Source organism: Curtobacterium sp. PhB128, assembly GCF_004340725.1.
In the GTDB taxonomy this organism is placed as follows: domain Bacteria; phylum Actinomycetota; class Actinomycetes; order Actinomycetales; family Microbacteriaceae; genus Curtobacterium.
On the sequence record NZ_SLUR01000002.1, the window covers coordinates 57,672 to 114,944 of the forward strand.

At 70.1% G+C, this 57,273-nt stretch carries 50 protein-coding genes and 3 tRNA genes (2 of these 53 running past the window's edge); 22 read left to right on the top strand and 31 right to left on the bottom strand.

Annotation, left to right across the window (positions count from 1 at the left end; genetic code table 11):
* Positions 1-201, bottom strand: the start of a protein-coding gene (locus EDF23_RS04290) for an RHS repeat-associated core domain-containing protein (RefSeq protein ID WP_165901007.1). The gene continues 4,185 nt to the left of window position 1, outside the view; the window shows 201 of its 4,386 coding nt (coding positions 1-201); it begins with the start codon at positions 199-201; its stop codon lies off the left edge, out of view.
* Between the two features lie 231 nt (positions 202-432).
* A complete protein-coding gene (locus EDF23_RS04295) occupies positions 433-1,410 on the bottom strand; it encodes a matrixin family metalloprotease (RefSeq protein WP_131920750.1) in 978 nt (325 codons plus the stop codon).
* Positions 1,411-1,541: 131 nt separating this feature from the next.
* Between EDF23_RS04295 and EDF23_RS04300 the strand changes: the two genes are divergently transcribed.
* Positions 1,542-2,411, top strand: a complete 870-nt coding sequence (locus EDF23_RS04300) for an aminoglycoside phosphotransferase family protein (RefSeq protein ID WP_131920752.1) — start codon at positions 1,542-1,544, stop codon at positions 2,409-2,411.
* A 35-nt stretch (positions 2,412-2,446) separates the two neighbouring features.
* Here EDF23_RS04300 and EDF23_RS04305 read toward each other — a convergent pair whose 3' ends face one another.
* From EDF23_RS04305 to EDF23_RS04355, 11 genes are all read right to left on the bottom strand, one after another.
* Positions 2,447-2,671, bottom strand: coding sequence for a hypothetical protein (locus EDF23_RS04305; protein WP_131920754.1), 225 nt, complete (start codon positions 2,669-2,671; stop codon positions 2,447-2,449).
* Complete coding sequence (locus tag EDF23_RS04310; protein ID WP_131920756.1) at positions 2,671-2,904, bottom strand: hypothetical protein; 234 nt, start codon at positions 2,902-2,904, stop codon at positions 2,671-2,673. Before EDF23_RS04310 ends, EDF23_RS04305 begins: the two co-directional genes overlap by 1 nt.
* Positions 2,905-2,933: 29 nt before the next feature.
* Positions 2,934-3,851: a GNAT family N-acetyltransferase gene (locus EDF23_RS04315; RefSeq protein ID WP_207895441.1), complete on the bottom strand. Its 918-nt coding sequence runs from the start codon at positions 3,849-3,851 to the stop codon at positions 2,934-2,936.
* 83 nt (positions 3,852-3,934) lie between these two features.
* Complete coding sequence (locus EDF23_RS04320) at positions 3,935-5,884, bottom strand: prolyl oligopeptidase family serine peptidase (protein WP_131920757.1); 1,950 nt, start codon at positions 5,882-5,884, stop codon at positions 3,935-3,937.
* Positions 5,881-7,692 (bottom strand): N-acetylglutaminylglutamine amidotransferase, encoded by a 1,812-nt coding sequence (locus tag EDF23_RS04325; protein ID WP_131920759.1) that lies wholly within the window; start codon positions 7,690-7,692, stop codon positions 5,881-5,883. The genes EDF23_RS04320 and EDF23_RS04325 overlap by 4 nt, the downstream gene beginning before the upstream one ends.
* Positions 7,692-10,241, bottom strand: coding sequence for a carboxylate--amine ligase/circularly permuted type 2 ATP-grasp protein (locus EDF23_RS04330; RefSeq protein ID WP_131920761.1), 2,550 nt, complete (start codon positions 10,239-10,241; stop codon positions 7,692-7,694). Before EDF23_RS04330 ends, EDF23_RS04325 begins: the two co-directional genes overlap by 1 nt.
* Positions 10,242-10,849: 608 nt before the next feature.
* The gene (locus EDF23_RS04335; RefSeq protein ID WP_131920763.1) at positions 10,850-11,710 is read right to left on the bottom strand and encodes an ABC transporter permease; all 861 of its coding nucleotides are present in this window, start codon (positions 11,708-11,710) and stop codon (positions 10,850-10,852) included.
* Positions 11,707-12,642 carry an ABC transporter permease gene (locus EDF23_RS04340; RefSeq protein ID WP_123339295.1) on the bottom strand — a complete coding sequence of 312 codons (936 nt, stop codon included), beginning with the start codon at positions 12,640-12,642 and terminating at the stop codon, positions 11,707-11,709. The genes EDF23_RS04335 and EDF23_RS04340 overlap by 4 nt, the downstream gene beginning before the upstream one ends.
* Entirely contained in the window at positions 12,639-13,859 is a 1,221-nt protein-coding gene (locus EDF23_RS04345; protein WP_165918680.1) for a spermidine/putrescine ABC transporter substrate-binding protein, read from the bottom strand. The genes EDF23_RS04340 and EDF23_RS04345 overlap by 4 nt, the downstream gene beginning before the upstream one ends.
* Complete coding sequence (locus tag EDF23_RS04350; RefSeq protein WP_131845037.1) at positions 13,856-15,043, bottom strand: ABC transporter ATP-binding protein; 1,188 nt, start codon at positions 15,041-15,043, stop codon at positions 13,856-13,858. Before EDF23_RS04350 ends, EDF23_RS04345 begins: the two co-directional genes overlap by 4 nt.
* Before the next feature lie 31 nt (positions 15,044-15,074).
* Positions 15,075-16,529 (bottom strand): gamma-aminobutyraldehyde dehydrogenase, encoded by a 1,455-nt coding sequence (locus EDF23_RS04355; protein ID WP_131920765.1) that lies wholly within the window; start codon positions 16,527-16,529, stop codon positions 15,075-15,077.
* Positions 16,530-16,674: 145 nt separating this feature from the next.
* Between EDF23_RS04355 and EDF23_RS04360 the strand changes: the two genes are divergently transcribed.
* From EDF23_RS04360 to EDF23_RS04375, 4 genes are read left to right on the top strand one after another with little or no spacing between them, the layout of a single operon-like run.
* Positions 16,675-17,145, top strand: a complete 471-nt coding sequence (locus EDF23_RS04360) for an Lrp/AsnC family transcriptional regulator (RefSeq protein ID WP_027466949.1) — start codon at positions 16,675-16,677, stop codon at positions 17,143-17,145.
* Positions 17,142-18,584 (top strand): aspartate aminotransferase family protein, encoded by a 1,443-nt coding sequence (locus EDF23_RS04365; protein WP_123292906.1) that lies wholly within the window; start codon positions 17,142-17,144, stop codon positions 18,582-18,584. The genes EDF23_RS04360 and EDF23_RS04365 overlap by 4 nt, the downstream gene beginning before the upstream one ends.
* 2 nt (positions 18,585-18,586) lie before the next feature.
* The gene (locus EDF23_RS04370) at positions 18,587-19,951 is read left to right on the top strand and encodes an FAD-binding oxidoreductase (RefSeq protein WP_131920767.1); all 1,365 of its coding nucleotides are present in this window, start codon (positions 18,587-18,589) and stop codon (positions 19,949-19,951) included.
* Positions 19,951-21,288, top strand: a complete 1,338-nt coding sequence (locus EDF23_RS04375) for an NAD(P)/FAD-dependent oxidoreductase (protein ID WP_131920769.1) — start codon at positions 19,951-19,953, stop codon at positions 21,286-21,288. The genes EDF23_RS04370 and EDF23_RS04375 overlap by 1 nt, the downstream gene beginning before the upstream one ends.
* Positions 21,289-21,293: 5 nt before the next feature.
* Here EDF23_RS04375 and EDF23_RS04380 read toward each other — a convergent pair whose 3' ends face one another.
* Entirely contained in the window at positions 21,294-21,746 is a 453-nt protein-coding gene (locus tag EDF23_RS04380) for a hypothetical protein (RefSeq protein WP_131877970.1), read from the bottom strand.
* A gap of 703 nt (positions 21,747-22,449) precedes the next feature.
* Between EDF23_RS04380 and EDF23_RS04385 the strand changes: the two genes are divergently transcribed.
* On the top strand, positions 22,450-23,103 hold the full coding sequence (locus tag EDF23_RS04385; protein ID WP_123937138.1) for a DUF1345 domain-containing protein: 654 nt from the start codon (positions 22,450-22,452) through the stop codon (positions 23,101-23,103).
* Between the two features lie 6 nt (positions 23,104-23,109).
* On the opposite strand, the gene EDF23_RS04390 is transcribed toward EDF23_RS04385, so the two are convergent.
* Both EDF23_RS04390 and EDF23_RS04395 read right to left on the bottom strand, forming a co-directional pair.
* Entirely contained in the window at positions 23,110-23,928 is an 819-nt protein-coding gene (locus tag EDF23_RS04390; RefSeq protein ID WP_131920771.1) for an SDR family oxidoreductase, read from the bottom strand.
* A gap of 106 nt (positions 23,929-24,034) precedes the next feature.
* The gene (locus EDF23_RS04395) at positions 24,035-24,475 is read right to left on the bottom strand and encodes a VOC family protein (RefSeq protein ID WP_123339303.1); all 441 of its coding nucleotides are present in this window, start codon (positions 24,473-24,475) and stop codon (positions 24,035-24,037) included.
* Positions 24,476-24,535: 60 nt separating this feature from the next.
* On the opposite strand from EDF23_RS04395, the gene EDF23_RS04400 reads away from it, so the two are divergent.
* The 4 genes from EDF23_RS04400 (at position 24,536) to EDF23_RS04415 (ending at position 29,544) form a co-directional block, all read left to right on the top strand.
* The gene (locus EDF23_RS04400; protein ID WP_131920773.1) at positions 24,536-25,570 is read left to right on the top strand and encodes a nitrilase-related carbon-nitrogen hydrolase; all 1,035 of its coding nucleotides are present in this window, start codon (positions 24,536-24,538) and stop codon (positions 25,568-25,570) included.
* Positions 25,567-26,577, top strand: a complete 1,011-nt coding sequence (locus EDF23_RS04405) for an agmatine deiminase family protein (protein ID WP_131920775.1) — start codon at positions 25,567-25,569, stop codon at positions 26,575-26,577. Before EDF23_RS04400 ends, EDF23_RS04405 begins: the two co-directional genes overlap by 4 nt.
* A 161-nt stretch (positions 26,578-26,738) precedes the next feature.
* Positions 26,739-28,160, top strand: a complete 1,422-nt coding sequence (locus EDF23_RS04410) for an APC family permease (RefSeq protein WP_123937135.1) — start codon at positions 26,739-26,741, stop codon at positions 28,158-28,160.
* Positions 28,161-28,179: 19 nt separating this feature from the next.
* Entirely contained in the window at positions 28,180-29,544 is a 1,365-nt protein-coding gene (locus tag EDF23_RS04415) for an NAD-dependent succinate-semialdehyde dehydrogenase (protein WP_131920777.1), read from the top strand.
* An 84-nt stretch (positions 29,545-29,628) separates the two neighbouring features.
* Here the strand turns inward: EDF23_RS04415 and EDF23_RS19110 are convergent, their stop codons facing one another.
* From EDF23_RS19110 to gabT, 4 genes are read right to left on the bottom strand one after another with little or no spacing between them, the layout of a single operon-like run.
* Entirely contained in the window at positions 29,629-29,790 is a 162-nt protein-coding gene (locus EDF23_RS19110) for a hypothetical protein (protein ID WP_159572952.1), read from the bottom strand.
* A gap of 36 nt (positions 29,791-29,826) precedes the next feature.
* Positions 29,827-31,215, bottom strand: a complete 1,389-nt coding sequence (locus EDF23_RS04420) for an NAD(P)/FAD-dependent oxidoreductase (RefSeq protein WP_131920779.1) — start codon at positions 31,213-31,215, stop codon at positions 29,827-29,829.
* Positions 31,212-32,744, bottom strand: coding sequence for an NAD-dependent succinate-semialdehyde dehydrogenase (locus EDF23_RS04425; protein ID WP_131920781.1), 1,533 nt, complete (start codon positions 32,742-32,744; stop codon positions 31,212-31,214). Before EDF23_RS04425 ends, EDF23_RS04420 begins: the two co-directional genes overlap by 4 nt.
* Positions 32,741-34,102: a 4-aminobutyrate--2-oxoglutarate transaminase gene (gene gabT, locus EDF23_RS04430; RefSeq protein WP_123937131.1), complete on the bottom strand. Its 1,362-nt coding sequence runs from the start codon at positions 34,100-34,102 to the stop codon at positions 32,741-32,743. Before gabT ends, EDF23_RS04425 begins: the two co-directional genes overlap by 4 nt.
* 92 nt (positions 34,103-34,194) lie before the next feature.
* Between gabT and EDF23_RS04435 the strand changes: the two genes are divergently transcribed.
* Positions 34,195-35,730, top strand: a complete 1,536-nt coding sequence (locus EDF23_RS04435; protein WP_131920783.1) for a PucR family transcriptional regulator — start codon at positions 34,195-34,197, stop codon at positions 35,728-35,730.
* Positions 35,731-35,750: 20 nt separating this feature from the next.
* Positions 35,751-36,368 (top strand): TetR family transcriptional regulator, encoded by a 618-nt coding sequence (locus EDF23_RS04440; RefSeq protein ID WP_133938095.1) that lies wholly within the window; start codon positions 35,751-35,753, stop codon positions 36,366-36,368.
* Here EDF23_RS04440 and EDF23_RS04445 read toward each other — a convergent pair.
* On the bottom strand, positions 36,351-37,052 hold the full coding sequence (locus tag EDF23_RS04445) for an NUDIX domain-containing protein (protein WP_131920786.1): 702 nt from the start codon (positions 37,050-37,052) through the stop codon (positions 36,351-36,353). The genes EDF23_RS04440 and EDF23_RS04445 overlap by 18 nt on opposite strands.
* A 58-nt stretch (positions 37,053-37,110) precedes the next feature.
* Here EDF23_RS04445 and EDF23_RS04450 point away from each other — a divergent pair, with 58 nt between their 5' ends.
* Positions 37,111-37,590: a hypothetical protein gene (locus EDF23_RS04450; RefSeq protein WP_131920788.1), complete on the top strand. Its 480-nt coding sequence runs from the start codon at positions 37,111-37,113 to the stop codon at positions 37,588-37,590.
* 86 nt (positions 37,591-37,676) lie between these two features.
* Here the strand turns inward: EDF23_RS04450 and EDF23_RS04455 are convergent.
* Positions 37,677-37,763 (bottom strand) — tRNA-Leu (locus EDF23_RS04455).
* A gap of 86 nt (positions 37,764-37,849) precedes the next feature.
* Here EDF23_RS04455 and EDF23_RS04460 point away from each other — a divergent pair.
* From EDF23_RS04460 to pknB, 7 genes are all read left to right on the top strand, one after another.
* The gene (locus EDF23_RS04460) at positions 37,850-38,530 is read left to right on the top strand and encodes a DUF3662 and FHA domain-containing protein (protein WP_131920790.1); all 681 of its coding nucleotides are present in this window, start codon (positions 37,850-37,852) and stop codon (positions 38,528-38,530) included.
* On the top strand, positions 38,527-39,078 hold the full coding sequence (locus EDF23_RS04465) for an FHA domain-containing protein (protein WP_111083697.1): 552 nt from the start codon (positions 38,527-38,529) through the stop codon (positions 39,076-39,078). Before EDF23_RS04460 ends, EDF23_RS04465 begins: the two co-directional genes overlap by 4 nt.
* A 6-nt stretch (positions 39,079-39,084) precedes the next feature.
* A complete protein-coding gene (locus EDF23_RS04470; protein ID WP_111083696.1) occupies positions 39,085-40,443 on the top strand; it encodes a Stp1/IreP family PP2C-type Ser/Thr phosphatase in 1,359 nt (452 codons plus the stop codon).
* Positions 40,440-41,882, top strand: coding sequence for an FtsW/RodA/SpoVE family cell cycle protein (locus EDF23_RS04475; RefSeq protein ID WP_123292931.1), 1,443 nt, complete (start codon positions 40,440-40,442; stop codon positions 41,880-41,882). The genes EDF23_RS04470 and EDF23_RS04475 overlap by 4 nt, the downstream gene beginning before the upstream one ends.
* Positions 41,879-43,333, top strand: coding sequence for a penicillin-binding protein 2 (locus tag EDF23_RS04480; RefSeq protein ID WP_111083694.1), 1,455 nt, complete (start codon positions 41,879-41,881; stop codon positions 43,331-43,333). The genes EDF23_RS04475 and EDF23_RS04480 overlap by 4 nt, the downstream gene beginning before the upstream one ends.
* Positions 43,330-45,111: a protein kinase gene (locus tag EDF23_RS04485; RefSeq protein WP_131920792.1), complete on the top strand. Its 1,782-nt coding sequence runs from the start codon at positions 43,330-43,332 to the stop codon at positions 45,109-45,111. Before EDF23_RS04480 ends, EDF23_RS04485 begins: the two co-directional genes overlap by 4 nt.
* Before the next feature lie 133 nt (positions 45,112-45,244).
* Complete coding sequence (gene pknB / locus EDF23_RS04490; protein WP_131845192.1) at positions 45,245-47,065, top strand: Stk1 family PASTA domain-containing Ser/Thr kinase; 1,821 nt, start codon at positions 45,245-45,247, stop codon at positions 47,063-47,065.
* Positions 47,066-47,277: 212 nt separating this feature from the next.
* Here the strand turns inward: pknB and EDF23_RS04495 are convergent, their stop codons facing one another.
* Positions 47,278-47,922: a gamma-glutamyl-gamma-aminobutyrate hydrolase family protein gene (locus EDF23_RS04495; RefSeq protein WP_131920794.1), complete on the bottom strand. Its 645-nt coding sequence runs from the start codon at positions 47,920-47,922 to the stop codon at positions 47,278-47,280.
* 81 nt (positions 47,923-48,003) lie between these two features.
* Between EDF23_RS04495 and EDF23_RS04500 the strand changes: the two genes are divergently transcribed.
* On the top strand, positions 48,004-48,258 hold the full coding sequence (locus EDF23_RS04500) for a cell division protein CrgA (protein ID WP_123292935.1): 255 nt from the start codon (positions 48,004-48,006) through the stop codon (positions 48,256-48,258).
* Between the two features lie 513 nt (positions 48,259-48,771).
* Here the strand turns inward: EDF23_RS04500 and EDF23_RS04505 are convergent.
* Entirely contained in the window at positions 48,772-49,626 is an 855-nt protein-coding gene (locus tag EDF23_RS04505) for a rhomboid family intramembrane serine protease (RefSeq protein WP_123292936.1), read from the bottom strand.
* A 7-nt stretch (positions 49,627-49,633) separates the two neighbouring features.
* Entirely contained in the window at positions 49,634-50,173 is a 540-nt protein-coding gene (locus tag EDF23_RS04510) for a peptidylprolyl isomerase (RefSeq protein ID WP_111083688.1), read from the bottom strand.
* Between the two features lie 116 nt (positions 50,174-50,289).
* Here EDF23_RS04510 and EDF23_RS04515 point away from each other — a divergent pair, with 116 nt between their 5' ends.
* Complete coding sequence (locus tag EDF23_RS04515) at positions 50,290-50,865, top strand: hypothetical protein (RefSeq protein ID WP_111083687.1); 576 nt, start codon at positions 50,290-50,292, stop codon at positions 50,863-50,865.
* Between the two features lie 319 nt (positions 50,866-51,184).
* Here EDF23_RS04515 and EDF23_RS04520 read toward each other — a convergent pair.
* The 6 genes from EDF23_RS04520 to EDF23_RS04545 all read right to left on the bottom strand — a co-directional run.
* Positions 51,185-51,257: transfer RNA gene (locus EDF23_RS04520), tRNA-Ala, on the bottom strand.
* Between the two features lie 55 nt (positions 51,258-51,312).
* Positions 51,313-51,389: transfer RNA gene (locus tag EDF23_RS04525), tRNA-Ile, on the bottom strand.
* 75 nt (positions 51,390-51,464) lie between these two features.
* Positions 51,465-51,872, bottom strand: a complete 408-nt coding sequence (locus EDF23_RS04530; RefSeq protein ID WP_027466922.1) for a DUF3566 domain-containing protein — start codon at positions 51,870-51,872, stop codon at positions 51,465-51,467.
* The gene (gyrA, locus tag EDF23_RS04535) at positions 51,865-54,522 is read right to left on the bottom strand and encodes a DNA gyrase subunit A (RefSeq protein WP_216834274.1); all 2,658 of its coding nucleotides are present in this window, start codon (positions 54,520-54,522) and stop codon (positions 51,865-51,867) included. Before gyrA ends, EDF23_RS04530 begins: the two co-directional genes overlap by 8 nt.
* Positions 54,523-54,656: 134 nt before the next feature.
* Positions 54,657-56,660: a DNA topoisomerase (ATP-hydrolyzing) subunit B gene (gene gyrB / locus EDF23_RS04540; protein ID WP_123292937.1), complete on the bottom strand. Its 2,004-nt coding sequence runs from the start codon at positions 56,658-56,660 to the stop codon at positions 54,657-54,659.
* Positions 56,661-56,793: 133 nt separating this feature from the next.
* Positions 56,794-57,273: the 3' portion of a DciA family protein gene (locus EDF23_RS04545; protein WP_111083686.1), read on the bottom strand. Its footprint extends 21 nt past the window's final position; the window shows 480 of its 501 coding nt (coding positions 22-501); its start codon lies beyond the right edge, outside the window; its stop codon occupies positions 56,794-56,796.

Here is a 57,273-nt window from a genome sequence, read left to right on the forward strand (position 1 = left end):
GCCGATACCCGACGACGGCAATCCGGCTACGCCGGCGACCTTCACCGTACGGAACGTCCCCGCCCCCGTCGCACCGCCCAGCACGCGAGCGTTAGAGGGCATCGGCACGTACTGCCCGCCCGACCCCGTCACCGCCGCCTGCGCCGGTGTCGGCTGCGACACCACCACCAGCAACGAACCCAGCAGCGCGACCAACGTCACCACTGCCAGCATCACTCCACGAACACGACCAGACAACGACGCAGCGAACACGCGAAAAGAACCCCTCAGCACGTCGCACCAGCGCACAGCCCCCATGGCTGCACTGTGCAACTCCACAGAACGTTACGGAGCATCGCTCACCACCGCACCCCCACATGTGGGGGTCGAAACGACGAGCGTCGCACCGATAGGGCCGGAACCTTCCCGCGCCTGAATGAACGAAGGGACCGCTCAGTACATTGCCGTGATCCCCCGCACATCCCCCAGCCCGAGCGTCCGCTGCGCCGTGTCGCACACGGTCGACGACGGCTTCATCACGAGCCCGGACTTCTGCGCCGTGTGTCCGAGCCCGTACGAGTGCCCCCACTCGTGCGTCGCGATGCCGCGCAGGTCGAACCGGTTGCCCGAGCAGGTGCTGGTCGATCCCCACCGGTGGCTTGTGGAGTAGCGCTGGTCGGTCTCGAAGGCGACCCCATCCGTGAAGGACCAGATACACGTGAGCGCGAGGGTCTTCGACGGCAGCTTGCCCCACCCGACGACGCTCGTCCGGTTCGAGCTCCCGCAGCCACCATCGGCGGTGACCGCGGGCTTCTGCGTCGCGGTGCCGAGGTACTCCTGCGCCGCCGTCGACTGGATCGTCTGACCGCACGCCGTGATCGTGCCGGTCCACGCTTCGGCACCGCTCTGGATCGCTGCGACCTTCGACACCTTCGCCCCGGTCGGGTTGTACCGCCACCGGATCGGCGACTCCCAGTGCGCGCCGGTCAGCACGTACGCCTTGCTCCCGCAGCTCGCGGACGTCGTGGCGCCGCTGTGCGAGACAGTGCCACGGATCGTCGCCCCGAGCGTTCGGCGCTGCTGGGCTGCGCGTTCCTGCCGGACGGCGGCGGGCGATCCGCCCCACACCTCGTCGACCTGCACGGCGATGCCCGCGGCACCGCGGTTCGCGATCACCACGTCCCCGGGGTCGGTGTCCCCTTCCGCGACCGGGGCAGCAGTGAGCGTGGTGCCGGCCGCGGGCACTGCGAAGGTCCGGCCGTCCTCGAGCGCCACCACGCCGGAGTCGACGCGGCACCCGGAATCGAGATCGTGGACCGAGATGCTGTCGCCTCGGCAGTTCGCCGCCTCGGCGAGCCCCGGTGCGGCGATGACCGCCGTCAGGACGAACCCGAGTGCGACCGCGGCGGCGGTCTTCGATGACGTGCGCACTGCGCCCTCCTTGATCACACCGCACCCGAACCACGGTGGCGGACGGCTGCATCAGTGTCCGGGGGCGCGGGAGGGCCGACAAGCCCCCAGAACGGCCGCGGTGCGCAGAGCGGACCGGGTAGCGTGCCGCCATGCAGTGGGGCGACACCGGACTCGACGGCCACCAGATCGCGTTCGTGCTCCGCACGCTCCCCGATGCCGTCCTCGTGGCGGACGACTCGTGGGGGCTCCTCGACACGAGGGTCCTGCACGTCGTCAACGGCGCCGTCAGCTACACCGTGAAGGCGTCGGGCCCGGACAACACCCACTTCCCCCGGGAACTCGAGGCCCACCGGACCGTGACCGACGCCCTGTGCACTGCCGGGGACGCCGGTGCCCTCGTGTCCGCCGACGAAGACCACCGTGTCCTCGTCCTCGAACGCGTCCCTGGTCACCTCGCGCTCGGTACTGCGGACGAGCACGCCCCTGACGTCCACCGGCAGGCCGGCGCAGTCCTCCGGCGTCTGCACGACCACGGCACCCGGCACGACCCGACGTTCCTTCTGCGCGAACAGGCGAAGGCGCTGGCCGCGCTCGATGCCCCGCACCGGATCTCGTCCGACGTCGCCGCCCGGACCCGCGCGGCACTCGAGATGCTCCCCACCGACCACCCGGACGAGCCCCTGGTCCCGACCCACGGCGACTTCCACCCGCGCAACTGGATCGTCGACGACGAAGACGACTGCCACGGACGGCTCCGCGTCATCGACTTCGGCCGCTTCGGCTGGCGCCCGGCATCGTTCGACCTCACCCGCCTCGCGGTGCTGCACTGGCAGGACGATCCGGCCCTCGAAGCGGCGTTCTTCGACGGCTACGGCGACGATCCGCGCGAGTCGGACGGCTGGCGCTGGCTGCAACTCCGCGAGGCCGTCGGCACCGCGACCTGGGCCTACGCCGTCGGCGACGAGGGCTTCGAGGCGCAGGGCCACGACATGCTCCGGGACGCCCTCGCCGCCTTCTGACGGTCAGGAACGCGCGCGTCGAGTGACCAAGCGGTTCATTCGTGGTCCGGCAGGACCCCTGTGATCGCCAGGATGACGAACAGCGTCCCGCCGATCGCCAGGACCACGCCGATGAACCGAACGAAGCCCGGCGTCAACGGTCGTCCGTTCGCAAGGCGGTCACCTCCCAGCTTCTGCGCCCACTGGTTGAAGACGGCGATCGTGAGACCCCACAGGCCGACGATGGCTCCGCCGATCCCGAAGAAGAGCTGCGGGTTCATCAGCCCCTCCGCCGTGCGAGCTGTTGACGGAGGTTCCGGACGAAGACCACTTCGAGACCGACCGCGATCGCGAAGCCGACGATCGCGAACGCGATGTGGACCAGGTCGTGACCCGAAGTGAGCGCGATGATCGGCAGTGCAACGACGAGGACGCCACAAACGACCACGTTGAACATCGCACCGATCACCCCACCGGGAGAGCGGCCGGAGCGCTCGTCGGAAGAGTTGGGCATGTATCAGATCGTAGCGATGGCGCGGTCGCTCACGGCACCCGCACGAACCGCGGCGCCCCGCGATCCCGCAGCCGGAACCCGAGGTGCTGGTACAACCCGATCGCCCCGGTGTTCCCGGCGGCCGCGTGCATGAGCGGCGTCTCCCCACGCTCGCGGATCCCGTGCGCGACGGCGAGCACCAGCCGCCGCCCGAACCCCTGGCCTCGGTACTCCGCATCGGTGCACACGGCGCTGATCTCGGTCCACCCCGGCGGGTGCAACCGCTCCCCCGCCATGGCGACGAGCCGTCCGTCCCGTCGGATGCCCAGGTACGTGCCGAGCTCGATGGTGCGCGGCAGGAACGGCCCCGGCTTCGTCCGCTCCACCAGGGCGGTCATCTCCGGCACGTCGTCCGGCGTCAGCACGACGGCCTCGGGGTCCGGCGCACCCTCGATCGCCTCGCCGGTGAGCTGCACACCGCCGGCACCCTCGACGAGCCCCCACCCCGACGGCAGGACGGCAGCCGCACCGACGCCGAGCATCCCGCCCGATCCGAGCAGCGCCCGGACGTCCTCCCAGTCCTGCGCAGTGGGTTGCTCGGGGATCCCCGTCCACACCGACACGTCGGTCTGGTACCGGACGACCTCGCCGCGCCGCTCGGCGAACCGCGCGTGGTGGCTGTTCAGCGCAGCCATCGCGGGCGCGTCGAGCATCCGCGTCGGCGTGCCGTCGTCGGCGATGGTCAGGTCGAGGGTCCGGAGCGCTTCGCCGCGGGCATCACCACCCCGGAACCCGAGGTCCTCGATCCGCCGACGATCGCCGTCCGCCCACCCGGCGGTGTCAGCGACGACACCGGAGGCGTAGTGGTTCGTGGCGCGTTGGACGACCTGCTCGACCTCCGCTGCCGAGGCCACGAGGACCTCTCCGGGTCGGGGCAGCGCGGTCGAGGTCGGCGCAGTCGTCGTCATCCCACCATTCTCTGCCCGCGGCGAGCGCCGCCGGCGCATCGTTGCACCCGGTGACGGCGCGGTGCGAGCACCCCGCCAGCGCCTCACGCCAAGCGCGCCGCCACGAACTCCACCATCCGCCGCACCAGCAACGCCCGCGACGACGCCCGTCGGTACTCGTGCCCCTCGCCCGCGAGCTCCAGGTACTCGACGTCGTGCGCCCGCTCCCGCAGCGTCGCCACCACCTGGTGCGCCTCACCGATGGGCACGTTCGTGTCGAGCTCGCCGTGCACGACGAGCAACGGCGCCGAGACGTCGTCGATCGCTCGCATCGGCGACAGGGCCGCGAGCAGCGCTTCGTCGTCGACGGGGTGTCCGTACTTCGTCGCAGCCGCCGAGGCGATCCACGGCTCGGTGTCCCGGTAGAACGTCGCGAAGTCGCTCATCCCGCACACCGCGACTCCGGCCGCGAACACGTCAGGCGTGAACGCCAACGACGCGAGGGTCGCGTACCCGCCGTAGGAGCGTCCCTCGACGGCCACCCGGGAGCGGTCGGCGTACCCGTTCGACACCAGGAACCGTGCGCAGTCCACGACGTCGGCGAGCGCGTTCCACCGCAACGCCAGGTCGTCGGCGTGCACGAACTCGTGCCCGTAGCCGGACGAACCGCGGATGTTCGGGGCGAACACGGTCACCCCGGCGGCGGCGAGCGCCTGGTGCTGTGGCGAGAACGTGGGTCGTTCCTGCGACTCCGGTCCGCCGTGCAGGTGGACGAGCGCTGCGTGCGGGCCGGGAGGCACGGCAGCAGCAGCACGAGCGCCGACGGCCGATGACGTGGCCGGCTCCACCGCCCGGTACAGCCAGCCGGTCAGCTCCAGTCCGTCACGCGCGGCGAACCGCTCGAGCGTCGGCTCGACCAGCTGCACGTCCGGCAGTGCGGGAACGTCGGTGACCCGGTTCCAGGTGAGTGCGTTCGTGTCGAGCCGCCAGAGTTCCCGCGGTCGGGTGGGCCCCTCGACGGCGAGCAGCACGCTCCGGCCGTCGCGGCTGAGCACCGGGTCGGTGACCACGTACCCGGGCAGGTCCGGCACCGGGGTGCGCGAGGCGTCGTGGGTGTTGATGAGGTCGAGTTCGCTGCGCCCGTCGACGTTCCAGACGAGCAGCAGCGTGCGGCCGGCGTCGTCGGCGTCGAGGTACTCGAGCTCGGCGTCGGGCCGTTCGGCGATCCGGCGGGGTGTGCCGCGCCACCCGTGCGGTCCGACGGGCTGGGCGACGAGTCCGCGGCGGGGCAGGCCGGCCTCGGTGGCGACGTAGGCGACGAGCGGGCTGGTCTCGCTCGCGGGCGAGGGCCGCAGGAACGCGATGTCAGCGGACCCGTCGGGGTCGTCGGCGAACAGGGCGTGGCTCTCGTCGGTCAGGCGGTCGACCACGACGACGAACTCCTGGCCGCGCTGCCCGTCACTGAGCACGACGAGGCGTTCCTCCACCGACAGGTCGAGGATGTGGATGAGTTCGCCGACGGCCAGGTCGTCGCGGTCGCCGGACACCGGGTCGACCAGGTACGAACGGGCCGGCTGCTCGGCCTCGGTCGAGGGCAGCGTGATGACGACCCGGTGACCACTGCGGCTCCACGGGCCGAGTTCGGCGTGCTGGTAGCGCGAACCGGCGATCTGCGCGGCGTCGGTGCCGTCCGGCCGCACCACCCAGACCTGCTGCTTCACGCCGCCGTCGGTCGCGATGGCCACGGCGAGCCACTCCCCGTCGGACGACCACGACACCCGGATGACCGGGTCGTCGGACAGCGCGATCCGGACCGGTTCGGGCAGTTCGCCGTCGACGACGACGTCCTGCACGAACACCTCGGGGGTGCCGTGCCGGTCGGACACGAACGCCACGCGCCGGGCGTTCCGGGTCATGGTGGGGCCCCACGACCCCCAGGCGGCGGCGAGCCGCTCACCCAGGTCGGCCGCGGCCCTGGTCGTGACCGAGGGACGGACGTCGGCCGACGACGCGACGCTCGCCGAGCCTCCAGTCCGGGTGGAACCCACGTTCACCGCACCCCCTGCTGCTGCAGCCACATCTCGATCAGGCCGAGCTGCCAGAGCGCGTTCGCGCCGATCTCGGTTCGCGTGCTGTTCGGGTCCTGGAGCATCCGCTCGACCGTACCCGGGTCGAACAGGCCGCGCTCACGTGCTTCCGGCGCGTGCAGTGCCGTGCGCACCCGCTCCAGGTACGGGCCCTCGAGCTGCCGGATCGCGGGCACTGGGAACGACCCCTTGCTGCGGTCGATGACGCTGTCGGGGACGATGCCGCGCGACGCCCGCTTCATGACGCCCTTGCCGCCGTCCGACAGCTTGAGCGCGGGCGGGATCGCGCCGGCGAGCTCGACGAACTCGTGGTCCAGGAACGGCACGCGGGCCTCGAGGCCCCACGCCATCGTCATGTTGTCGACGCGCTTGACCGGGTCGTCGACGAGCATCGTCATCGTGTCGCTGCGGAGCGCAGCATCGACGCTCGTCTCCGCGCCCGGAACCGCGAACGCAGCGTCCACGAACGCCGACGGGGTGTCGTCGTCGCTCTTCCAGCGCTCCCCGAGCAGCCCCTGCAGCGCCGGCCACCTGCGGTCCATGAACACGGAGCGGTAGGCCTCGGCGGCCTGGTCGCGGGGGACGTCGGCGAGCGGCGGGTACCAGTCGTAGCCGGCGAGCACCTCGTCGGCACCCTGGCCGGACTGCACGACCTTGACGTGCTGCGAGACCTCCTGCGACAGCAGGTAGAACGCGACGCAGTCGTGGCTGACCATCGGCTCGCTCATGGCGGCGACCGCACCGTCGATGCCGTCGAGCAGGCGCGTCGAGGGGATGTGGATGCGGTGGTGGTCGGTGCCGAAGTGCTTCGCGACCTGGTCCGAGTACTCGAACTCGTCGCCGGATTCACCGCCCGCGGCCTCGAAGCCGATGCTGAACGTGGCGAGGTCCTGCTGCCCGGCCTCGGCGAGCAGTCCGACGACCAGGGAGGAGTCGATGCCGCCGGACAGCAGCACGCCGACGGGGACGTCGGCCACCATGCGGCGCTCGACCGCGGTGCGGAGCGACCCGATGAACGCCTGCTCCCAGTCCTGGTCGGTCCAGTCGGCCCTGGCGGGGTCGCGTTCGAACCGCGGCTCCCAGTAGACGGTGTCGCGGGACGTACCGTCGCGCTCGATCACCCGGACGGTGGCCGGCGGGAGCTTGCCGACGCCGGACAGGATCGTGCGGGGTGCCGGCACGATCGAGTGGAAGCTCATGTAGGACGCGAAGGCGACGGGGTCGATGGACGTGTCGACTTCCTTGGCGCCGGTGCCGCTCGTGCCGCCGTCCCCGGCCAGGATCGCGGGCAGGGAGCTCGCGAACCGGAGCCCGCCTCGGACCTGTGCCACGTACAACGGCTTGATGCCGAGCCGGTCCCGCGCGAGGACGAGTCGGCCGCTGGCGTGCTCCCAGATCGCGATGGCGAACATGCCGATCAGGTGCTCGACGAAGGCCGTGCCCCACTCGGCGTAGGCGACGGCGATGACCTCGGTGTCCGACGTCGAGAAGAACTCGTGCCCCCTGCCGCGCAGCTCGTCACGCAGCTGCGCGTAGTTGTAGACCATGCCGTTGTACGCGATCGTCAGTCCGGCCCGGGGCAGCACCATCGGCTGCGCGCCGGCGGTGGACAGGTCGACGATCGACAGCCGTCGGTGCCCGAGCGCGACCGGTCCGCGTGCCCACAGCCCGTCACCGTCGGGGCCGCGGTGCACCATGCACCCGGTCATCCGCGCCACTGCTCCGACGTCCGTGGCCGTGCCGTCGAACCGGATCTCACCCGCGAGTCCACACATCAGCGTTCCCCTGTCGTCCCGATGATCCACGTGTCCTTGGCGCCGCCGCCGCGCGACGAGTTCACGACCATGCTGCCCTCGGGTGCGACCCGGGTCAGGGCGACGTCGGCGAGGTGCGCGTCGTCCATTCCGGTGCCGGTCAGGTAGACGAACGCGCGCAGGTCGACGTGCCGTGGGTCGAGGCCCGCCGGTCCGATTGTCGGGTGCGACGACAGCTGCACCACTTCCTGCCCGACCCAACCGGCCGGGTCCGCGGCGATCTCGCGCCGTCGCTCGGCCACCTCGGGAGCGCTCGCGCTCGGCCCGATCAGGACCCCGCGTCCGCCTTCACCGTCGACCGGCTTCGTCACGAGTTCGCCGACCCGGTCGAGGACCGACAGGCGTTCGCCCTCGATGCTCGTGCGGTACGTCGGCACCGACTCGAGCAGCGGCTTCTCGTCCAGGTAGTACCAGATCAGGTCCGGCACGTTGACGTACATCGCCTTGTCGTCGACCAGGGCGTTGCCCGGAGCGTTCGCCAGGTGGACGTGTCCGGCCTCGGCGACGTCGAGGACGCGGGCGCCCAGCTCCGGCGCGTGGTCCGCGGTCAGTGCGCGCACATCGCGGTCGATCCGCAGGTACAGCCCGTCGAGCACGTCGCCGGTCGTCGCGTCGACCACGCGTCCGTCACGGACGTCCAGGTCGGATCCGGCCAGGAGGCGCAGCCCGGCTCCGTCGGCCAGCCTGCGGTGCTCGAACCACGCGCCGGCGGCGGGGCCGTCGCTGACGAGTGCGAGCACCGGGTCCGGGTTGCCGGTCACCGCGGTCGCGTTCGCGCGGAGGGTCTCGCGCAGCCGGTCGGTCACGCCGTGCGGGTCCCGCAACAGCGCCGGACGGGGCGCGTCGGGCACGACGGCGTCCATGAGCTCGCGGAGGGCGATGCCGTACGCCACACCCGAGGGTGAGCGCACGTTGTCCTCGAGCACCCGCCAACCGCCGAACTCGTTCCGCACCAGGTCGAAGCCGAGCACGGGTGCCCGCACCGCGTGACCGGGCAGGCGCGATGCGTCGGGGTCCCAGCCGTTCGCCCCGACGAACTGGTGCTCGTCCATGACCCCGTCGGCCACGATCCGCCGCTCGCCGTACACGTCGCGCAGGAACAGCTCGATCGCCCGTGCGCGCTGCCCGAGTCCACGCTCCAGCTGCGACCACTCGTACGCGCTGATCGTCCGCGGCACCAGGTCGCACCCGAACGCCTGCACGCCGCCGTCCACGACGAAGCCGACCTCGTGCTCGCGGGCCCAGGCGTCGCGTGCGGCGCAGTGCTCGTTCGTCGTGTCGGCGTCCCAGGCGGTGAAGTACGTCGCCAGGTCGCGGAACGCCGGACGGGGGCGGGCACCGGGGCCGACCGCTTCGTCGCCGGCGCGCACGCGGTACCCGGGGACCGCGACCGCCGGGTCCTCGTCACGTCCGGACGGCGTGCCGGCGGTGTCCTCGACCACCAGGGCGACGACGTCGTCGAGCTCCCCGCGCTCGGCGTACGCGGTGCGCTGTCGATCGGTGGAGTTGCCGCGGGCCAGGGTGTCCTCGAGCAGGTCCGTGACGGTGCCCCAGTCGCCGAGCTCCTCGAGTTCCGGACGCAGGCGGGACACCAGTTGCCGGACGGCGACCTCTGCGGGCAGGCGGTCCGGGTGCTGGCCGAGGCCGAGCAGTTCGCCGCTCAGCCCCGTGCGCGCCGCCTGCCACATCGCCGCACGGTGCAGGGGTTCGCTGCGTGGGTGCCACTCGGCGCCGGACTCGACGGCGATCTCGGCCTTCCGCACCGCGGCCCGGAACAGGCCGGCGATGAGCACCGCGTCGTCGACGATCGGGGTGGCGTCGCAGACCCGGAGTTCGAGCGTCGGAGCGTGCGACGACGGCCGCACGTCGAAGTACGCCATCTTCTTGTCGGCGATCACCCCCGAGGCGATCAGGTCGTCGAGCACCTTGTCGTACTCCGCCGCGTTCGACACCCGTCCGAAGCTGCCAGCCGACGGCCACCGCTGCCAGATGATGCTGCGGAACGACGAGTACCCGGTGTCCTGCCCGTTCCAGAACGGACTCGACGCGCTCAGGGCCAGCAGCACCGGCAGCACCGGCGCGACCCGTTGGGCGATCTGCACCGCCAGGTCGCGATCGCTCACCCCGACGTGCACCTGCAGGCCGCAGATGAGCTGCTCGTCGACGAGCATCCGGTACTGCTCCTGCATCCGGCCGTAGCGCCCGCCGCTGGTCAGTTCGAAGTCGGCGTACTCGGACCGCGGCGCGGTGCCCACCGACGCGATGGTGACCCCGGCCGGTGCGATCGCGGCGCTGAGCTCCCGGCGCAGGTCGACGATCACCCGCCGCAGGTCGTCGAGGGTGCGCACCACGGGGGTGTTCGTCTCGATGGTCGTGCGCTGCAGTTCCGCGCCGAAGCGGTCGGCGGGCAGCTTGGGCAGAAGGCGCGGGGCCTTCGCGGAAAGTCGGCCGGACTCGAGGTCGATGAGGTGCAGCTCTTCCTCGGCGCCGAGCGTCAGCTCTGCACTCATGGCTGGAACCTACGCGGAGCGGCTGTGGTGCGCACCGCGGCGCACCGCCTGACTCGCGTCCGTAACACGCCCGTCAATCGAGCGTCACGAGCGCTGCGCCTCCCGGCCGCACCGTGCGCCCGTCGCCGCCCCGTGCGAGGTTGCACGCTCCGTGCCCGGTTACAAGCGCGCACCACGCGCGCAACCTCGCACCAGCTCACGCACCTCGCACCGTGCGACCCGCGCCGATCGCGCACCGGCCCGCGAAAACCGCACCGTGCTGTGGACGCACCGCACGTGCGGACGGGAGGCACGACGCCAGCCCGCCACGCGCCTCCCGTCCGCACCGTGCGCACCTCGCCACCCCGTGCGAGGTTGCACACTCCGTGCGCCGCTACAAGCACGCACCATGCGCACAACCTCGCACCAGCCCGCGCACCCCGCACCGTGCTGTGGACGCACCGCACGCAGTCGGGAGGCACGACGCCCGCCCGCCACGCGCCTCCCGTCCGCACCGTGCGCACCTCGCCACCCCGTGCGAGGTTCCACGCACCGTGCCCGGCTACAAGCGCGCACCAAGCGGTCAACCCCGCACCAGGCCACGCACCTCGCACCGTGCGGGCCGGCGCCTACCCGCGCGTGCGGGACAAGCGACGGTTGAGTGCGCCGTTGAGCAGCGCCACGAGCAGCCCCACGGCGAACACGAGCGTCCCGAAGCACAGCACCTGCGGCGGCATCCCGGCCTTCGCGGCGCCGTACACGAACAGCGGGAACGTCACCGCGGGCCCGGCGACGAACGAGGTGATGACGTAGTCGTCGATCGACATCGCGAGCGCCAGCAGCCCGGCCGCGAGCATGCCCGGCGCGAGCAACGGCAGCGTCACGAGCCGGAAGGCCTGGAGCGGCGTCGCCCCGAGGTCGCTCGCTGCCTCTTCGAGCACCCGCGACGTGCCGGAGATCCGGGCGCGGAGCACCACCACGACGTACGCGACGTCGAACGCCACGTGGGTGATGAGCACGGTCAGGAACCCGGTGCCGAGCCCCACGGACAGGAAGAACGACAGCGACGCCGAGCCGACCACGATGGACGGCGCCGCGATGTCCGCGAACACCACGGCGTTCACAGCACCGCGGCCGGGGAACCGGTACCGCTCGAGCGCCAGGGCCAGCGGCAGCCCGATCGCGACCGAGATGATCGCGGCCAGGAACGCGACGACGACCGAGGTGACGAACGCGGCTCCGAGCCCGGACACGTTGACCAGGTTCGCGTACCAGTACGTCGTGAAGCCGTTCCACGCGAACGACAGCCGGTTCGTCGGGGCGTCGTTGAACGAGTACACGATCATGTAGACGATCGGGACGAGTGTGATCGCGATGGTGACCCAGTAGACGATCGCGAGCCAGGGCCCGCGACGGTTCACGCCGTGGCGGTGGACGACGGGCGACGAGGTGGTCGCGGTGGACGGACGAGACGGTGCGACGGCGGTCATACGAGGTCCTCGAGGTCGTCGGTGCCGGAGACGCGGGCGTAGATGAACAGGATGATGCCGAGCACGACCATGAGCACGGTCGACAGTGCCGCGGCGACGTTGTACTGCTGGTTGCCGGAGTACGCGTCCTGGATCGCCTGGCCGATCGTGTACGTGTTCGTGCCGCCGAGCAGCGCCGAGTTCACCGGGTCGCCGACGCTGTCGATGAACACGAGCAGGACGCCGGCGAAGATGCCCGAGCGGGACAGCGGCAGGGTGGTGTGCCAGAACGCCCGGAACTTGCCGGCGTACAGGTCGTTGGCGGCCTCGCCGAGTCGCGGGTCGATGCGTTCGAGCGCGGCGTAGATCGGCAGCACCATGAACGCCAGGTCGTTGTAGGCGTCGCCGAAGATCACCGCGCCGCCGGTGCCGAGGATGTGGAAGTCCTTGCCGGCCAGGCCGATCGCCTGCAGGAAGGTGACGACCGGACCCTGCGACGCGAGCACGAACGCCCACATGTCGGTGCGGATGATGAACGACACCAGGAAGCTCACGAACACGAGCATGAGCAGCGGGTTCTTCCACCGCGGAGACACCCGGAACGCGATGAAGTACGCCACCGGGTACCCGACGATGATGGTCACGACCGTTGCGGCGGCGCCGTACCAGAGGGACCGGAGCAGGAACGTCAGGTAGGGCACCTGCGGGTCGATGAACAGGGAGCCGTAGATCCCCCAGTTCCACGTGAAGGTGTACCCGTCGTCCGGGTTGCCCGACATGAGCGAGACGATGAGCCCCGACACGAGCGGGATGACGAAGAACACGCAGAGGTACGCGGTCCCGACCAGCGCGAGCAGGAAGGGCGTGCTGCGACGGCGTCCCCGACGGACCGGTGCCGGACCAGCACCCGGTGTCGGTGCGGCACCCGGGCCGGCGACTCCGACGGCGGTCACGACTGCACCACCGCGTTGAAGATGCCGTTCCACTCCGAGTACTCGTCGTAGTTCTCGAACACCCGGAACTCGTGCGACCGGTCCAGCACGTCGGAGTCCGGGAACACCAGCGGACTGTCCGCCACCGTCGCGTCGTCGAGCTCGTCACGGACGTAGGCCTCGGCGCTGGGGACCGGGCAGACGTAGTTGACCCAGTCCTCGACGATGCCCGCGATCTTCGGCGTGTAGTAGAAGTCCATCCACTCGAGGGCGGCCACCGGGTTCGCTGCCTGCCGGGGGATCATGAGGTTGTCGTGCCACATCATCTGGCCCTCCTCCGGCGTGACGAACTTCAGGTCCTCGAACCCGGACTGCTGCGCCTGGAAGACGTCGCCGGACCAGGCCTGGGTGATCCAGGTGTCGCCGTTCTCGAGCTTGTTGATGTAGCTCTGGTCGTAGAAGCCGGTCACGCTCGGGCGCAGTTTCCGCAACCACGCCTGCGCTTTCCGCCAGTCCGCCGGGGTCGACGTCTCCGGGGCGATGCCGTTCGCGAGCAGCCCGAGGGAACCGAGCTCGGTGTTGTCGCTCATCAGCCCGACGCGGCCCGCGAACGCCGGGTCGAGCAGGTCCTGGAACGACGTGATCTCGCGGTCGATGTACTTCGGGTTGTAGGCGATCCCGGTGAACCCGGTCTGCCAGACGACGGAGTGCTTGTTGCCGGGGTCGTACGTCGGGTCCTTCACCGAGTCACCCGCGTTCGCCGCGAAGTTCGGCAGCCGCGAGTGGTCGAGCTCGCACACGAAGCCGTTCTTGATCATCTGGGTCAGCTCGAACCCGTTGGTCATCACGACCAGGTCGTAGCCGGTGGCACCCTGCGCCCGCAGGATCGGCGAGACGGTCGCGTAGAACGTCGCGTTGTCCTGGATCACCGCCTGGTAGTCGACGCTGATGCCGGTGGCCTTCTGGAACAGCGCGAGCGACTCGGACTTGCCGTGGTCGGAGTCGATGTAGAGCGGCCAGTTCGCGAAGTTCAGCTGCTTCGTCGCCTTGGCGTCCTTCCAGAACGCGGTCCAGTCGACGGCGTTCTCGGCGCCGGAGGCGGCTGAGCCCTTGATGCTGCACCCCGTGAGCAGCGCCGCGAGCGCGGCGGCTCCTCCGCCGGCCAGCAGGCCGCGTCGGCTGACGCGCGCGGACGTCAGTCCGCGCAGCAGGTCCGGGCCGGGTCCCCCGCCGGTCACGCGAGCGATCCTGCCGTGGCGGGTGCGGACTGGAGGCCCGTGGCGGCGTGGGTGGTGACGGTCTGGTCGGACGCGGGGTGCGCCTCCAGGCCGAAACCGTGGTCGACGCCCCACGTGAGCCAGACCTCGGTGCCGGTCGCGATCCGCGGTCCGCCCTTCGAGTTCTGCGCGAAGACGGAGACGCGGCCGGCGCCGGGGACGTCCACCAGGTACTGGGTGCTGACCCCGGAGAACGAGACGTCGACCACGCGGCCGGGGCCGAGGATGTTGCGGCCGGCTTCGGGGGTGGGCTCCGAGGTGCGGATCTTGAGCTTCTCGGGGCGGACCCCCACGACGACGCTGCCCGTGGTCCGGACGGCGCGGTCGGCCGGGACGGCGATGGTGCCCGCCGGGGTCGCGACCACGAGCAGCGGGCCGTCCGTGCCGCGGACCTCGCCCTCGAGCAGGTTCGACTGGCCGAGGAAGTTCGCGACGAACGCGGTGCGGGGCAGCTCGTACAGGTCCTGGGGGCTGCCCATCTGCTCGATCCGGCCGCCGTTCATGACGGCGACCGTGTCGGCCATCGTCATCGCTTCTTCCTGGTCGTGGGTGACGTGCAGGAAGGTGAGCCCGACCTCGGCCTGGATCGTCTTGAGTTCGAGCTGCATCTGGTGGCGGAGCTTCAGGTCCAGCGCGCCGAGCGGCTCGTCGAGCAGGAGCAGGGCCGGCCGGTTGACGATCGCGCGGGCCAGGGCGACGCGTTGCTGCATGCCGCCGGACAGGGAGGCGGGGCGCTTGTCGGCTGAGGCGTCGAGCTCGACCAGGTGCAGGGCCTCGCGCGCCTTCGTCATCGGGTCCGGGATCCGTCGCCGCTTCAGGCCGAACGCGACGTTGTCGAGCACGCTCATGTGCGGGAACAGCGCGTAGTTCTGGAACACCGTGTTGACGGGCCGCTGGTAGGGCTTGGTGTCGGTGACGTCCTCGCCGCCGATCGTGATGGTGCCGCTCGTGGGCTCCTCGAGCCCGGCGACCAGTCGCAGGGTCGTGGTCTTGCCGCAGCCCGAGGGGCCGAGCAGGGCGAAGAACGAGCCGGCCGGCACCGTCAGGTCCAGCGCGTCGACCGCGGTGTGCCCGGGGAACGACTTGGTGATCTGCTCGAGTCGGAGATCGGCTCCGGATTCGGCGAACGTGCCGGTCATTGCCATGGTGCCTCCTGCTGCTTCGGAAGGATCGGGGTCAGCCGATGTAGGACATGACGTGCTTGATGCGGGTGTAGTCGTCGAACCCGTACTGGGACAGGTCCTTGCCGTAGCCGGAGTGCTTGAAGCCGCCGTGCGGCATCTCGGCGACGATCGGGATGTGGGTGTTGATCCACACGCACCCGAAGTCCAGGTCGCGGGCGAAGCGCATCGCCCGCGAGTGGTCGGTCGTCCACACCGAGCTCGCGAGCCCGTACTCGACGTCGTTCGCGGCGCGCAGTGCTTCGTCCTCGGTCGTGAAGCGCTGCACGGTCTGCACGGGGCCGAAGACCTCCTGCTGCACGATGCGGTCGGTCTGGCGCAGGCCGGACACGATCGTGGCCTGGTGGAAGTAGCCGACGTCGCCCTGCCGCCCGCCGCCGAGCTCGATCGTGGCGTGGTCGGGGAGGGTGTCGACGAAGGACCGGACCTGGGCGAGCTGGTTCGCGTTGTTCACCGGGCCGAAGTACGGGGTGGCCGTGTCGGCGCCGGTGGTCGCGGTCGCACGTGCTTCCTCGGCGAGGGCCGCCACGAACTCGTCGTGGATGCCGTCCTGCACGAGCACCCGGGTGGCGGCGGTGCAGTCCTGCCCGGCGTTGAAGAACCCCGCGGCGACGATGCCGGCGACGGCGGACGGGATGTCGGCGTCGTCGAACACGATCACCGGGGCCTTGCCGCCGAGCTCGAGGTGGGTGCGCTTCAGGTCGCCGGCGGCGGCGCGGGCGACCTCCATGCCGGCGCGGACGGACCCGGTGATGGACACGAGCTGCGGGGTGGGGTGGTCGATCATCGCGGCGCCGGTGGTGCGGTCGCCGACGACGACGTTGAGCACGCCGGGCGGCAGGAACTCGGCGGCGACCTCGGCGAGCAGCAGGGTGGAGAGCGGAGTGGTGTCGCTCGGCTTGAGCACGGTGGTGTTCCCCGCGGCGAGCGCCGGGGCGAACTTCCACACCGCCATGTTGAGCGGGTAGTTCCACGGGGTGACCTGGGCGACGACGCCGATGGGCTCGCGGCGGACGAACGAGGTGTGGTCGGCCATGTACTCGCCGGCGCTGCGGCCCTCGAGGTTGCGGGCGGCCCCGGCGAAGAAGCGGATCTGGTCGACGGACAGCAGGATCTCGTCCTCGACCAGGGTGGCCCGGGGCTTGCCGGTGTCGAGGGACTCGAGGTCGGCGAACTCCGATGCCCGCTGCTCCATGGCGTCGGCGATCCGGAACAGCGCGAGCTGCCGTTCGCCGGGGGTCGTGCGGCGCCAGGTCGCGAAGGCGGTGCTCGCGCTCGTGAACGCGGCGTCGACGTCGGCGGCCGTGGACACGGGGGACGTGCCGTAGACCTGCTCGGTGGTGGGGTCGACCAGGTCGAACCGGGTGTCCGCGCCCGACTCGACGAACGACCCACCGACGAAGTTGCGCACCTCGTGCGTCGTGGTCACCGTTTCCGTCGTGTCCAGCATGGCGGTGATCCTGACACGGATTCCGGCGGTTCGGAAGACGGATTCGGAGGTTGTGGAGAACCGTAACAACGGAAATCGTCGCGAAACACGGTGTTCACAACGGAATCCCTTGCGCGCTCCGAGCCTCGCTGCCATGCTGTCCGGCATGGCGGCAGCACCACGACGTCCGGGACCGATCGACGACACCTCGAAGCGGATCATCGAACAACTCCAGGCGGACGGCCGCCGTCCGTACGGCGAGATCGGCAAGGCCGTCGGTCTCAGCGAGGCGGCGGTCCGGCAGCGCGTCCAGAAGCTCACCGAGACCGGCGTCATGCAGATCGTCGCGGTCACCGACCCGATGCAGCTCGGCTTCCACCGGCAGGCGATGATCGGCATCCGGGTCAGCGGTGACACCCGAACAGTCGCCGATGCCCTCGAACAGCTGCCGGCGGTCGACTACCTCGTCATGACCGCCGGCAGCTTCGACCTGATGGTCGAGGTCGTCTGCGAGGACGACGACGACCTGATCGAACTGCTCAACGGCACGATCCGGGCCATCCCGGGCGTCGCCGGCACCGAGACCTTCGTCTACCTGCAACTCCGCAAACAGCTCTACGACTGGGGAACGCGATGACCATCTCAGACCAGACGACCGGACAGCCCACGCGGCTCCACTCCTACGACCCGTTCGCCCCGGTCGACGACGCCGACCTGCAGCGGAAGTCCCGGGACCACCTGTGGATGCACTTCGCCCGGCACGGTGCGAACCAGGCCGGTGCCGACGTGCCGATCATGGTGCGCGGCGAGGGCCACCACGTCTACGACAGCCACGGCAAGGGCTACATCGACGGGCTCTCCGGCCTGTTCGTCGTCGCCGCCGGCCACGGGCGGAAGCGCCTGGCCGAGATGGCCGCGAAGCAGGCGGAGACGCTGAGCTTCTTCCCGATCTGGTCCTACGCGCACCCGGCGGCCATCGAGCTCGCCGACCGCCTGGCCGAGCACGCCCCCGGTGACCTCAACAAGGTCTTCTACTCGACGGGCGGCGGCGAGGCGGTGGAGACCGCCTTCAAGCTCGCGAAGTACTACTGGAAGCTCCAGGGCAAGCCCATGAAGCACAAGGTCATCTCGCGCGCGGTCGCCTACCACGGCACCCCGCAGGGTGCCCTGGCGATCACCGGCATCCCGGCGATGAAGCAGATGTTCGAGCCCCTGACGCCCGGTGGCTTCCGGGTGCCGAACACGAACTACTACCGTGCCGAGGAGATGGGCTTCCCGGGCGGCACCGAGGAGCAGTTCGGCTTCTGGGCGGCCGAACGCATCCGCGAGATGATCGAGTTCGAGGGCCCCGACACCGTCGCGGCGGTGTTCCTCGAGCCGGTGCAGAACTCCGGCGGCTGCTTCACCCCGCCGCCCGGGTACTTCCAGCGGGTGCGCGAGATCTGCGACGAGTACGACGTCCTGCTCGTCTCGGACGAGGTGATCTGCGCCTTCGGCCGGATCGGCACCATGTTCGCCTGCGACACCTACGACTTCGTGCCGGACATGATCACGTGCGCGAAGGCGATGACCTCGGGCTACTCGCCCATCGGCGCGACCATCATCAGCGACAAGCTCTTCGAGCCGTTCTCCAAGGGCGACACGACCTTCTACCACGGGTACACGTTCGGCGGGCACCCGGTGTCGGCCGCCGTCGCGATGGAGAACCTCGACATCTTCGAGGAAGAGGGCCTGCTCGCGAACGTGCGACAGAACGCCCCGCTGTTCAAGGCCGAGCTCGACACCTTGAAGGACCTGCCGATCGTCGGGGACGTCCGCGGTGACGGCTACTTCTACGGCATCGAGCTCGTCAAGGACAAGGCCACCAAGACGACCTTCGACGACGACGAGTCCGAGCGGCTGCTGCGCGGGTTCCTGTCGAAGGCGCTGTTCGACGCCGGGCTGTACTGCCGGGCGGACGACCGCGGCGACCCGGTCGTGCAGCTCGCTCCGCCGCTGACCATCGGGCAGCCGGAGTTCCGCGAGATCACCTCGATCCTGCGGAGCGTCCTGTCCGAGGCCTCGTCGAAGATCTGACCGTGAGCGGCTACCGGGGCGTCTCGTTCTGGCTCGACCAGCTCGCGTCCACCGGACGCGACGACCTGGCGCCCCGGCCGCCGCTCGACGGCGACACGACCGCGGACGTCGCGATCGTCGGCGGTGGACTGACGGGTCTCTGGACCGCCTGGTACCTGCACCAGGCCGACCCGGGCCTCCAGATCGTCGTCCTGGAACGCGAGATCGCCGGGTTCGGCGCCTCCGGTCGCAACGGGGGCTGGTGCTCGGCGCTGTTCCCGCGATCCGCCGAGTCCGTCGCGCGCGAGCACGGCCGCGACGCCGCACTCGCGCTGCGCGCAGCGATGCGCGACACCGTCGACGAGGTCGGCCGCGCAGCGTCCGAGGCCGGGGTCGACTGCGACTACGTGAAGGGCGGCACCGTCCTCTACGCACGGTCCGCCGTGCAGGAACGCGCGGCGCACGACGAGGTCGCCTCGTCGGCCGAGTGGGGCGACGCCATGACGTGGCGCGCGGCCCGGCCCGGCGACGCCGCCGGATCGGCGGGGGTCGCGTGGACCCCGGACTGCGCGCGGGTGCAGCCCGCCGCACTGGTGCGTGGCCTGGCGGCCGCCCTGGAGGCCCGGGGCGTCCGGATCGCGGAGCACACGCCCGCCTCGTCGTGGGACCACGGGCGTGTGGTCACGTCGCGGGGGACCGTCACGGCCGGCGCGGTCGTCATCGCGGTCGAGGGGTACGGCGCAGAGCTCGAACAGACGAAGCGGCGGATCCTGCCGCTCTACTCGCTCATGATCGCGACCGCTCCGCTGCCCGGGGCGGTGTGGGACCGCATCGGCCTGGAGCACGGGCAGACGTTCTCCGACTACCGGCACCTGCTCGTGTACGGGCAGCGCACGGCGGACGACCGACTGGCGTTCGGCGGACGCGGAGCCCGCTACCACTGGGGGTCCGCGATCACCCCCGGCTACGACCGAGTGCCACGCGTCTTCGAGCACCTGCGGAAGTCCCTGGTGGAGTTGTTCCCCGCCGTCGCCGACGCCCCGATCACCCACACGTGGGGCGGCCCGCTCGGGGTGCCGCGCGACTGGTGCGCGTCCGTCACCTGGGACGGGCACGTCGGCACCGCCGGCGGCTACGTCGGTGACGGACTCTCCACGACGAACCTGGCCGGGCGGACGCTCGCCGACCTCGTGCGCGGGGTCGCGTCGCCGCTCACCGCGCTGCCGTGGGTGAACCACCGCTCGCCCGACTGGGAGCCCGAGCCGCTCCGGTTCCTCGGGGCGAACGCCGGGCTCGTGGCGACCGACCTGGCCGACCGCGAAGAAGCCCTGACCGGACGGCCGAGCCTGGCGGCGCGGCTGATGGCACCCCTGACAGGAGGCCACTGATGGCTGCACTCGATGCCGACGTCGTCGTCGTGGGAGCCGGGGTCGCCGGGCTCGCCGCTGCCCGGGCGCTCGCACTCGACGGCCAGCGGGTCGTCGTGCTCGAGGCCCGCGACCGGATCGGCGGCCGCACCTGGACCGACACCGCGCTCGGCGTGCCCGTCGACCTCGGCGCCTCGTGGATCCACGGTGTCGACGGCAACCCGCTCTGGGCCCTGGCGCCCCGCTTCGGCATCGAGACCGTGGAGTTCACCGTCGGGAGCTTCCAGTTCGACGGCCGGCCGATCGCGTGGCACGGCCCCTCCGGCGCACCGCTGTCCGAGGCCTCGGCCTCGGCGTTCGTCGCGGACCTGCACACCGTCGACGCCGCCCTGGACACCGTCGTCGCACACGCTCCACCGCCCTCGACGTACGCGGCCGCCGTCGACACCGTGCTGCGGTCCCTGCAGTGGCAGGGCGACCGGGCCGCGCGGGTCCGCGAGTACATGGCCCACCGCTCCGAGGACCTCTGCGGCGCACCCGTGACCGTCCTCGATGCCCGCGGCCTCGAAGAGGAACACGTCCCCGGCGACGAGGTGGTGTTCCCCGGCGGCTACGCGCAGTACGCCGCCGCCCTGGCCGAGGGGCTCGACGTCCGACTGTCCGCGGTCGTGCGGTCGGTGACGCAGTCCGCGACGGGTGTCGTGGTCGGACTCGCCGACGGGTCGTCGGTCACGGCGGACGACGTCGTCGTGACCGTCCCGCTCGGGGTGCTGCAGGCCGGCGACGTGACGTTCGACCCACCGCTCGCCGAGGCGGTCACCGGTGCGATGAGCCGGCTCGGGATGGGCGTCTACGACAAGGTGTTCCTGCGGTTCCCGGAGCGGTTCTGGGGCGAGTCGTGGGTGGTCCGCCAGCAGGGGTCGGCCGGTGTCGACTGGCACTCCTGGTACGACATGTCCCGCGTGACCGGAGCGCCCGTGCTGGCCGCCCTGGTCGGAGGGACCGGGGCCCGACGCCTCGAGACCCTGCCGGACGCCATGATCGTGGAAGAGGGCATCGGCGGCCTGCGGCGGATGTTCGGCCCGTCGGTCCCCGAACCGGAGGCGTTCCGCATCACCCGGTGGGCCGACGACCCGTTCGCACGCGGCTCCTACTCGTACCTGCACGTCGGGGCGTCACCGGACGACCACGACCTGCTCGGAGCGCCGTCCGGCCGGGTGCAACTCGCCGGCGAGGCCACGTGGGGCGACGACCCGGCGACCGTGCACGGCGCGCTGCTGTCCGGACTGCGGGCGGCCGGGCGGTTGCTCGGCTCCGAGGTCGAGCCGCTCGTGCTCGCGACGCCCGTCAGGGGCTGATCCGCTCAGTCGAACGCCGGGGTGTCGACCGAGCACGTCACGGGCTCGCCCGCGGCAGCGGTCTCCGTGGCGATCTCGCGCTTGCCGTCGAGCAGGATCCGGCAGGTCGCCGTCGCACCCCGCGCCGGGGTCGCCCGGACCGAGGCGCGCTGCTCGGCGAGGACGATCGACTCGTGCACCCAGGTACCCGTCTTCTGCGTGCTCGTCTCCTGCGTGCCCGTCTCCTGCGTGCCGAGCCGGTGCACCTCCGGGGCGTCGCCGCGCTTCTCCGCGCCCTCGACGCGCACGTCGGTGAGCGCGGCCCCGCTCGGCTGGTCGACGCTGACCTCGTAGGTCACGGACCAGGCATCGCCCGTCTGCTGCTGGACGAAGCTGCACCCGGTCGCGAGCACCGCGACGGAGCCGGCGACCACAACGGCGGCGAGGAGACGGACGGTGGGACGGTTGCGTTCGGACATGCCATCAGCCTGCGCACCGAGCGCCCGCGGATCGTCCCCCGGGCGACGCGACCCCGTGCGACGACGGATCGATCCCGGGTCCTCCGAGCGGTTGACATCGGCTCCATCCGCCCTGGCGGTCAGTACCGTCGACCCGGCGTCCGCGCAGGTCCTGTTCAACGTGCTGCTCTTCGTGCCCCTCGGTGCTCTCGCCCGGCACGCGTCGACCGGGCGGCTCCCGACGGGTGCCCCGCGCCGGCAAGAGCGCGGGACACCCTGGGCTCAACCCTTGCGCCACACGTCGTGCAGGAACCGGGCCAGGGTCACGAGCAACGTCGCGATCCCCAACCACGGCACCTGACGGCGTCGACGCGGTTCGTCGTCGGAGGACATCCGAACCACCTTCCGTGTCAGCGCCGGCGGACACGAAGAGCAGGGGCCGAGGGACGTGCGACCCGACGGTGATCGAGTTACACTGGTTCCGAGTTCAAGCTCGGGACGCGTTCTGTCCCTCGTTCTCCACTCGGAGAGCAAATCGAAGCCCATCGCTGTTTGCCCAGCGGTGGGCTTCATCCTTGCTCGGGCCACGCTCCGGCGGTGACGCGGCCCGCCACCAGCCTACTGATGTTCCAGGTGCCGGTGAGAGAGACACGGGTGTCCTACTGACCGGACCCTCACGGGTCGCACGGGCCCGGAACGATGTTCGAGTGCCACACTCGGAGCCGTGACGACGACGCGGACCACACCCCGGCACGAGCACCGCGCGCCGGTGGCGATCGCCGTCCTGGTGAACCTCGGGCTCAGCCTGTTCCTGCCGAGCGAGGTGCTGTTCTTCCCGTCATGGGTGGTCCCGGTGCTCGGCGTCCTGCTGCTGATCCCGCTCGTCGTCTTCAACCCGCGGCGACTGACCCGCGAGACGACCTGGTCGCGGTGGGTGTCCTTCTCGTTGGCGATCCTGCTCACCGTCGCGAACCAGCTGACCGTGGTCCGGACGATCGAGCTGCTCCTCGGCGGCCACGCGGACGGCGGTGCCGTGCTGCTCACCGCCCTGCAGGTGTGGGTGAGCACGATCATCGCGTTCGGGCTCGTGTACTGGGAGCTCGACCGGGGCGGGCCGGTGGCCCGACGGCGTCCGGAGCTGTGGACGAGTGACGAGGCAGACTTCCAGTTCCCACAGGAGACCGACCCGAAGACCGCTGCGTGGCGACCGGTCTACCTCGACTACCTCTACGTCGCGATGACGAACATGGTCGCGTTCAGCCCGACGGACACGATGCCGATGACCGTGCGCGCGAAGATGATCATGGCCTACCAGGCACTCGGCGGGTTCATCCTGCTGGCCCTGGTCATCTCGCGCGCGGTCAACATCATCAGCTGAGGCCGCTCAGGCGCCGTGTGCTTCCTCCGACACCGGCTGCCACTCGCGCCAGGTCGCCAGGCGGGACGCGTAGTCCTGCTCGGCGATGCCGAGCGGCGCCTTGCCGAAGAAGACGCGCAGGGGCGGCTGCTCGGCGTCGACGACCTTCAGGATCGCCGAGCGGGTCGCCTCGGGCTTGCCGGGGTCGGCGGCCGACGGGCGCTTCGACGCGGCCTCGCGGACGTCGGCGTACGCGGCGATCTCGTCGCTCTTCTTCGACGACGGCCCGGACCAGTCGGTCGAGAAGCCGCCCGGCTCGATGAGCGTCACGTGGATGCCGAAGCCGGCGACCTCCTGCGACAGGGACTGCGACAGCCCCTCGAGCGCCCACTTCGACGCGTGGTAGGCGCCGACGGTCGGGAACGCGCTGATCCCGCCGATGCTCGAGACCTGGATGACGTGCCCGGAACCCTGCTCCCGCATGATCGGAAGCGCGGCCTGGGTCACCCAGAGCGCTCCGAACAGGTTCGTCTCGAGCTGGGCGCGGACGTCGTCCTCGGTGAGTTCCTCGACCATGCCGAAGTGGCCGTAGCCGGCGTTGTTCACGACGACGTCGAGCGAGCCGAAGTGCTCCGCCGCGCGCTGCACGGCCGCGAAGTCCGCGGCACGGTCGGTCACGTCGAGCTGCAGTCCGAGGAACGTGTCCGGGTACTGGTCGACGAGTGCTTGCACGTCGTCGGTGTCGCGGGCCGTGCCGGCGACGGAGTCTCCACGTTCGAGGGCGGCTTCCGCCCACTCGCGGCCGAAGCCCTTCGACGCTCCGGTGATGAACCAGGTCCTGCTCATGCTGTCTCCTCCTGAGATCTGACGCGATCAGGCAACGCTCCCCGCTTCCGTGGCACCTGGAGGTCCGGGTGACGGACGCGGCAAGCGGACACCAGCGGACCGCGACTCAGGGTCGAGGTGCCGCGAACTCCAGGTTGACGTCGTCGGGGTCCTGCACGGACAGGATCACCAGGCCGAACGGCGGCAGGTCGGTGACGTCGCCGTGCTCGATGCCGGCGGCGTCCAGCCGCTCGACGGCGGCGTGCAGGTCGTCGACGGACCCGACGCGGAACGACACGTGGTCGAGGCCGACTCGGTCGGGATCGAACCGGTCCTCGGCGGGGGCGACCGGTCGCAGGCCGAGCGTCTGCCCGCCGAACGTGAACGAGCACCCGCCGTAGGTCCGCCACGGGTCGTCGTGGATCGTCGGGTCGTCGATCTGGTCGCTGAAGTCACTGCCAGGCGACATGCCGAACAGCTGCTCGTAGAAGGCCTTGCTCCGGCGGATGTCCGTGACCGTGAGGCGCACGTGCGAGAAGCCGAGCGGCGTGACGATGGGTTCGCTCATCACCCCACCCAACTCCCCCTGGGCCTTGCGCTCATTGACCATGCGATCAACAATGGCGGGATGGACGTCGTCATCGCTCTCCCGCACCCGTCTCCGCTGCACCAGGACACCGGCACCCCCCGCCGCTCGACCCGCGTCGCCCTCGTGCAGGTGCGTTGGCTCGAAGACCCCGCTGCCCACCGAGCACAACTCGCCGACGGCATCGCCACCGCGGCGGCCAACGGCGCCGCGGCGGTGTTCCTGCCCGAGCTCACCCTGCGTCGCTACCCCGGCGACACTCCGGCCAGTGGTGTCCCGAAGGACCTCGCCGAGTCGCTCGAGGACGGCCCGACGGTCACCTTCGCCCGCGCACAGGCGATCGAGCACGGGGTGTTCGTCCACGCCTCGCTGTACGAGCGCCCTGCCGACGACGACCAGCCCGACGACCCCCGCGGCTACAACACCGCCGTCCTCGTCGCCCCCGACGGCACCCTGGTCGGTCGGACCCGCAAGTCCCACATCCCGATCAGCGCCGGCTACTACGAGGACACGTACTTCCGCGCGGGGACGGACGACGACGCCTTCCCGGTGTACGAGCCGGCGGGTCTCGGCGCATGCGTCGGACTGCCGACGTGCTGGGACGAGTGGTTCCCCGAGGTGGCCCGGTCCTACGGCCTCGCCGGGTCCGAGGTCCTGGTGTACCCGACGGCGATCGGCTCCGAGCCGACGTTCCCGGACTTCGACACCGCTCCGATCTGGCGGCAGGTCATCGTCGCGAACGGCATCACCGCCGGCCAGTTCATGGTCGTCCCGAACCGCTGGGGCGACGAGGGCGACATCACCTTCTACGGGTCGTCGTTCATCTCGGACCCGTTCGGCCGCGTGCTCGCCGAGGCGCCGCGTGACGCCGACGCGGTGCTCGTGGCGGACCTCGACCTCGAGGCCCGGACGGAGTGGCTCCGACTGTTCCCCTTCTACGTGACCCGTCGCCCCGACCTCTACGCGGGGCTCGTCGCCCCGGTCGACGAGGACCGCCACGCGTACGGCGCACGCGACGCGATCGACGCGGCCATCGGGGTGGCGGCGACCGACGCCGGACCGGAGGTGCGCGCATGACGTGGGTGATGCCTCCCGAGACGGCTCCGCAGGAACGCACCTGGATGGCGTTCCCGCGCCCCGGCCTGACGCTCGGTGACGACGCGGCGAGCGCTGAGGCGGCGCGACGGACGTGGGCGACCACCGCCAACACGATCAGCGAGCACCAGCCCGTCACGATCGTCGTGGACCCGGTCGCGCGAGCCGACGCTCGTCGCCTGCTGTCGACCGCGGTCGAGGTGCTCGAAGCGCCCCTCGACGACTTCTGGATGCGCGACATCGGGCCGACGTTCGTCGTCGACGACGTGACCGGCGAGCTCGGCGCCGTGGACTGGGTCTTCAACGGCTGGGGCGCGAACTCCTGGTCGACGTGGACCCGTGACGCCGAGGTCGCCGCCACGGTCGCGGCCGCCGCCGGTGCGCGGCGGATCCCGTCGCTGCTCGTGAACGAGGGCGGGGCGATCCACGTCGACGGCACGGGCACGGTCCTGGTGACGGAGACCGTGCAGCTCGATCCGCGACGGAACCCGTACGCCGACCGCGAGCGCGTCGAACTCGAGCTCGCCCGGACGATCGGCGCGACGGACGTGGTCTGGCTGCCCCGCGGCCTGACCCGTGACTACGACGGGTTCGGGACCCGGGGCCACGTCGACATGGTCGCGACCTTCGCCGATCCGGGCACGGTCCTGCTGCACGCGCAGCCCGACGCCGGCCACCCGGACCACCTGGTGATGCCGCAGATCCGTCGGGCGCTCGAGCAGGCCACGGACGCGACCATCGTCGAACTGCCGGCCCCGTCGACCCTGACCGACGACGACGGCCCGGTCGACTGGAACTACGTCAACCACGTGGTGCTGAACGGCGCCGTGATCGCCTGCGCGTTCGGTGACGCCGTTGCCGACGACCGCGCCCGCGGCATCCTCGCCGACGTGTACTCGGGTCGTCAGGTGCGTTCGATCGACGCTCGTCCGGTCTTCGCGCGCGGCGGCGGCCTGCACTGCATCACGCAGCAACAGCCGGCGGTCTGAGCCATCGCCGCGGTGTACAGCAACTGCCCGACGTCTGTACACCGCGGCCGGTCCACCGAGCACTCGCACATCGGTATGTTGCTCCGAACCAGTCCGGGCGACGCTGCCCAGCCCAGCTCCGGCGCTGCCCATCCCCCGACCCAGCAGGGAAGTCCACGCACATGGCATCACCGACCGCGGTCCCCACACCGACAGCACCGGCAACACCTGCGCGCGGCGGTTCCCTGAAGCGGAGCCTCGGACTCTGGGCGATCGTCGGCCTGGGCCTCGGCTACATGACCCCGACGGTGGTGTTCGACACCTTCGGCATCGTCTCCGGGCAGACCGACGGCGCCGTGCCGAGCGCGTACCTGATCGCGCTGGTCATCATGGCCCTGACGGCGATCAGCTACGGGAAGATGGTCCGGGTCTACCCGGCGGCCGGTTCGGCCTACACGTACGTGCGGGAGTCCATGCACCCGAACCTCGGGTTCATGGTCGGCTGGGCGTCCCTGCTCGACTACCTGCTGCTGCCGATGGTGAACGCCCTGATCATCCGGCTCTACCTGGAGCAGGTGTTCCCGGCACTGCCGTCGTGGGTGACGGTCGTCGTCTACACGGTGTTCGTGACGACGGTGATCTGCCTGTCGATGCGGGGCACGTCGAACCTGAACATGGTGCTGCTCATCGGCGCGATCCTGGCGATGATCGCGTTCGTGGTCTTCACGGTCATCGAACTCGTCCACGGTGCCGGGGCCGGCACGATCGCGAGCACCGAGCCGTTCGTGCACGATGGCGTGACGATGTCCGCCCTGCTCACCGGTGCGACGGTGGTCTGCTTCTCGTTCATCGGCTTCGACGCCGTGACGATGTACACGGAAGAGGCGAAGTCGATCCGGATCATGCCGAAGGCGATCATGCTGACGGTGCTGCTCGGCGGCGCGATCTTCCTGGTGTCCGCGTACTTCGCGCAGCTGCGGTTCCCGACGAACACCCCGTTCGGCGAGTTCACCGACGACCCGCTCCCCCAGATCGGCCTGCTCGTCGGTGGCCCGGTGTTCCAGGCGGTCCTGGTGTCGGCCGGGTTCGTCGCCGCGTTGGCGTCGGGGCTCGCCTCGCACGCGAGCGTCGCCCGCATGCTCATGGTGATGGGTCGGAACAACGTCCTGCCGAAGCGGGTGTTCGGCTACGTCAACCCGCGCACGCACACCCCGGTGTTCAACGTGGTCTTCGTCGGGGCGGTCACGCTGCTCGCGATGAGCTTCTCGCTCGACACCATCTCGTCGTACATCAACTTCGGCGCGCTCGTCGCCTTCACCTTCGTCAACGCGAGCGTCATCGTGCACTTCGCCGTCCGGCAGGGCCGCCGCCACACCGCGGGTGACCGGTGGAAGTACATCGTCCTGCCCGGCCTCGCGATGGTCCTGACGGGGGTGCTCTGGTCGCAGCTCCACGCCGACGCACTGATCGCAGGAGGAGTGTGGGCTGCGATCGGCTTCGCCTACCTGCTCGTCATCACGAAGGGCTTCCGGGTGCTGCCGAAGAGCTTCGACGAGAACCAGCCGGTTACCGGCGTCAACAAGCAGCTGACCGACCAGGCCTGACCCACCACGAGAGGACGCCATGTACGCCGTCACCGACCCCACCACGGGCACGACCCTCGAGACGTTCCCGACCATCACCGACGACGAGCTGCGCGCCGCCGTCACCACCGCCCACCAGACCCACGGCGAGTGGGGCCGCACCAGCACCGTCGCCGACCGCGCGGCCCTGCTCCACCGCGTCGCGGACCTGTACCGGGAGCGTCACGCCGACCTCGCCGCCACGATCGTGCGCGAGATGGCGAAGCCGATCGACCAGGCCGAGGGCGAGGTGGACTTCTGCGCCGACATCTACGACTACTACGCCGACCACGCCGAGGAGTTCCTCGCCGACCAGCCGATCACCCTGGCCGACGGCTCCGAGGGCAGCGCCTTCATCCGGAAGTCGTCGATCGGCGTGCTGCTCGGCATCATGCCGTGGAACTTCCCCGCCTACCAGATCGCCCGGTTCGCCGGTCCGAACCTGCTCATCGGCAACACGGTCCTGCTCAAGCACGCACCGCAGTGCCCCGAGTCGGCCCTGGCGATCGAGCGCATCTTCCACGACGCCGGGTTCCCCGAGGGCGCGTACACGAACGTCTTCGCGACGAACGACCAGGCCGCAGACGTCATCGCCGACCCGCGCGTGCAGGGGGTCTCGCTGACCGGGTCCGCCCGCGCCGGTGCCGCCGTCGCCGAGATCGCCGGCCGGAACCTCACGAAGGTCGTGCTCGAGCTCGGTGGGTCGGACCCCTTCATCGTGCTGTCCACCGACGATCTCGACTCGGTCGTCGAGTCCGCCGTCACGACCCGCCTCGAGGGCAACGGGCAGGTCTGCAACGCCCCGAAGCGCTTCCTGGTGGTGGACGACCTGTACGACGATTTCCTGGCGAAGTTCACGACGGCCATGTCCGCGGTCTCGCCGACGGACCCGTCCGTGCCCGGTGCCGAGCTCGGCCCGCTGTCGTCCCGGACCGCCGCGGACCGGCTGCAGGAGCAGCTCGCGTCCGCCGTCGCGCAGGGTGCGACCGTCGTCACCGGTGGTGACCGCCAGGGCAACGCCTACGTGCCGACGATCCTCACCGACGTCACGCCGGACAACGACGCGTACCGCGAGGAGTTCTTCGGCCCCGTCGCCGCCGTGTACCGCGTCGCCGACGAGGACGCCGCCGTCGCACTCGCCAACGACACCCCGTACGGCCTCGGCTCGTACCTGTTCACGACCGACGCCGACCAGGCACTCCGCGTCGCGGACCGGCTCGAGGCCGGCATGGTCTACGTCAACATCGTCGGCGCGGACAGCCCCGAACTGCCGTTCGGCGGCGTCAAGGGCAGCGGCTTCGGCCGCGAACTCGGCCCCCTGGGGGCCGACGAGTTCGTCAACAAGAAGCTGATCCGCATCGGCTGACGGACGCTCTGGACCCGGCTCCACGACGGACGGGAGGCACGGTGCCAGCTGGCACCGTGCCTCCCGTCTGCTCGTCGGTCGCCGCTACTGCTGCGGGTCGGCGGGCTCGCCGCCGGAGTCCGTGTCGCTGTCCTGCGCGGGGTCCTTCGTCGCGTCGCCCGTGGGCGACCCGTCGGGCAGGTCCTCGGTGTACTGCGCTTCGGCCTCGCTGGGGTCGCTGGATCCGTTCGCCGTCGTGTCGCTCATGGCCCGGACGCTACGCGCGGTCGGCGCTGCACCCGTTCAGACGGACGAGGCGGCAGCGCCCGAGCCGGCGGCGACCGGGGTCACGGCCAGGATCTCGTCGGCGACCTCACGCCCGATCCGCACCGCACCGTCGACGTGCTGGTACCCCTGCCCGGCCAGGTCGCTCGACGCGAACCGGATCGGACCGACGGCTGCACGCTGGTCGGCGCCGTAGCGGACGAGCCCGCCCAGGTCGAAGCTCGCCGCGTAGGCGCCGCGGGTCCACTCCTCGGTGCCCCAGTCGCTCTCGTAGTACACGACCGGGCGCAGGGCCTCGTCGCCGTAGTAGTGCGCGAGCGATGCGAGCACCCGGGCCTTCCGTTGCTCGACCGACAGCGCGAACAGGTCGTCCGCGTGCTGGTCGGAGACGAACCCGACGAGCGTGCCCTGCTCCGAGCCGTGCTCGGTGTTGTCGTACGCCTCGTGCACGACCTCGTACGGGCTGAACGCGGTGCCGGAGAGCCCGGCGCCGCGCCAGAACGGCCGGTCGTAGACGGCGTGCACCTTGATGACGAAGCCCATCGACAGGTGCTGGTGCAGCTGGTGCTGGCGACGGGGCAGCGGGGGTTCGTACGAGATCCGCGAGTACAGGGGCGGCGGCACGGCGACGAGCGCCTGCCGGGCGTGGACCTCGAGACCGCCGTCGGCGAGCGCGACGACCCCGTCGTCGGTCCAGCGCAGGGTGCGCACCGGCGCGTCGAGGTGCACGGCGTCACCGAGGCGCTCCGCGAGGCGTTCCGACACCTGCTGCATCCCGCCGACGACGCGCTTGTCCAGGATGAAGTCGGCGTCGACCAGGTTCGTGAAGCTCCCGGCAGAGGCAGCCATCAGCAGGGCCTGCAGTGCCGAGAACGCGTGTGCCGGCTTCGTGAGCATGGCGCCGGCGATGAACAGTTCGACGTTGTCGGTGGCGACGCGGTCGTCGCTCAGCGTGTGGAGCCAGGCGCGGAAGGAGACCTCGTCGAGTGCCGCCGCGTGTGGGGACTCCCACGGACGCGCGGGGTCGACCGCTGCGACGTACTCGTCGACGACCGTCACGAGTCGCTCGATCTCGTTCGCCGTCGCCTCGGGCAGCGGGAAGATGTCGCCGGTGTACTCGGTGCGGGTGCCCTCGGCGTCGACGTAGACGCTGGAGCCCTCGCGGTACCGGTCGTACGTGTCGAGCCCGAGTTCGTCGAGGGTCTCGAGCAGCGCGGTCTGGTCGGGCGAGACCCACTGGCCACCGATCTCGAGCGTGACCCCCTCGATGTCGTTCGTCCAGGTGCGGCCCCCCACACGGTCGCGCGCCTCGAGCACCGTGACGGTCAGTCCCGCGGCGCGCAGGCGGTTCGCGGCGGTCAGGCCGGTGACACCGGCTCCGATGACGACGACGTCGCTCTCGATCATCGTGCTGCTCCTTCGGTGGTGGTGCTCCGGAACGGGCCCGGGGTCAGCGTGTACATGGTCTCGAGGTACTCGGCGATGCCCTCGCCGCCGCCCTCGCGGCCGAGGCCGGACTGCTTCACCCCGCCGAACGGGGCCGACGCGTTCGAGACGACCCCGGTGTTGAGTCCGAGCATGCCGGTCTCGAGCCGCTCCATCAGGCGCTGGCCGCGGGCCGGGTCCTCGGTGAACGCGTAGCCGACCAGACCGTACTCGGTGTCGTTGGCGGCGGCCACGGCCTCGTCCTCGGTCCGGAACGTCCGGATCGCCAGGACGGGTCCGAAGATCTCGTCGCGGAGCAGGTCGCTGCCGGGCTGCACGTCGGTCAGGACCGTGGGCGCGTAGAAGGTGCCGGGGCCGTCGACCGGGTGTCCGCCGGTGCGGAGCGTCGCCCCGCGGTCGAGCGCGTCGGTGACCAGGCGGTGCGCCTTGTCGACGGCACGGTCGTCGATGAGCGGTCCGATGGCGACGCCGTCCTCGGTGCCGCGTCCGACCCGCATGGCCTCGACGCGTGCGGTCACCCGGCGCGTGAACTCGTCGACGACGTCCTCGTGCACCAGGAACCGGTTCGCGGCGGTGCAGGCCTGCCCGGTGTTGCGGAACTTGGCGGCGAGCGCGCCCTCCACGGCCAGGTCGAGGTCGGCGTCGGCGAACACCAGGAACGGGGCGTTGCCGCCGAGCTCCATGCTCGTCCGGAGCACGTTCTGCGCCGCCTGGGCGAGCAGTGTGCGTCCGACCGGCGTCGAGCCCGTGAAGGACAGCTTCCGGAGCCGGGGGTCGGCGATCACCGTCGCGGAGACGTCGGCGGCCCGCGTGGTCTGCACCACGTTGACCACCCCGGCGGGCAGACCGACCTCGCGCAGCAGGTCGACGAACAGCAGGGTCGTGAGCGGCGTCAGTTCGGCCGGCTTCACGACGACCGTGCATCCGGCGGCGAGCGCCGGTGCGATCTTCCGGGTCGCCATCGCCAGCGGGAAGTTCCACGGCGTGATGAGGAACGCGGTGCCGACGGGCTTGTGGGAGACGGTGGCACGGCCGGTGCCCTCCGGGTTGGTGCCGTACGAGCCGCCGATCCGGACCGCTTCCTCCGAGAACCAGCGCAGGAACTCCCCGCCGTACGCGACCTCGCCGCGGGCCTCGGCGAGCGGCTTGCCCATCTCGAGCGTCATGAGCAGCGCGAACTCCTCGCGCCGTTCCTGCAGCAGGTCGAACGCGCGACGCAGCAGCTCGGCGCGGTGCCGCGGCGGTGTGGTCGCCCAGCCCGTCTTGGCCGCTTCCGCGGCGTCGAGCGCTCGGACACCGTCCTCGGGGGTTGCGTCGGCGATGTCGAGCAGCGTCTCGCCGGTGGCGGGGTCGACGACGGCGAAGGTCCGGCCGTCGGCCGACGGCTGCCATGCGCCGTCGACCAGGAGGCCCGTGGGGACGCGGGCGAGCAGCTCGCGTTCGGCGTCGGTGCGGTCGGCCGCGGGGGCGGTGGTGGTGCCGGTGGTCATGCTGTTGCGAGTCCTTCCAGGACGACGTCGAGTCCCTCGTGGAGCAGGGCGTCGTCGATCGACAGTGGGGGCAGGAACCGGACGACGTTGCCGTACGTGCCGGCGGTCAGCGCGATGACGCCGTGCTCGAACGCGGACCGCACCACCTTCCCGGTCAGTGCTGCGTCCGGTTCTCCGGTCGCGGGGTCCACGAGTTCCATCGCGACCATCGCGCCGCGTCCGCGGACGTCGCCGATCCGCGGGTCGGTCGTCTGTGCGGCACGGAGTCGTCCGAGCAGCACGTCCCCGATCTCGCGGGCTCGGTCGATCAGCCCGTCGTGCTCGAACGCGTCGATCGCGGCGAGGGCGGCAGCGCAGGCGATCGGGTTGCCGCCGTAGGTGCCGCCGAGCCCGCCGACGTGCGCGGAGTCCATGATCTCGGCGCGCCCGGTCACGGCGGACAGGGGCAGACCGCCGGCCATGCCCTTCGCGGTCGTGACGACGTCCGGCACGATCCCCTCGTGCTCGCTCGCGAACATCGACCCGGTGCGCGCGAAGCCGGTCTGCACCTCGTCGGCGATGAGCACGACGCCGTTCGCCGTGGTCCACTCGGACAGGGCGGTGAGGAACCCGGGCGCGGGGACGACGAACCCGCCCTCCCCCTGGATCGGCTCGATGAGCAGCGCCGCGGTGTTCGCCGCGCCGACCTGCTTCTCGATCTGGCTGATCGCGCGCTTCGCCGCCTCGGGCCCGGAGAGCCCGTCGTGGAACGGGTAGGACATCGGCACCCGGTAGACCTCGGGCGCGAAGGGTCCGAAGCCGTCCTTATAGGGCTGGTTCTTCGCGGTGAGCGCCATCGTGAGGTTCGTGCGGCCGTGGTACGCGTGGTCGAACACCACGACGGCCTGCCGACCGGTGTGCTTGCGGGCGATCTTCACGGCGTTCTCGACGGCCTCGGCGCCGGAGTTGAACAGCGCCGTGCGCTTCTCGTGGTCACCGGGGGTCAGCCGGTTGAGTGCCTCGGCGACCGCGACGTACCCGTCGTAGGCGGCGATCGTGAAGCACGTGTGGGTGAAGGCAGCGACCTGCTCGGTGACCGCGGCGACGACGGCGGGGTGCGCGTTGCCGACGCTGGTCACGGCGATCCCGGACCCCAGGTCGACGAACGAGTTGTCGTCCGCGTCCACGACGACCCCGCCACCGGCCGCGACGACGGCGATCGGCACGGCGACGCCGACCCCGGCTGCGACGGCTCCGGCCTTCCGCGCCATGAGCTCGCGTGACCGGGGGCCGGGGACGGCCGTGACGAGCCGTCGTTCCTGGGGCAGCGAGGGGCCGCCGGTGGGCGCACTGATCGAGGGTGCTGCGGTGGAGGACATGCGGCGATGGTAGGAGCCTGCGGTGACCACGGCGGCTGTCCACCGTGTACATCGAGCACCGGCCCGATCGCCCCGGTGGATAAGGTGCTCCCATGCCCGCGACGCTGCGTTCCCTGTTGCACCGTGCCGACCTCCGCCTCCGCCCGCTGACCGACGCGGACACGGACGCCCTCGACACACCGCTGTCGTGGCTGCACAGCTCCGACCTCGAGGACCCGACGCCGTTCCTGGCCGACGGGCAGGGACTGCTGACCACGGGCACCCAGTTCGGCGCCGAGGCCGAGGTCCCGGAGGACGTCGCCGGCCCCTACGTCCGCCGACTCGTCGAGCGGGGCGTCGTCGCACTCGGGTTCGGCACCGAGGTCGTCCGCGCCGGCACCCCGGACGCCCTCGTCGCCGCCTGTTCGCAGCACGGACTCCCGTTGTTCGAGGTGCCCTACGAGACCTCGTTCATCGCGGTCGCGCAGGCGAACGCCGAAGCGGTCGCCCGCGACGCAAACGCCCGGAACGCCTGGGCCCTCGCCGCACAGCGGGCGATCTCGCTCGCGGCGATGCGCCCGGACGGACTCGGCGCCACGATCGCCGAGCTCTCGGGGCAGCTCGACGGCTGGGTCGGGCTCTTCGACGTGTCGGGGCGCCTGGACCGTGGGCACCCGGCGGACGGCGTGCCCGCGCAGGACCTCGAGCTGCTCCGGAGCGAGGCACTGCGCCTGCTGCGCGCGGGACAGCGGGCGAGCCTGCCGGTGACCACCGAGCACCACACCGGGTTCACCCTGCAGACCCTCGGCAGCGGTGGCCACCTGAGCGGCGTGCTCGCGATCGCGAACGGCGGTGCGCTCGACCGCGCCGGTCGTGAGGTGGTGACGTCCGTCATCGCCCTCGCCGGACTCGCGCTGCAGCAGAACCGTGAGCTGGCCCGGGCACGCGGGCTCCTGCGCACCGGCCTGCTCACCATGCTCTCGGTCGGCGATCCGGAGGTGGTCCAGTCGACGTCGCGCGAGGTGTGGGGTCCCCTGCCCGCCGAACCCGTCCGGATCGCGGCCCTCGACGTCGACGACCACGATCTCGACACCGTCGTCGACCTGCTCGAACTGTGGGTGCAGGACCGGCCCGGACAGCTCTTCTTCGCCGTCGACGACGCCCTCTTCCTGTGCGTGAGCGCCGACGACACCGCGATCGTCGAGGAACTGGTCGGGCGCTTCGACCTCCGGGCCGGCCTGTCGGACGGTGCTGCGTACCGGTCGTTCGGCCGCGCTCGCACCGAGGCCGTGCAGGCCCTGGACCGTCGGCGCGAAGGACGACCGGGCACCACCGAGTTCGGCGACCTCGCCCGGGAGGGCGTCCTCGCACACCTGGCCCACGTGGACGTCGACGCCGGAGCCGTCGCCCGCGCGTTCCTCGCTCCACTGCTCGAACACGACCGGTCGGCGGGCACCGAGCTCACCCGCACCGTCCGCGCCTGGCTCGAGCAGAACTGCGAGTACGACCGCGCCGCCCAGGTGCTCGGCATCCACCGCCACACCGCACGCTCCCGGGTCGAGCACGCCGGCCGACTCCTGGACCGCGACCTCTCCGTCTTCGCGACCCGGGCCGACCTATGGGCGGCGTTCGTCGTCGAAGGCGCGTGACCCGCGGATACGGTGGGACGATGCCGTCGACACCGGCCCGCCGGCGCCTCAGCCCGGCCGAACGCGGATCCCAGATCACGGCGGCCGCCGTCGACCTGGCGCGCGCCGAGGGCCTCGCGGCGGTGACGCTCCGCGGGGTCGCCGCCGTGATCGGGGTCGCGCCGTCGCTCGTCGCCCACTACCGCCCGAGCATGGAGGACCTGGTCGGCGAGACGTTCCGCACCGTCGCGACAGCCGAGGTCGCCGAGGTCCGCGCGATCGTCGGCGCTGCGCCCGACCCCGTCTCCGGCCTCCGCACCCTGCTCGGCTGCATCGCCGATCCCGCGCGCGACGACGTCGCCACCCTGTGGGCCGACGCGTGGAGCATCGGCCGCACGAACGCGGCGCTGGCGACCGCGGCACGGGACGTCATGGACGACTGGCAGCTCCTCGCGACCACGGTCGTCGTCGACGGGGTGCGCGCGGGCGTGCTGCGGACCGACGACCCGGACGGCGTGGGACGCCTGCTCTTCGCGCTCGTCGACGCCACCAACGGGTACGCCCTGGTCGACTACCTCGATCGACCGACCCGCGAGGGCCTGGTCCGCACGACGATCGCCCGAGCGGTGGGCCTGGACGGCTCAGCCCTGTCGGGGTGACACCCGCCGCGGTGCCACTGACCGCAATGCCACCCACTGCAGCAGCATGATCGTCTTGCCGTCGGCGATCCGGCCGTCCTCGACCATCGCGAGGGCCTCGTCGAGTGCCAGCTCGAGCACCTCGATGTCCTCGCCCTCGTCCTCGACCCCGCCGCCCGCCTCGACCCGGTCCGCCGGTGTGTAGGCACCGACGTAGAAGTGGACACGCTCGGTGACCGAACCGGGGCTCATGAAGACGTCGCCGACGCGCACCAGGTCGCCCAGCCGGATGCCGAGCTCCTCGGCGGCCTCGCGGCGGACGGCGGTCTCGGGGTCGTCCTCGTCGAGCAGCCCCGCCGCTGCCTCGATGAGCATGCCGTCCGGGTGCCCGTTCACGTACGCCGGCCACCGGAACTGCCGGGTGAGCAGGACGGTACGGCGCTCGGCGTCGTACGGCAGCACGGTGGCGCCGTTCCCGCGGTCGTAGGTCTCCCGCTGCTGTCGGTCCCACCGGCCGTCCCGGCGCCGGACGTCGAGCGTGGTGCGACGGAGCACGTGCCAGCCGTCCGACACGACCTCGACGTCCCGCACGACGACGTCGGGGTTGCGGTCGAGGTCACGGCCGACGGCGTCGAGTCCGGTCCGCCCACGGGCATCGGGGACGTCGACACCGGGACGAGGGGCTGCTGCACGATCATCGGTCACCTGGTCACGCTAGCGGGGCGGCTGCTCGCACGACCTGCCCGCCCGGTACCGTGCAGCCATGACCAGGACACCGTTCACCCGTCGCCCGGACCGACCGCAGGTCGTCACCGTGTCGTTCGTGCTCTGGCTCGTCTGGGTCGCGGTCTGCCTGGTGGCGACCGTCCTGCAGTTCGTGGCGGGAACGGGCGGCAACGCCATCGGCACGGTCCTGACGGTGCTCGTCGCCATCGTGGTCTGGGGACTCGTCGGGTGGGCGGTCGTCCGCACGGCCGCCGGTTCGCGGGTGGCACGCATCGCGCTGGTCGTCATCGCCGCGGCCCGTGCGGTGCTCAGCCTCACGAGCGGCGAACTCGGACTCCTGACGATCGCGCTGTCGGTCGTCGCCGCGGTCCTCCTCTTCCTGCCCAGCGCGCGCCCGTTCTTCGCACCGAGCGATGCGGGAAGAACCGACCACGGGGTCTCCGGACCCGGCGTGTCGGGGTCGAGCCGCGCCTCCTGGCCGGATCCCGACCACGCGACGGACGGCGATCGGGCCTGATCCGCCCACCGGCGACGGCCGCTCCGGTACGTCCTGGAAGAACACGAGAGGCCCCGGATTCCTCCGGGGCCTTTCGCTGTTTCGCCTGGTGCGCGAGGGGGGACTTGAACCCCCACGCCGTTTCCAGCACACGGACCTGAACCGTGCGCGTCTACCAATTCCGCCACTCGCGCCAGCCCCAAAACACTACCACGCACAGACTGCCCCCTGCGCCAACCACTACCATGCAGTGGTTGACGACCGACGACTCTGGAGACACATGGGCCTGCTGGACAACTTCGAGCGAGGGCTGGAGCGCGCCGTGAACGGCGCGTTCGCGAAGACCTTCCGCTCCGGTGTGCAGCCGGTCGAGATCTCCAGCGCCCTGCGCCGTGAGCTCGACACGAAGGCCGCCGTGGTGTCGCGAGAGCGCATCCTCGTGCCGAACGAGTTCACCGTGCGCCTCGCACCGCCGGACTTCACGCGCATGAACGACGTCGGTCGTCCGCTCATCGACGAACTCACGCAGATGGCCCACCAGCACGCCGTCGCGCAGAACTACTCGTTCTCCGGACCGGTCACCATCCGGCTGCAGCAGGACGGCACCCTGTCGACCGGCATCCTGCAGATCGACTCCACCACGGTGCAGCGCGACGTCGCCTGGATCGCCGTGATCGACATCGGCTCGCAGCGCCACCGCCTGCAGCGCGGACGCACCGTGATCGGCCGTGGCAGCGACGCCGACATCACCATCGCGGACACCGGGACGAGCCGGAAGCACGTCGAGGTCCTGTGGGACGGCAAGCACGCCCAGGCCACGGATCTGGGCTCGACGAACGGCTCGAAGCTGAACGGACAGCACTTCCAACAGGCGATCGTGGAGCCGGACTCCACCATCGAGATCGGTCGTACCCGTATGGTGTTCCGGGTGATCCCGGAGAACGACGGAGGTGCTCGATGACCACAGGCCTGACCCTGCTCGTCCTGCGCTTCGCGTTCCTCGCGGTGCTCTGGCTGTTCGTCTTCGTGATCGTCTTCGCCCTGCGCAGTGATCTCTTCGGCCAGCGCGTGCGCACGATCCCCACGGATTCCAAGTCGGCTCCCTCCGGCCCGACGACCCCGACGATCCCCGCAGCGGCGGCGCCGGCAGCGGCCTCGGGTGGTGCGTTCACCGACCTCATCGGGCAACCCACGGCGGCGACGCAGTCGCCCTCGCCGGCAGCGGTGCGCCTCGTGATCACCGAAGGCGCGCGTGAGGGCATGGAGATGCCACTCGGCGGCGGGCCGATCACGATCGGCCGCTCCAGCGAGTCCAACGTCGTGATCCGCGACGACTACACCTCGACCAACCACGCCCGGCTCGACCTGCGCGCCGACGGCTGGCTCCTCACCGACCTCGAGTCCACGAACGGCACCTTCGTCAACGGTCAGAAGGTGAGCGCTCCCCTGATCGTCGCGGAGCGCACGCCGATCACGATCGGGACGACGACGTTCGAGCTGCGGCGGTAACCCGGCATGACCGCTCGCACGTTGAGCGCCGCTGTGTCCCACGTGGGCCGCATCCGCGCGAACAACCAGGACTCCGGCTACGCCGGGGCGCACCTGTTCGCGGTCGCGGACGGCATGGGTGGGCACGCCGGAGGCGACGTCGCCTCGGCCATCGCGATCCGGCGCATCAGGGAGGTGGACCGCGAGTTCCCCTCGGCCCACGACGCCGAGTTCGCGCTGCAGTCGGCCCTGATCGCCGCGAACCAGCTCATCACCGAGACGGTCTTCGAGCACCAGGAACTGACCGGCATGGGCACCACGGTGTCCGCGATGATCCGGGTCGGTGAGCAGATCGCGATCGCGCACATCGGTGACTCGCGCATCTACCGCCACCGCGACGGCGAGCTGCAGCAGATCACGTCGGACCACACCTTCGTGCAGCGCCTGGTCGACAGCGGCCGGATCACCCCGGAGGAAGCCGCGGTCCACCCCCGTCGCTCGGTGCTCATGCGGGTGCTCGGCGACGTGGATGCGGCACCCGAGGTCGACACCGCGATCATGGACATCCAGCCGGGCGACCGCTGGCTGCTGTGCTCCGACGGCCTGTCGTCGTACCTGGCCGAAGAGCGCATCCGGCACGCCCTGGCGTCGAACATGGACGCCAACCAGGTCACGCAGCGCCTGGTCAAGGAGACCCTCGACCACGGCGCCCCCGACAACGTCACCGTCGTCGTCATGGACGTCACCGCGGACGAGGTCGACGACGACGACGACGCGGCCACCACCGTCGGGTCCGCGGCCGCTCCCCTGACCTTCGAGGCCTCGACCGGTCGCAAGCCGATCCGCCTCCCCACGATCCTGCTGCACCCGCTCAAGGTCACCACCGCCCCGGAGGACTCGCACTTCGAGCCCGAGTCCGACCAGTTCTTCGCGGAACTCATCGCCGAGGACCGCCGACGCCGCATCCGACGCCGGGTCTCGTGGACGGTCGCGCTCGTGGTGGCGGTCGCTGCCCTGGTCGGGGCCGTGTTCCTCGGCTGGCGGATCACCCAGGACCACTACTACGTCGGCACCGACCGCGGCACCGTCGCGATCTACAAGGGCGTCCAGCAGTCGATCGGACCACTGGCGCTGTCGGACGTCTACGAGGACACCGACATCACCGTGTCGATGCTGCCGGACTACACCCGCGAGAACGTCCGCTCGACGATCAACGCGCAGTCGCTCGACGACGCGCGGGACATCGTCGACCGACTGCGCAAGGCCGCCGAGACCGGGCAGGACCAAGCCGGTACCGGCGGTGACGGCGGATCCACCTCGTCACCCTCGCCGTCACCGACCCGGTCGTCGACGCCCTCCCCGTCCCCGACCCGGGGCTCGCGATGAGCAACGCCACCGCCCAGTCGTTCACGCAGGCGATCACGATCAAGCTCCGTGAACCCGCCCGTGCTCGGAACCTCGAGCTCGTGCTGCTCGTCATCGCCTGCGGCATCTGCGCCGGCGCGATGGTGCTCGTGCAGCTCGGCACCAAGGGGCGACTGTTCGACACCTCGGTGCTGTGGGTCGGCGGGGGCATCCTCGGGCTCGGGCTCGTGATGCACGTCGTGCTGCGGGTCGTCGCCAAGAACGCCGACCCGTTCGTCCTGCCGATCGCCCTCGTGCTGAACGGCATCGGCATCGCGGAGATCTACCGCATCGACGTCCACAACGGCCTGACCGGCTGGGACGCCATCGGTGTGAAGCAGATCGTCTGGACGATGCTCGCGATGGTCCTGGCGATCATCACGCTGCTGGTCGTCCGGAACCACCGGTTCCTGCAGCGCTACCGCTACATCTTCATGTTCCTGACGATCGCGCTGCTGCTGCTGCCGATGCTCCCCGGCATCGGCTACGCACCCGGCGGAGCACGGGTCTGGATTCGCGTCGGACCGTTCTCGTTCCAGCCGGGCGAACTCGCGAAGATCACCATGGCGCTCTTCTTCGCCGGGTACCTCGTCACCGCGCGCGACTCGCTGTCGATCGTCGGCAAGAGATTCCTCGGCATGACGTTCCCGCGTGCCCGCGACCTCGGCCCGATCCTGGTGATGTGGGGCGCCGCGATGGCGGTCCTCGTCTTCCAGCGCGACCTCGGCACGGCGCTGCTGTACTTCGGCCTGTTCCTCGTGATGATCTACGTCGCGACCGCGCGCATCAGCTGGGTGGCCATCGGCCTCGTGCTGTTCGTCGGCGGCGCCCTCGTCGCGCAGAGCGTCCTCGAGTACGTGCACGGCCGCTTCGAGCAGTGGCTCGACCCGTTCAACCAAGAGGTCTTCAGCCGCGACACCCAGGCGAGCTACCAGCTCGTGCAGGGACTGTTCGGCTTCGCGAACGGCGGCATCACGGGCACCGGCCTCGGCCAGGGGCGCCCGTACATCACGCCGGTCGCCAACGCGGACTACATCATCGCCTCGCTCGGCGAGGAGCTCGGCCTGATCGGTGTCTTCGCGATCCTGGCGCTCTTCATCGTGCTGGCCTCGCGCGGCATCCGCGTCGGGTTCATGGCGCAGGACGACTTCGGCAAGCTGCTCGGCGTCGGCTTCGGCTTCGTGATCGCCCTGCAGGTGTTCGTCGTCGTCGGTGGCATCACCCGCGTGATCCCGGTGACCGGCCTGACCACGCCGTTCATGGCCGCGGGTGGTTCCTCGCTCATCGCCAACTGGATCATCGCCGCGATGCTGCTGCGACTCACCGATTCCATCCCAGCCGAACAACGCGTCCAGCAGGGCGCGATCCCCGCCGCGAGCGGGCGGTCCGCGCGCGCGACCAGGAAGGAGCGTCGTCGATGAACCGACAGCTCCGCGGTGTCTCGACCGTCATCGTGCTCATGTTCGTCGCACTCTTCGTGTCGACGACCTCGATCCAGTTCTTCTCGGCGGACACACTCCGCGCCGACTCCCGCAACTCGCGCACCATCTTGGACAGTTACTCGACCAAGCGTGGCGCGATCCTCGTCGACGGCAGCCCGATCGCCGAGTCGACCCCCGTGGACGACCAGTACGAGTACCAGCGCAAGTACACGAACGGCGACCTGTACTCGGCGGTCACCGGGTACTTCACCATCGGCCAGGGCAACACCGGCATCGAGAGCGCGGAGAACACCGTGCTCTCCGGCAACTCCGACGCCTCGTTCTTCCAGAACCTCAACTCGATCCTCACCGGCCAGGACGTCCAGGGCGACAACGTCAACCTGACGATCGACCCCGCCGTGCAGCAGGCCGCGTACGACGCCCTCGGCACGAACAGCGGCGCCGTCGTGGCCATCCAGCCGAAGACCGGCAAGATCCTCGCGATGGTCTCGAAGCCGAGCTACGACCCGAACACCCTCACCTCGCACGACACCGCGAAGGTCAAGGAGCAGTACGACGCCCTGCTCGGCGCCTCGTCGTCCCCGCTGCAGAACCGCGCCATCGGCGGCGACCTGTACACGCCCGGATCCGTCTTCAAGCTCGTCGTGGCATCGGCGGCGCTCGAGGGCGGCAAGTACAACCTCGACTCGACGTTCCCGAACCCGTCGCGCCTGCAGCTCCCCGGCACGAGCTCGTACATCAACAACGCCGAGGGTGGCACGTGCGGGGGCGGCGACAAGGTCAAGCTCCGCACGGCCATCCAATACTCGTGCAACATCCCGTTCGCCGAGCTCGGACAGAAGCTCGGGTACGACGCGATCAAGAGCATGGCCGACAAGTACGGCTTCGGTGACGCCATCGAGGTCCCGATGTCCGCGACCGCCAGCCAGTACCCCGAGGTCGACTCCACCGCGCAGCTCATGCTCAGCGCGTTCGGCCAGGCGAGCGTCCGGGTGTCCCCGCTGCAGATGGCCATGGTGTCGGCCGGCATCGCGAACGGCGGCAAGGTCATGCAGCCCTCGCTCGTCGACTCGATCACCACGAGCGACCTGAAGACGGTCGAGTCCTTCTCCCCGAGGCAGTACAGTGATCCGCTGTCCTCCTCCGAGTCCGCTGACCTCACCGAGGCCATGCAGAGCGTCGTGAACGCCGGGACCGGAACGAATGCCAAGATCGACGGTGTCGACGTCGCAGGGAAGACGGGCACGGCCGAGGGCGGAACAGGCGATCCCTACACCCTCTGGTTCACCGGGTTCGCGCCCGCGAAGGACCCGGAGGTCGCCGTGGCGGTCGTCGTCGGAGACGGCGGCGGGCTCGGCCAGTCGGGAGTCGGCAACACAGTCGCGGCCCCGGTCGCGAAGAAAGTCATGGAGGCGGTGCTGAACAAATGAGACCCACCAGCGGACTCACCTTCGGTGGGCGGTACCAGCTCTCGTCCCGGGTCGCCATCGGCGGCATGGGAGAGGTGTGGCAGGCCACCGACCTCGTCATCGGCCGAACCGTCGCACTCAAGATCCTCAAGGACGAGTACCTCGGCGACCCCGGGTTCCTCGAGCGCTTCCGCGCCGAGGCCCGGCACGCTGCGCTCGTCAACCACGAGGGCATCGCCAACGTCTTCGACTACGGCGAAGAGGACGGCAGCGCCTACCTCGTGATGGAGCTCGTCCCCGGCGAAGCGCTCTCGACCATGATCGAGCGCGAGCACACGCTGCCGGTCGACAAGGTCCTGGACATCGTCGCGCAGACCGCGAACGCCCTGCAGGCCGCGCACGCGGTCGGTCTCGTGCACCGCGACATCAAGCCCGGCAACCTGCTCATCACGCCGGACGGCCGCGTCAAGATCACCGACTTCGGCATCGCACGCATCGCCGACCAGGTCCCGCTCACCGCGACCGGCCAGGTCATGGGCACCGTGCAGTACCTCTCGCCCGAGCAGGCGAGCGGGCACCCGGCGTCGCCGTCGACCGACATCTACTCGCTCGGCATCGTCGCGTACGAAGCCCTGGCGGGTCGTCGTCCCTTCACGGGCGAGTCGCAGGTCGCGATCGCGATGGCGCACATCAACGAGCAGCCGCCGGCGTTGCCCGGGGACATCCCCGAGCCCGTCGCCGCCCTCGTGATCTCGTGCATCGCGAAGAAGCCCGCCGATCGTCCCGCCACCGCCGCCAACCTGGCGCGCGCCGCACAGGCGCTCCGCCGTGGTGACGTCGCGGCGGCCACCGTCGCCGTCCCCGCCATCGCACAGGGCGGCACCGTCGCGTTCAACCCGCCGCAGGGTCAGGGCAACGACGCTGCCACCGCGCTGCTCGGCACCCAGTCCGGTGCGGCCGCCGGCGGTGCCGGTGGACCCGTCGGACCGCGCTCCCCGGCGACGGACGAGCCCGAGGAACCGAAGAAGAAGCGCGCCTGGATCTGGTGGGTCGTCGGCACCGTCGTGGTGCTCGCCATCGCCGGTGTCGTCGGAGCGTTCGCGCTGAACGGTGCGGCCGACCCGGACCCGACCCCCTCGAACTCCGCGTCGAGGACCCCGCGTCCGACCACGACACCGTCCGAGACCCCGTCCCAGACGCCGGTCGACACCCGCGTGACGGTGTCGGCAGCCGACTACACGGGCCAGAACGCCGAGCAGGTCGCGAACCAGCTCCGCGGTCGGGGCCTGGTCGCCGAGGTCGTCGCCGGTTCGAACGCGACGTCCTCCGACCAGGTCGGCACCGTCGAGTCGCTCAGCCCCGAGGGCAGCCTCGAGCAGGGCACGACGGTGACGATCAAGGCGTTCGGCGACGTGCTGACCGCCGAGGCGCCCGAGCGTGCCACCGGTGGGTCCGTGAGCGACTCCGGCCGCGTCACGTTCAGCTGGCCGTCCTACGACAAGTGCCCCGCCGGGTACTCCGACGTGAGCTACACGTACACGATCGACAACGGTACGGTCCCGTCGAACGGCAGCAGCTCGGGCTCGACCTCCGGCACGGCGGTCACCGTCGCGGCGGCGCAGTCCGGCACGGTGACCCTGTCGTACAAGGTGACGTGCAAGTCGCCGCAGTCCGGCACCGCGGTCGTCTCCGACTCGTCGCCCGGGGCGCAGGTCACCTGGACCGAGCCCACCGAGGAGCCCACGACCGACCCGAACGACGGCATCGACCCGACCGACGCCCCGATGGACGGCAACTGAACGACCCCCGGACGGGGACTGTCGACACCGTTCGGTAACGGTTCGGTCGACCCCTCCCTGACCAGCGTCTCACCAGGTGGTGCTGCCGTACACTAGCCCGGACGGACAGACGGAGGAGTACGTGCCAGAAGGTGTGACCGCGGGGATCACCCTCCTCGCCAACCGTTACGAGATCGGTGATGTCATCGGCCGAGGCGGCATGGCAACCGTGCACCTCGGCAACGACACCCGTCTCGGTCGCAAGGTCGCGGTGAAGCTCCTGAAGCCGAGCCTGGCCAACGACCCGGCGTTCCGCACCCGGTTCCGGCAGGAAGCCCAGGCCGCCGCACGTATGGCGCACCCCACGGTCGTCCGCGTGTACGACGCCGGCGAAGAGACCGTGACCGAGACCTCGGGCGCCGAGGTGCAGGTCCCCTTCATCGTGATGGAGTACGTCGAGGGCCGCCCGCTCTCCGACATCATCGCCGAGGGCGCCGTCGCTCCGGCCGAGGCCGTCCGCATCACCGAGGGCATCCTCACCGCGCTCGAGTACTCCCACCGCGCCGGCGTCGTGCACCGCGACATCAAGCCCGCCAACGTCATGGTCACGCACAGCGGCCAGGTCAAGGTCATGGACTTCGGCATCGCCCGAGCCATCACCGACACCTCCGCCACGGTCGCGCAGACCACGTCGATCCTCGGCACTGCGTCGTACTTCTCGCCGGAGCAGGCCCGTGGCGAGACCGTCGACGCCCGCACGGACATCTACTCCACCGGTGTCGTGCTGTTCGAGCTGCTCACCGGCCGTGCGCCCTTCCTCGGTGACACCCCGGTGGCGGTGGCCTACCAGCACGTCAGCGAGCAGCCCGTCGCCCCGTCGTCGATCACACCAGAGGTGTCCCCGGCACTCGACGCCGTGACCCTGCACGCCCTGGTCAAGGACCGCACGCGCCGCTTCCAGAACGCCGCCGAGTTCCGCTCGGACCTGCAGCAGGCCGCTGCGGGCCGAGTTCCGGCATCCACCAAGAAGATCCAGCAGAACGCGGCGAACGACGCTTCGACGGTGCTGTTCGGGGTCGACCCGCGCACCACGTCGAACCCCGCCGCGGCGTTCCGCGAGCTCGACGACGACACTGCTGAGCACCGCCCGCAGCGCACGCAGAACCGTCCGCCGGTGGCGTGGATCTGGGTCGGCATCCTGCTGACGGTCGCGGTCATCGTCGGGGTCGTGTTCTTCGTCGCGAACCTGCAGCCGGGCAAGCCACCGGTGTCGTCGTCCGTGAGCGTGCCGAACGTCACCGGGTCGACCTTCAGTGCCGCGTCCACCGCCCTCGAGAAGAAGGACCTGACGGCCGTCAAGGTCGAGGAGAACTCCGACTCGGTCGACAAGGGCACGGTCATCCGCACCGACCCGGGCTCCGGCATCAACGTGGGCCGGAAGTCCAGCGTCAACGTGGTCGTCTCCCTCGGCCCCGAGCGGGTCCCGGTCCCCGAGCTCAACGGGCAGTCCCAGGCAGCGGCTCAGCAGGCACTGGACGATGCCGGCTTCCGCGTCGGCGCGATCAGTTCCGACTACTCGTCCGACGTGCCAGAGGGCACCGTGATGAGTTCCGACCCCGAGTCCGGTTCGCTCCACACCAAGGGCATCGTGATCAACCTCACGGTGTCCAACGGCAAGGTGCAGCTGCCGAACGTCACCAACCAGCAGTTCTCCGAGGCGAAGGCGTCGCTCGAGCAGCTCGGCCTCACCGTCACGCCGTCGCCGTCGTACTCGTGCACGGGTGGCCTCGTGACACAGCAGGACACCCCGCAGGGCGATGTCGCCCAGGGCAGTGCCGTCGCCCTGACCTACTGCGCCGCGTCGAGCCAGCCGACCCACGCCCCGTCGTCCGACAACGGGAACGACAAGGGCGACAACGGGGACACCGGTGGAGACAACGGGGACACCGGCGGCGACAACGGCGACGGTCGCTGACCGTCCCGATCAGGAACGACGCCACCGCGGCCGTCGCGCCGACCACACGCACACTCGTGTGGCCTGACGGACCGGTGACGGGCCTCCCGTCGGCACGCTGACGGCCAGGAGGCCCGGCGCACCCCCGCCACGCGTCCGCGGGCCCGTCAGGTCGTCGCGTCCACTGCTCCATGCGCGTCGAGGCGCGACGCCGTCGAGTGCGCTCTGACGAGTCAGCTGCGGTGCGTCGCGATGAGCGGGCCGAGCCCGTCGGCGCGCTCGGCGGCCCCGGAGAGACCGGTGGTCTCGAGCCAGTTGCCGACCATGCGGTAGCCACCCTCGGTCAGGACCGACTCGGGGTGGAACTGCACCCCGTACAGCGGGTGGTCGCGGTGCTGGACGCCCATGATGACGCCGCCGCCGGTCCGGGCCGTGACGGTGAGCTCGCCGGGCACCGTGCCGTCGACGATCGCGAGGGAGTGGTACCGCGTCGCCGTGAACGGGTGCGGAACGCCCGCGAAGAGCGTGCTGTCGTCGTGGTCGACCTGCGAGGTCTTGCCGTGCATGAGTTCGTCGGCGTGCGTGACCGTGGCGCCGAGGGCTTCTGCGATCGCCTGGTGGCCGAGGCAGACCCCGAGCAGGGGGGTGCCGGACGCGATCGCCGCGTGCACCGTGGGGATCGAGACGCCGGCGTCGGCCGGGGTGCCTGGGCCGGGCGACAGCAGGATGCCGTCGTAGTCGGCGATGCGGTCCGCGATCTCCGACTCGGGGAAGGCGTCGTTGCGCACCACGTCTGTCTCGGCTCCGAGCTGCTGGACGTACCCGTTCAGCGTGTAGACGAAGCTGTCGTAGTTGTCGACGACGAGGATCCTGGTCATGGCGGTTCACCGTACTCGTGGGGGATGTGTGCAGCGGTCTGCGGGCCGATCCACACACGTGGTCACGGTAGGATACCGGCCATGGCCAGTGACAAGGACCGCACCAAGCCCGCCCGGAGGACCCGAGCCGACTCGGTCGACACCGCGGGGGACGCCCCGAACCCGGTGTGGTTCAAGCCGGTCATGTTCGGCTTCATGCTCATCGGCCTCGTCTGGGTGATCGTCTTCTACATCTCGAACGCGACCCTGCCGGTGCCGAGCCTCGGCTCGTGGAACATCCTGGTCGGCTTCGGCATCATGTTCATCGGCTTCCTCATGACCACCCGCTGGCGCTGATCCGCAGCCTCGAGACACTCCGACGCCCGTCGCACCATCTGGTGCGGCGGGCGTTGTCGTTCTCCACAGGACCTGCTGCGGCTGATCCCCAGATCATCGAGGATCCGGACGGTTCTCCACACTTCTCCACACTCTCCACATCGTCATCCACACCCCGACCCCGGAGTTATCCACAGCTGAGTCCACAATGGGGATAATCACACGCGTGTAACTCACCGGTTTCTCCACACCTGTGGATAACTCTGCGGACGCCTTGTGGACGGCGGACTGGAGGCCCGTGGCGGCCTGGCACCGTGCCTCCCGTCCGCCGTTCGGTCGCGGAAGCCACGAACGTGCGGCTGGCTGCGCCGTCCTGTCTGCGAAAGCGTCAGACGTCGCCGAAAGGTCGGCGGCAGACTGTCGCTTCCGCGGGAGACTGACCGCTCGACGGGATGGGCGCAGGGATGTCTCGGAACGACGAACGCCCCGCCGCCGATGCGACGGGGCGTTCGGTGGACGTGTGTCCGGATCGGGTCAGCCGATGGTGACCGCGTACCCGACAGCGGTGAGGACGATGCCCACCAACGCGGTGGCGACGAGCAGGCCGATCTGCAGCGGCCGCTGCCGGATGTTCCGGGTCTTGGCGAACACGAAACCCACCAGGAAGCCGCCGATGATGCCACCGACGTGCGCCTGCCACGAGATGTTCGTCCCCGGGAGGAACCCGACGACCAGGTTGAGGCCCATGATCACGAGGAGCTGCACTGCGTTCTGCCCGAGGCTCCGCTGCAGCACGAAGAACGCCGCGAAGAGACCGAAGATCGCACCGGACGCCCCGACCACCCAGGTACCGGGAGCGAGGAACGTGACGAGCATCGAACCGAAGATCCCCGTGATGAAGTACAGCGCGACGAATCGCCAGGCACCGAGCATGTTCTCGAGCATCCGGCCGAAGATCCACAGTGCCCACATGTTGAACACGATGTGGAGGATGCCCGAGTGGACGAAGAGCACGGTCACGACTCGCCACGGTTGCGTGGGCAGCAGCAGCGAGTTGTAGGCGAGCAGACTGGTGAAGAAGCCACCACTGACCTGGTCCAGCAGCCAGATGGCGACCGTGATCGCCACGATGACGACCGTCGCCTTCTGGTCGAGCATCGCGAAGCGCCGTCGCGCGACCGTCAGCCCACTGGGGGCTCCGGACGCGCGACGGTTCGCTGCGAACTGTGCGCGCTGTTCACGCACGCACTCCGGGCAGTGCACCCCGACTGCCGCCGGCGTCTGGCACTCCGGGCAGATCGTCCGCCCACAGCGCTGGCAGAGCACGAAGCTCTGCCGGTCCGGATGCCGGTAGCAGGTGTTGTTCGGGTTGTACGCCTGGTCGGTCACGTGAGGATCAGACGCCTTCGACGTCGATGCTCTGGATGACCACGTCCTCGACGGGCTTGTCACGGCCGTCGGTGGGAACACCCTCGATGGCGTCGACCACGGCACGCGACTCGTCGTCGGCGACCTCACCGAAGATGGTGTGCTTGCCCTGCAGCCACGGCGTCGCCACCGTGGTGATGAAGAACTGCGAGCCGTTGGTGCCACGGCCGCCCTGGATGCCGGCGTTGGCCATGGCGAAGATGTAGGGGTTCTGGAACGTGAGCTCGGGGGAGATCTCGTCGTCGAAGCGGTAGCCCGGACCGCCGATGCCCTGGCCGAGCGGGTCACCGCCCTGGATCATGAAGTCCTTGATGATGCGGTGGAAGACGACGCCGTCGTAGAGCTTGTCGGTGGAGACCTTGCCCGTACCCGGGTGGGTCCACTCCTGCTTGCCCGTGGCGAGGTCGACGAAGTTCTTGACGGTCTTCGGTGCGTGGTTGCCGAACAGGTTGACGCGGATGTCGCCCTTGTTGGTGTGGATCGTTGCGACAGCGGTGTGCAGAGACATGTTCCGATTCTCGCATGTACCGGCTGCGTACGGACCGGACCCACAGGTGAGGCTCCGTGACCTGTCAGGGACTCTGGTGGCAGGATGGGGTCACGCCGATCCGATGGAGGTACCAGATGACGACGATCGAGATCCCGCGCAAGCGTCGGAAGCAGATCAAGAAGCTCAAGGGCCAGACCGCCTCGCTCCTCGGAGAGCAGCGCAAGGTCCTCGAGCACGCGAACGCGATCCTGGCGGAAGCCCGGTCGAACGCAGCCGACGCAGCCCGCAAGGACATCGCCCCTCGTGTGCAGAACGCGATCGACAACGGGATCCGTCCCGCGGTCGCGACCGGGGTCCACGCTGCGACGTCCGCAGCACAGAACGCTTCGCACAAGTTCCAGTCCGAGGTCATCCCCGGACTGGTGTCGACCGCTGGCTCCGTGCTGAGCGTCACCGACCTCGCGAAGGACCCCCGGGTCAAGAAGATCGTGAAGAACGCCCAGAAGAAGGGCAAGAAGGCCAAGAAGGCTGCTGTGAAGTACGTGCCGTCTCAGCAGAAGAAGGGCATCGGCTTCGGTGGTGTCGCACTCATCATCGTCGGCGTCGTCGCCGTTGCTGGTGCCGCGTACGCCGCGTACCAGACGCTCCGCGCCGACGACGACCTGTGGGTTGCCGACGACGCTGACACGGCGGAGAAGCCTGCCGCCTGACCTCCACGGTTCGTACGAAGGGCCCCGGCACTCCGCCGGGGCCCTTCGTCGTTCCCGGGTGCTGGCTGCGACCAGGCGCCCACTGACTGGCTGGCCGGCTGACGCCGAGGCCGAGGTTCCACGACATGCCGCACGCCAGCCGCCGAGGTTCCACGGCCGTCCCCAGCCGCGCCCGAGATGCCGAGATTTCGGAACCTCGGCGCACCGGCACGCGCCCGACCCGAGCACGCACGACGACGCGCCGCAGGGGCGGCGGCGCGGATGAGCACAGAATGCCCCTGGGCAGACGACGAAGTCGTCAACCAGGGGCTTTCGCGAGTGGAGCCTGGGAGAATCGAACTCCCGACATCCTGCTTGCAAAGCAGGCGCTCTACCAACTGAGCTAAGGCCCCGGGTGCCACCGAGGTGATCGGCGACGGGATGGAATTGTCGTGTGTTCCGAAGAACTGGTGGGGCTACAAGGACTTGAACCTTGGACCTCTTCGTTATCAGCGAAGCGCTCTAACCGCCTGAGCTATAGCCCCTCAGACCGGATGAAAGCCTACCCCACGGATCTCGCAGAACGAAATCGAGCGGTCGGCTCACCCGGCCCGGGTGTGTCAGTTGTTCGTGAAGCCGACGAGCAAGCCGCCGGTGATGCGAACACTGAGGTTGTAGAGGACGCTCACGATGGCGCCGAGCACGGTGCCGACGACCACGTTGAGGATGCCCACGACGATGGAGAACCCGAGTACCTGACCCAGTGAGAACTGGTCCATGATCGAGTAACTGTTCTGACCGGTGACGTCCTTCAACAAGGCGTCCACCTGCGTGAACACGCCCGTCTGGTTGAGGATGACCCACACCAGCGCCGTGGCGACCACGATCACGATGCTGCCGGCCAGGGCGATGAGGAAGCTGAGCTTCACCATCGACCAGAAGTCGACGTAGACCAACCGCAGCCGCACTTGGCGGGTGCCGACGGGTCGCTTCGCCTTCTTCTGGAGCTTCTCGGCGACACTACTCATTGCTTGACTGGTCCTCTCCGGCCTCGTCCGCGACGGGCTCGGTGTCGATGGGATCAGTGGAGTCCGGGGCCGCTTCGGAAGGGCTGACCGTCTCCACCGGGCCCGCTGGCTCGATCTCGGCGTCGTCCTGGTCGACCAGGTTCCGCTCGGTGTTCTGGGCCACTGCGATGATCTTGTCGTTCGCCGCGAACCTGGCGAAGACGACACCCATGGTGTCGCGACCCTTGGCAGGGACCTCGGCCACGGCAGACCTTACCACCTTGCCCGATTGCAGCACGACGAGCACTTCGTCGTCCTCACCGACGATGAGAGCACCCACAAGGTCGCCTCGGTCGGTCGCCAACTTCGCCACCTTGATGCCGAGACCACCGCGTCCCTGGATGCGGTACTGGTCGACGGCGGTGCGCTTGGCGTACCCGCCCTCGGTCATCACCCAGACGAAACCGTCGTCCGCCACCACGCGTGCGGCCAGGAGCGAGTCGCCGTCGCGGAAGGACATGCCCTTCACGCCGGAGGTCGACCGACCCATCGGCCGCAGGGTGTCGTTCGTCGCGGTGAAGCGGAGCGACATGCCCTGTCGTGAGACGAGCAGCAGGTCGTCGTGCTCGTCGACGAGCAGCGCCTGGCGGAGCTTGTCGCCGTCGCGCAGGTTGATCGCGATGATGCCACCGGTGCGGTTGGTGTCGTACTCGGTGAGCGCGGTCTTCTTCACCAGCCCGTGCTCGGTCGCGAGGACGAGGTACTGCGCGACCTCGTAGTCACGGATGTCGAGCACCTGCTGGATCTGCTCGTCCGGCTGCATCGCGAGCAGGTTCGCCACGTGCTGGCCCTTGGCGTCGCGGCCGGCTTCCTGCAGCTCGTACGCCTTGGCGCGGTAGACCCGGCCCTGGTCGGTGAGGAACAGCAGCCAGTGGTGCGTCGTCGTGACGAAGAAGTGCTCGACGATGTCGTCCGCGCGGAGCTGGGCGCCACGGACACCCCGGCCACCGCGGTGCTGCGAGCGGTACTGGTCGCTGCGCGTGCGCTTGACGTACCCACCGCGGGTGATGGTGACGACCATCTCCTCTTCGGGGATGAGGTCTTCCATCGACATGTCGCCGTCGTAGCCGAGCATGATCTCGGTGCGGCGGTCGTCGCCGAAGCGGTCGACGATCTCCTCGAGCTCGTCGCGGATGATCGTGCGCTGCCGGGTCTCCGACGCCAGGATGTCCTGGAAGTCGGCGATCTTGCGCTCGAGTTCTTCGGCCTCGTCGTGGATCTTCTGGCGCTCGAGGGCGGCCAGTCGACGGAGCTGGAGCTCGAGGATCGCGCGCGCCTGGATCTCGTCGACGGACAGCAGGTCCATCAGGCCGGAGCGGGCCTCTTCGACGTCGGGCGACCGACGGATGAGCGCGATGACCTCGTCGAGGGCGTCGAGCGCTGCGAGGTAACCGCGCAGGATGTGCGCGCGCTTCTCGGCCTCGCGCAGGCGGAACTGGGTGCGGCGGACGATGACGTCGACCTGGTGCGCGACCCACGCCGAGATGAACCCGTCGAGCGGCAGGGTCCGCGGGACTCCGTCGACGATCGCGAGCATGTTCGCGCCGAAGTTCTCCTGCAGCTGCGTGTGCTTGTACAGGTTGTTCAGCACGACCTTGGCGACGGCGTCGCGCTTGAGCACGATCACCAGGCGCTGGCCGGTGCGACCCGAGGTCTCGTCGCGGATGTCCGCGACGCCGGCGAGCTTGCCGTCCTTGACCAGGTCGGCGATCTTGATCGCGAGGTTGTCCGGGTTGACCTGGTACGGCAGCTCGGTGACGACGAGGCAGGTCCGACCCTGGATCTCCTCGACGTTGACGACGGCGCGCATCGTGATCGAACCACGACCGGTGAGGTAGGCGTCCTGGATGCCCTTGGTGCCGAGGATCTGCGCACCGGTCGGGAAGTCCGGCCCCTTGATGCGCTGCATGAGCGCGGCGAGGAGCTCTTCGCGCGTCGCCTCGGGGTTGTCGAGGGCCCACTTCGCGCCCTCGGCCACCTCGCGCAGGTTGTGCGGCGGGATGTTCGTCGCCATGCCGACCGCGATGCCGACCGAGCCGTTGACGAGCAGGTTCGGGAACCGTGCCGGCAGGATCGCGGGCTCCTGGGTCCGACCGTCGTAGTTGTCCTGGAAGTCGACGGTGTCCTCGTCGATGTCCCGGACCATCTCCATGGCGAGCGGCGCCATCTTGGTCTCGGTGTACCGCGGGGCTGCTGCGCCGTCGTTGCCCGGCGAGCCGAAGTTGCCCTGGCCGAGTGCGAGCGGGTAACGCAGCGACCACGGCTGCACCAGACGGACCAGCGCGTCGTAGATCGCGGAGTCGCCGTGCGGGTGGAACTGCCCCATGACGTCGCCGACGACGCGGGAGCACTTCGAGAACGCGCGGTCCGGACGGTAGCCGCCGTCGAACATCGCGTAGATCACGCGGCGGTGCACCGGCTTCAGGCCGTCGCGGACCTCGGGCAGCGCGCGGCCGACGATGACCGACATCGCGTAGTCGAGGTAGGAACGCTGCATCTCGAGCTGCAGGTCGACCTGCGAGATGCGGTCACCGGAGACGACGATGTCCCCGCTGTCGCCGTGGACGATCTCGGGCTGCTCGTCGGGGGCGTTCTCGTTGTCGTCAGCCATTGGCTTGCGTTACCTTTCTGACGGCCGGGAGGCCGTGGTGACGTTCGTCGCGGTGGACGCGACCACAAGTGGTCCGGACCAGAGCACGCGGCTGGCACCGCGCCTCCAGGCCAGGGTCGAGATGTCGAGTCTGTTCAGATGTCCAAGAAGCGGACGTCCTTGGCGTTCTGCTGGATGAACTGGCGACGTGCGTCGACGTCTTCACCCATCAGCGTCGAGAAGGTGCTGTCCACCGCGGCGGCGTCCTCGAGCGTGACCTGCAGGAGCGTGCGGGTGTCCGGGTTCATCGTGGTGTCCCAGAGCTCCTTGTAGTCCATCTCGCCGAGGCCCTTGTAGCGCTGGATGCCGTTGTCCTTCGGGATCCGCTTGCCGGCGGCGATGCCCGACTGCATCAGGGCGTCGCGCTCCCGGTCGCTGAACACGTACTCGTGTGCGGCGTTCGACCACTTGAGGCGGTACAGCGGCGGCTGCGCGAGGTACACGTAACCGCGCTCGATGAGCGGCCGCATGTAGCGGAACAGCAGGGTCAGCAGCAGCGTGGTGATGTGCTGGCCGTCGACGTCGGCATCGGCCATCAGCACGATCTTGTGGTACCGGGCCTTGTCCGGGTCGAAGTCCTCACCGATGCCGGCGCCGAACGCCGTGATCATCGACTGGATCTCCTGGTTGGCGAGCGCGCGGTCGAGCCGCGCCTTCTCGACGTTCAGGATCTTGCCGCGCAGGGGCAGGATCGCCTGGGTCATCGGGTTGCGGCCCTGCACGGCGGAACCGCCGGCGGAGTCGCCCTCGACCATGAAGATCTCCGACAGGGTCGGGTCCTTCGACTGGCAGTCCTTCAGCTTGCCGGGCATGCCACCCGACTCGAGCAGCCCCTTGCGACGCGTGGTCTCGCGGGCCTTGCGGGCGGCGAGTCGAGCCTGCGACGCCTGGATCGCCTTGCGGACGACGTCGCGGGCCTGGGTCGGGTTGCTCTCGAACCAGTGCGTGAGCTCGGCGCCGACGACGCGCTGCACGAAGCCCTTCGCCTCGGTGTTGCCGAGCTTCGTCTTCGTCTGGCCCTCGAACTGCGGTTCGCCGAGCTTCACGGAGATGACGGCCGTCAACCCTTCACGGATGTCGTCACCCGTCAGGTTGTCGTCCTTCTCCTTGATGATCTTCGTCTCGCGCGCGTACTTGTTCACCAGGTACGTCAGCGCCGCGCGGAAGCCCTCTTCGTGGGTGCCGCCCTCGTGCGTGTTGATCGTGTTCGCGAAGGTGTGGACGCTCTCCTGGTACGAGGTGTTCCACTGCATCGCGACCTCGAGCGCGATCTTGCGCTCGGTGTCCTCGGACTCGAAGCCGATGACGTCCGGGTGGACGAGGTCGGCCTTCTTCTGCGCGTTGATGTACTCGACGTAGTCGGCGAGACCGCGCTCGTACATGAAGGAGTCGTTCCGCGCCTCTTCCCCTTCTTCCGGGGTGCGCTCGTCGCGCAGGTTGATCCGCAGCCCCTTGTTGAGGAAGGCCATCTGCTGGAACCGGGTGCGCAGGGTCTCGTAGTCGAAGACGACGGTCTCGAAGATCTCGGCGTTCGGCCAGAAGGTGATCGTGGTGCCGTGCTCGTCGGACGGTTCGTCCTTGGTGAGCGGTGCGACCGGGACGCCGTCGGTGTAGCTCTGGCGCCAGACGTGGCCCTGCTGTCGGACCTCGACGTCGAGCTCGGAGCTCAGCGCGTTCACGACGGAGGAACCGACACCGTGCAGACCACCGGACACCGCGTACGCGCCGCCGCCGAACTTGCCGCCGGCGTGCAGGACGGTCAGGACGACCTGGACGGTCGAGACGCCCTCGGCCGCGTGGATGCCGACCGGGATACCACGGCCGTTGTCGACCACGCGGACACCGCCGTCTTCACGGATGGTGACGTCGATGGTGTCGCAGTACCCGGCGAGGGCTTCGTCGACGGAGTTGTCGACGATCTCCTGGACCAGGTGGTGCAGACCGCGGGGCCCCGTCGAACCGATGTACATACCGGGACGCTTGCGGACCGCCTCGAGCCCCTCGAGCACCTGAATCTGGTCTGCTCCGTAGGACGGTTCGCTCTGCGGGGTCTCCGCGTCGAGCGGGTTCTGCGGGTCGTCTTCAGATTCTGATGCCATGTCGAGCGTGCTCCTGCCTGCGCGCGGAACGCCCGCGCACTGCACCTCCCAGTCTACCGCAGAGGCCCCTCTTTCGATGGCTCATCCGGCCCACAGGCGGGCTTTTTTGGCACCACAGGATGATTTCGTCGACTCAACCGTAGGTGTCGCGAGGACCGCGCCCCTGGACCGTCCTGGGGCCGCGTTTCCAGGTGGGGACGTCCGGCCCCGAAACCCGGATCGACTCCACCCCGGCTTCCGGGTGCCGCTCGGCGATGGTCGTCGTGACGCTGGCACGCATGAGACGGAGCTGGGTCGCCCAGGCCGTCGAGTCACACCGGATGACCAGCGCACCGTCGTCGATGGTGACCGGCGTGGAGTGCTTCGCGAGTTCCTCACCGACGACACTCGGCCAGTCCACGAACAGCTCCGAGCGGGCCAGGGGTTCGGTCCACCCGAGCTCGTTGGCCAGGGATCCGACCACGTCGCCGAGCCCTCGGGGTTCACGGCCGCGGCCGTACGGGACGGTGTCGGCGTCGAACTCCCGGGATCGACGGCGGCGGGCGTCGACCCCGCGCTTCGAGGGGTCACCGAAGACGGCGCGGAGGTGCCGGTACAGGCGCGACGGCTCGGT

Excerpts from the sequence above, each read along its gene's own strand:
- EDF23_RS04375 (WP_131920769.1), top strand. The coding sequence starts at position 19,951 with ATGGCTGCACTCGATGCCGACGTCGTCGTCGTGGGAGCCGGGGTCGCC.
- EDF23_RS04400 (WP_131920773.1), top strand. The coding sequence starts at position 24,536 with ATGGACGTCGTCATCGCTCTCCCGCACCCGTCTCCGCTGCACCAGGAC.
- EDF23_RS04390 (WP_131920771.1), bottom strand. The coding sequence starts at position 23,928 with ATGAGCAGGACCTGGTTCATCACCGGAGCGTCGAAGGGCTTCGGCCGC.
- EDF23_RS04420 (WP_131920779.1), bottom strand. The coding sequence starts at position 31,215 with ATGATCGAGAGCGACGTCGTCGTCATCGGAGCCGGTGTCACCGGCCTG.
- gyrA (WP_216834274.1), bottom strand. The coding sequence starts at position 54,522 with ATGGCTGACGACAACGAGAACGCCCCCGACGAGCAGCCCGAGATCGTC.
- EDF23_RS04315 (WP_207895441.1), bottom strand. The coding sequence starts at position 3,851 with ATGACGACGACTGCGCCGACCTCGACCGCGCTGCCCCGACCCGGAGAG.
- EDF23_RS04500 (WP_123292935.1), top strand. The coding sequence starts at position 48,004 with ATGGCCAGTGACAAGGACCGCACCAAGCCCGCCCGGAGGACCCGAGCC.
- EDF23_RS04405 (WP_131920775.1), top strand. The coding sequence starts at position 25,567 with ATGACGTGGGTGATGCCTCCCGAGACGGCTCCGCAGGAACGCACCTGG.
- EDF23_RS04410 (WP_123937135.1), top strand. The coding sequence starts at position 26,739 with ATGGCATCACCGACCGCGGTCCCCACACCGACAGCACCGGCAACACCT.
- EDF23_RS04425 (WP_131920781.1), bottom strand. The coding sequence starts at position 32,744 with ATGACCACCGGCACCACCACCGCCCCCGCGGCCGACCGCACCGACGCC.
- EDF23_RS04350 (WP_131845037.1), bottom strand. The coding sequence starts at position 15,043 with ATGGCAATGACCGGCACGTTCGCCGAATCCGGAGCCGATCTCCGACTC.
- EDF23_RS04440 (WP_133938095.1), top strand. The coding sequence starts at position 35,751 with ATGCCGTCGACACCGGCCCGCCGGCGCCTCAGCCCGGCCGAACGCGGA.
- EDF23_RS04480 (WP_111083694.1), top strand. The coding sequence starts at position 41,879 with ATGAACCGACAGCTCCGCGGTGTCTCGACCGTCATCGTGCTCATGTTC.
- EDF23_RS04360 (WP_027466949.1), top strand. The coding sequence starts at position 16,675 with ATGGCGGCAGCACCACGACGTCCGGGACCGATCGACGACACCTCGAAG.
- EDF23_RS04355 (WP_131920765.1), bottom strand. The coding sequence starts at position 16,529 with ATGCTGGACACGACGGAAACGGTGACCACGACGCACGAGGTGCGCAAC.
- EDF23_RS04395 (WP_123339303.1), bottom strand. The coding sequence starts at position 24,475 with ATGAGCGAACCCATCGTCACGCCGCTCGGCTTCTCGCACGTGCGCCTC.
- gabT (WP_123937131.1), bottom strand. The coding sequence starts at position 34,102 with ATGTCCTCCACCGCAGCACCCTCGATCAGTGCGCCCACCGGCGGCCCC.
- EDF23_RS04470 (WP_111083696.1), top strand. The coding sequence starts at position 39,085 with ATGACCGCTCGCACGTTGAGCGCCGCTGTGTCCCACGTGGGCCGCATC.
- EDF23_RS04475 (WP_123292931.1), top strand. The coding sequence starts at position 40,440 with ATGAGCAACGCCACCGCCCAGTCGTTCACGCAGGCGATCACGATCAAG.
- EDF23_RS04515 (WP_111083687.1), top strand. The coding sequence starts at position 50,290 with ATGACGACGATCGAGATCCCGCGCAAGCGTCGGAAGCAGATCAAGAAG.
- EDF23_RS04450 (WP_131920788.1), top strand. The coding sequence starts at position 37,111 with ATGACCAGGACACCGTTCACCCGTCGCCCGGACCGACCGCAGGTCGTC.
- EDF23_RS04305 (WP_131920754.1), bottom strand. The coding sequence starts at position 2,671 with ATGAACCCGCAGCTCTTCTTCGGGATCGGCGGAGCCATCGTCGGCCTG.
- EDF23_RS04310 (WP_131920756.1), bottom strand. The coding sequence starts at position 2,904 with ATGCCCAACTCTTCCGACGAGCGCTCCGGCCGCTCTCCCGGTGGGGTG.
- EDF23_RS04365 (WP_123292906.1), top strand. The coding sequence starts at position 17,142 with ATGACCATCTCAGACCAGACGACCGGACAGCCCACGCGGCTCCACTCC.
- EDF23_RS19110 (WP_159572952.1), bottom strand. The coding sequence starts at position 29,790 with ATGAGCGACACGACGGCGAACGGATCCAGCGACCCCAGCGAGGCCGAA.
- EDF23_RS04325 (WP_131920759.1), bottom strand. The coding sequence starts at position 7,692 with ATGTGTGGACTCGCGGGTGAGATCCGGTTCGACGGCACGGCCACGGAC.
- EDF23_RS04465 (WP_111083697.1), top strand. The coding sequence starts at position 38,527 with ATGACCACAGGCCTGACCCTGCTCGTCCTGCGCTTCGCGTTCCTCGCG.
- EDF23_RS04380 (WP_131877970.1), bottom strand. The coding sequence starts at position 21,746 with ATGTCCGAACGCAACCGTCCCACCGTCCGTCTCCTCGCCGCCGTTGTG.
- EDF23_RS04300 (WP_131920752.1), top strand. The coding sequence starts at position 1,542 with ATGCAGTGGGGCGACACCGGACTCGACGGCCACCAGATCGCGTTCGTG.
- EDF23_RS04335 (WP_131920763.1), bottom strand. The coding sequence starts at position 11,710 with ATGACCGCCGTCGCACCGTCTCGTCCGTCCACCGCGACCACCTCGTCG.
- EDF23_RS04530 (WP_027466922.1), bottom strand. The coding sequence starts at position 51,872 with ATGAGTAGTGTCGCCGAGAAGCTCCAGAAGAAGGCGAAGCGACCCGTC.
- EDF23_RS04510 (WP_111083688.1), bottom strand. The coding sequence starts at position 50,173 with ATGTCTCTGCACACCGCTGTCGCAACGATCCACACCAACAAGGGCGAC.
- EDF23_RS04330 (WP_131920761.1), bottom strand. The coding sequence starts at position 10,241 with ATGAGTGCAGAGCTGACGCTCGGCGCCGAGGAAGAGCTGCACCTCATC.
- EDF23_RS04415 (WP_131920777.1), top strand. The coding sequence starts at position 28,180 with ATGTACGCCGTCACCGACCCCACCACGGGCACGACCCTCGAGACGTTC.
- EDF23_RS04435 (WP_131920783.1), top strand. The coding sequence starts at position 34,195 with ATGCCCGCGACGCTGCGTTCCCTGTTGCACCGTGCCGACCTCCGCCTC.
- EDF23_RS04495 (WP_131920794.1), bottom strand. The coding sequence starts at position 47,922 with ATGACCAGGATCCTCGTCGTCGACAACTACGACAGCTTCGTCTACACG.
- gyrB (WP_123292937.1), bottom strand. The coding sequence starts at position 56,660 with ATGGCATCAGAATCTGAAGACGACCCGCAGAACCCGCTCGACGCGGAG.
- EDF23_RS04460 (WP_131920790.1), top strand. The coding sequence starts at position 37,850 with ATGGGCCTGCTGGACAACTTCGAGCGAGGGCTGGAGCGCGCCGTGAAC.
- EDF23_RS04485 (WP_131920792.1), top strand. The coding sequence starts at position 43,330 with ATGAGACCCACCAGCGGACTCACCTTCGGTGGGCGGTACCAGCTCTCG.